This window comes from Fundicoccus sp. Sow4_F4 (assembly GCF_052116145.1).
GTDB lineage: Bacteria > Bacillota > Bacilli > Lactobacillales > Aerococcaceae > Fundicoccus.
The window spans coordinates 115344-173014 of the sequence record NZ_JBQKLQ010000002.1 but is presented as its reverse complement, the minus strand read 5'-3'; the positions used below and the strand labels follow the sequence as shown (position 1 = coordinate 173014).

General features: G+C 43.3%; 48 protein-coding genes. 36 read left to right on the top strand and 12 right to left on the bottom strand.

Annotated elements, in window-relative coordinates; all coding sequences use genetic code 11:
- Window positions 1-45: 45 nt before the first annotated feature.
- The 3 genes from ACTQ5J_RS04835 to ACTQ5J_RS04825 all read left to right on the top strand — a co-directional run bounded on the left by ACTQ5J_RS04835 (window position 46) and on the right by ACTQ5J_RS04825 (window position 5689).
- Window positions 46-1416 carry a PTS transporter subunit EIIC gene (locus ACTQ5J_RS04835; protein WP_441751043.1) on the top strand — a complete coding sequence of 457 codons (1371 nt, stop codon included), beginning with the start codon at window positions 46-48 and terminating at the stop codon, window positions 1414-1416.
- Window positions 1417-1466: 50 nt separating this feature from the next.
- Window positions 1467-2921, top strand: coding sequence for a glycoside hydrolase family 32 protein (locus tag ACTQ5J_RS04830; protein ID WP_441751041.1), 1455 nt, complete (start codon window positions 1467-1469; stop codon window positions 2919-2921).
- Between the two features lie 1307 nt (window positions 2922-4228).
- Complete coding sequence (locus tag ACTQ5J_RS04825; protein ID WP_441751039.1) at window positions 4229-5689, top strand: LysM peptidoglycan-binding domain-containing protein; 1461 nt, start codon at window positions 4229-4231, stop codon at window positions 5687-5689.
- A gap of 158 nt (window positions 5690-5847) precedes the next feature.
- Here the strand turns inward: ACTQ5J_RS04825 and ACTQ5J_RS04820 are convergent, their stop codons facing one another.
- A complete protein-coding gene (locus ACTQ5J_RS04820; RefSeq protein WP_441751037.1) occupies window positions 5848-6498 on the bottom strand; it encodes a hypothetical protein in 651 nt (216 codons plus the stop codon).
- Window positions 6499-6667: 169 nt separating this feature from the next.
- Between ACTQ5J_RS04820 and ACTQ5J_RS04815 the strand changes: the two genes are divergently transcribed.
- From ACTQ5J_RS04815 to ACTQ5J_RS04780, 8 genes are all read left to right on the top strand, one after another.
- Entirely contained in the window at window positions 6668-6910 is a 243-nt protein-coding gene (locus ACTQ5J_RS04815) for a hypothetical protein (protein WP_441751036.1), read from the top strand.
- Window positions 6911-7022: 112 nt separating this feature from the next.
- On the top strand, window positions 7023-8294 hold the full coding sequence (locus ACTQ5J_RS04810; protein WP_441751035.1) for a CinA family nicotinamide mononucleotide deamidase-related protein: 1272 nt from the start codon (window positions 7023-7025) through the stop codon (window positions 8292-8294).
- 276 nt (window positions 8295-8570) lie between these two features.
- Complete coding sequence (locus tag ACTQ5J_RS04805; protein WP_441751033.1) at window positions 8571-8900, top strand: four-helix bundle copper-binding protein; 330 nt, start codon at window positions 8571-8573, stop codon at window positions 8898-8900.
- A 51-nt stretch (window positions 8901-8951) separates the two neighbouring features.
- Complete coding sequence (locus ACTQ5J_RS04800; protein ID WP_441751031.1) at window positions 8952-9458, top strand: pyridoxamine 5'-phosphate oxidase family protein; 507 nt, start codon at window positions 8952-8954, stop codon at window positions 9456-9458.
- 128 nt (window positions 9459-9586) lie between these two features.
- Window positions 9587-10057, top strand: a complete 471-nt coding sequence (locus tag ACTQ5J_RS04795) for a SixA phosphatase family protein (protein ID WP_441751029.1) — start codon at window positions 9587-9589, stop codon at window positions 10055-10057.
- 559 nt (window positions 10058-10616) lie between these two features.
- Window positions 10617-10955 carry a PTS lactose/cellobiose transporter subunit IIA gene (locus tag ACTQ5J_RS04790; RefSeq protein WP_441751027.1) on the top strand — a complete coding sequence of 113 codons (339 nt, stop codon included), beginning with the start codon at window positions 10617-10619 and terminating at the stop codon, window positions 10953-10955.
- Entirely contained in the window at window positions 10956-12374 is a 1419-nt protein-coding gene (locus tag ACTQ5J_RS04785) for a 6-phospho-beta-glucosidase (RefSeq protein WP_441751025.1), read from the top strand.
- Between the two features lie 32 nt (window positions 12375-12406).
- Complete coding sequence (locus ACTQ5J_RS04780) at window positions 12407-13780, top strand: FGGY family carbohydrate kinase (RefSeq protein WP_441751023.1); 1374 nt, start codon at window positions 12407-12409, stop codon at window positions 13778-13780.
- 137 nt (window positions 13781-13917) lie between these two features.
- Here ACTQ5J_RS04780 and ACTQ5J_RS04775 read toward each other — a convergent pair whose 3' ends face one another.
- Window positions 13918-17118, bottom strand: coding sequence for a G5 domain-containing protein (locus ACTQ5J_RS04775; protein ID WP_441751022.1), 3201 nt, complete (start codon window positions 17116-17118; stop codon window positions 13918-13920).
- Between the two features lie 315 nt (window positions 17119-17433).
- Between ACTQ5J_RS04775 and ACTQ5J_RS04770 the strand changes: the two genes are divergently transcribed.
- The 13 genes from ACTQ5J_RS04770 (at window position 17434) to ACTQ5J_RS04710 (ending at window position 33172) form a co-directional block, all read left to right on the top strand.
- Window positions 17434-18138 (top strand): GntR family transcriptional regulator, encoded by a 705-nt coding sequence (locus ACTQ5J_RS04770; RefSeq protein WP_441751020.1) that lies wholly within the window; start codon window positions 17434-17436, stop codon window positions 18136-18138.
- A 135-nt stretch (window positions 18139-18273) separates the two neighbouring features.
- The gene (locus tag ACTQ5J_RS04765) at window positions 18274-19719 is read left to right on the top strand and encodes a glycoside hydrolase family 1 protein (RefSeq protein ID WP_441751018.1); all 1446 of its coding nucleotides are present in this window, start codon (window positions 18274-18276) and stop codon (window positions 19717-19719) included.
- Window positions 19720-19759: 40 nt separating this feature from the next.
- Window positions 19760-20074 carry a PTS lactose/cellobiose transporter subunit IIA gene (locus tag ACTQ5J_RS04760; RefSeq protein WP_441751016.1) on the top strand — a complete coding sequence of 105 codons (315 nt, stop codon included), beginning with the start codon at window positions 19760-19762 and terminating at the stop codon, window positions 20072-20074.
- A gap of 1393 nt (window positions 20075-21467) precedes the next feature.
- Window positions 21468-22568, top strand: a complete 1101-nt coding sequence (locus ACTQ5J_RS04755; protein WP_441751014.1) for a GntR family transcriptional regulator — start codon at window positions 21468-21470, stop codon at window positions 22566-22568.
- 294 nt (window positions 22569-22862) lie between these two features.
- Complete coding sequence (locus ACTQ5J_RS04750; protein ID WP_441751013.1) at window positions 22863-24461, top strand: xylulokinase; 1599 nt, start codon at window positions 22863-22865, stop codon at window positions 24459-24461.
- Between the two features lie 9 nt (window positions 24462-24470).
- Window positions 24471-25169 carry an L-ribulose-5-phosphate 4-epimerase gene (locus tag ACTQ5J_RS04745; protein ID WP_441751011.1) on the top strand — a complete coding sequence of 233 codons (699 nt, stop codon included), beginning with the start codon at window positions 24471-24473 and terminating at the stop codon, window positions 25167-25169.
- Between the two features lie 6 nt (window positions 25170-25175).
- On the top strand, window positions 25176-26594 hold the full coding sequence (gene araA, locus ACTQ5J_RS04740; protein ID WP_441751326.1) for an L-arabinose isomerase: 1419 nt from the start codon (window positions 25176-25178) through the stop codon (window positions 26592-26594).
- A gap of 219 nt (window positions 26595-26813) precedes the next feature.
- Window positions 26814-27908, top strand: coding sequence for a multiple monosaccharide ABC transporter substrate-binding protein (gene chvE / locus ACTQ5J_RS04735; protein WP_441751009.1), 1095 nt, complete (start codon window positions 26814-26816; stop codon window positions 27906-27908).
- A gap of 61 nt (window positions 27909-27969) precedes the next feature.
- A complete protein-coding gene (gene mmsA / locus ACTQ5J_RS04730) occupies window positions 27970-29511 on the top strand; it encodes a multiple monosaccharide ABC transporter ATP-binding protein (protein ID WP_441751007.1) in 1542 nt (513 codons plus the stop codon).
- Window positions 29504-30679, top strand: coding sequence for a multiple monosaccharide ABC transporter permease (gene mmsB, locus ACTQ5J_RS04725; RefSeq protein WP_441751005.1), 1176 nt, complete (start codon window positions 29504-29506; stop codon window positions 30677-30679). Before mmsA ends, mmsB begins: the two co-directional genes overlap by 8 nt.
- Before the next feature lie 9 nt (window positions 30680-30688).
- Window positions 30689-31015: a PTS sugar transporter subunit IIB gene (locus ACTQ5J_RS04720; RefSeq protein ID WP_441751324.1), complete on the top strand. Its 327-nt coding sequence runs from the start codon at window positions 30689-30691 to the stop codon at window positions 31013-31015.
- Window positions 31016-31275: 260 nt separating this feature from the next.
- Entirely contained in the window at window positions 31276-32208 is a 933-nt protein-coding gene (locus ACTQ5J_RS04715; RefSeq protein WP_441751003.1) for a 2-keto-3-deoxygluconate permease, read from the top strand.
- Window positions 32209-32470: 262 nt separating this feature from the next.
- Window positions 32471-33172, top strand: a complete 702-nt coding sequence (locus ACTQ5J_RS04710) for a hypothetical protein (RefSeq protein ID WP_441751002.1) — start codon at window positions 32471-32473, stop codon at window positions 33170-33172.
- Window positions 33173-33313: 141 nt separating this feature from the next.
- On the opposite strand, the gene ACTQ5J_RS04705 is transcribed toward ACTQ5J_RS04710, so the two are convergent.
- The 3 genes from ACTQ5J_RS04705 to ACTQ5J_RS04695 all read right to left on the bottom strand — a co-directional run bounded on the left by ACTQ5J_RS04705 (window position 33314) and on the right by ACTQ5J_RS04695 (window position 35426).
- On the bottom strand, window positions 33314-33517 hold the full coding sequence (locus ACTQ5J_RS04705; protein WP_441751000.1) for a hypothetical protein: 204 nt from the start codon (window positions 33515-33517) through the stop codon (window positions 33314-33316).
- Window positions 33518-33706: 189 nt separating this feature from the next.
- A complete protein-coding gene (locus tag ACTQ5J_RS04700; RefSeq protein ID WP_441750998.1) occupies window positions 33707-34495 on the bottom strand; it encodes an ABC transporter permease subunit in 789 nt (262 codons plus the stop codon).
- A 1-nt stretch (window position 34496) separates the two neighbouring features.
- A complete protein-coding gene (locus tag ACTQ5J_RS04695) occupies window positions 34497-35426 on the bottom strand; it encodes an ATP-binding cassette domain-containing protein (RefSeq protein ID WP_441750996.1) in 930 nt (309 codons plus the stop codon).
- A gap of 161 nt (window positions 35427-35587) precedes the next feature.
- Between ACTQ5J_RS04695 and ACTQ5J_RS04690 the strand changes: the two genes are divergently transcribed.
- A complete protein-coding gene (locus ACTQ5J_RS04690) occupies window positions 35588-36019 on the top strand; it encodes a MarR family winged helix-turn-helix transcriptional regulator (protein WP_441750994.1) in 432 nt (143 codons plus the stop codon).
- 20 nt (window positions 36020-36039) lie between these two features.
- Entirely contained in the window at window positions 36040-38052 is a 2013-nt protein-coding gene (locus ACTQ5J_RS04685; protein ID WP_441750992.1) for an ABC transporter ATP-binding protein, read from the top strand.
- Window positions 38053-38072: 20 nt separating this feature from the next.
- Here ACTQ5J_RS04685 and ACTQ5J_RS04680 read toward each other — a convergent pair whose 3' ends face one another.
- The 4 genes from ACTQ5J_RS04680 to ACTQ5J_RS04665 all read right to left on the bottom strand — a co-directional run bounded on the left by ACTQ5J_RS04680 (window position 38073) and on the right by ACTQ5J_RS04665 (window position 42527).
- Entirely contained in the window at window positions 38073-38756 is a 684-nt protein-coding gene (locus ACTQ5J_RS04680) for an MIP/aquaporin family protein (protein ID WP_441751322.1), read from the bottom strand.
- A 408-nt stretch (window positions 38757-39164) separates the two neighbouring features.
- Window positions 39165-40559, bottom strand: a complete 1395-nt coding sequence (locus ACTQ5J_RS04675; protein WP_441750990.1) for a glycosyltransferase family 2 protein — start codon at window positions 40557-40559, stop codon at window positions 39165-39167.
- Entirely contained in the window at window positions 40556-41665 is a 1110-nt protein-coding gene (locus ACTQ5J_RS04670; RefSeq protein WP_441750988.1) for a HEAT repeat domain-containing protein, read from the bottom strand. The genes ACTQ5J_RS04675 and ACTQ5J_RS04670 overlap by 4 nt, the downstream gene beginning before the upstream one ends.
- Before the next feature lie 16 nt (window positions 41666-41681).
- Window positions 41682-42527: a hypothetical protein gene (locus ACTQ5J_RS04665; protein WP_441750986.1), complete on the bottom strand. Its 846-nt coding sequence runs from the start codon at window positions 42525-42527 to the stop codon at window positions 41682-41684.
- Between the two features lie 198 nt (window positions 42528-42725).
- On the opposite strand from ACTQ5J_RS04665, the gene ACTQ5J_RS04660 reads away from it, so the two are divergent.
- From ACTQ5J_RS04660 to gloB, 5 genes are all read left to right on the top strand, one after another.
- Window positions 42726-43283 carry a MotA/TolQ/ExbB proton channel family protein gene (locus ACTQ5J_RS04660; RefSeq protein ID WP_441750984.1) on the top strand — a complete coding sequence of 186 codons (558 nt, stop codon included), beginning with the start codon at window positions 42726-42728 and terminating at the stop codon, window positions 43281-43283.
- On the top strand, window positions 43273-43806 hold the full coding sequence (locus tag ACTQ5J_RS04655; RefSeq protein WP_441750982.1) for a hypothetical protein: 534 nt from the start codon (window positions 43273-43275) through the stop codon (window positions 43804-43806). Before ACTQ5J_RS04660 ends, ACTQ5J_RS04655 begins: the two co-directional genes overlap by 11 nt.
- 7 nt (window positions 43807-43813) lie before the next feature.
- Window positions 43814-44200, top strand: a complete 387-nt coding sequence (locus ACTQ5J_RS04650; RefSeq protein ID WP_441750980.1) for a hypothetical protein — start codon at window positions 43814-43816, stop codon at window positions 44198-44200.
- A 77-nt stretch (window positions 44201-44277) separates the two neighbouring features.
- Complete coding sequence (locus ACTQ5J_RS04645) at window positions 44278-44853, top strand: TetR/AcrR family transcriptional regulator (RefSeq protein WP_441750978.1); 576 nt, start codon at window positions 44278-44280, stop codon at window positions 44851-44853.
- A 126-nt stretch (window positions 44854-44979) separates the two neighbouring features.
- Entirely contained in the window at window positions 44980-45693 is a 714-nt protein-coding gene (gloB, locus tag ACTQ5J_RS04640) for a hydroxyacylglutathione hydrolase (protein ID WP_441750976.1), read from the top strand.
- A gap of 1038 nt (window positions 45694-46731) precedes the next feature.
- Here the strand turns inward: gloB and ACTQ5J_RS04635 are convergent.
- Entirely contained in the window at window positions 46732-47901 is a 1170-nt protein-coding gene (locus ACTQ5J_RS04635; protein WP_441750974.1) for an ABC transporter substrate-binding protein, read from the bottom strand.
- Between the two features lie 366 nt (window positions 47902-48267).
- Between ACTQ5J_RS04635 and ACTQ5J_RS04630 the strand changes: the two genes are divergently transcribed.
- Window positions 48268-49656 (top strand): metallophosphoesterase family protein, encoded by a 1389-nt coding sequence (locus ACTQ5J_RS04630; protein WP_441750972.1) that lies wholly within the window; start codon window positions 48268-48270, stop codon window positions 49654-49656.
- A 100-nt stretch (window positions 49657-49756) separates the two neighbouring features.
- Window positions 49757-50179: a VOC family protein gene (locus tag ACTQ5J_RS04625; protein ID WP_441750970.1), complete on the top strand. Its 423-nt coding sequence runs from the start codon at window positions 49757-49759 to the stop codon at window positions 50177-50179.
- A 91-nt stretch (window positions 50180-50270) separates the two neighbouring features.
- On the opposite strand, the gene ACTQ5J_RS04620 is transcribed toward ACTQ5J_RS04625, so the two are convergent.
- Window positions 50271-50822 carry a DUF924 family protein gene (locus tag ACTQ5J_RS04620; RefSeq protein ID WP_441750969.1) on the bottom strand — a complete coding sequence of 184 codons (552 nt, stop codon included), beginning with the start codon at window positions 50820-50822 and terminating at the stop codon, window positions 50271-50273.
- 221 nt (window positions 50823-51043) lie between these two features.
- Here ACTQ5J_RS04620 and ACTQ5J_RS04615 point away from each other — a divergent pair, with 221 nt between their 5' ends.
- Window positions 51044-51532: an LURP-one-related/scramblase family protein gene (locus ACTQ5J_RS04615; RefSeq protein WP_441750967.1), complete on the top strand. Its 489-nt coding sequence runs from the start codon at window positions 51044-51046 to the stop codon at window positions 51530-51532.
- Window positions 51533-53022: 1490 nt separating this feature from the next.
- Here ACTQ5J_RS04615 and ACTQ5J_RS04610 read toward each other — a convergent pair.
- Entirely contained in the window at window positions 53023-53547 is a 525-nt protein-coding gene (locus tag ACTQ5J_RS04610; protein ID WP_441750965.1) for an NADPH-dependent FMN reductase, read from the bottom strand.
- A gap of 505 nt (window positions 53548-54052) precedes the next feature.
- Between ACTQ5J_RS04610 and lepB the strand changes: the two genes are divergently transcribed.
- Both lepB and proS read left to right on the top strand, forming a co-directional pair.
- The gene (gene lepB / locus ACTQ5J_RS04605) at window positions 54053-54637 is read left to right on the top strand and encodes a signal peptidase I (protein ID WP_441750963.1); all 585 of its coding nucleotides are present in this window, start codon (window positions 54053-54055) and stop codon (window positions 54635-54637) included.
- Between the two features lie 301 nt (window positions 54638-54938).
- The gene (gene proS, locus ACTQ5J_RS04600) at window positions 54939-56399 is read left to right on the top strand and encodes a proline--tRNA ligase (protein ID WP_441750961.1); all 1461 of its coding nucleotides are present in this window, start codon (window positions 54939-54941) and stop codon (window positions 56397-56399) included.
- Window positions 56400-57671: the final 1272 nt, after the last annotated feature.

Genomic DNA, 57671 nt, shown 5'->3' with positions numbered 1-57671 from the left:
CGGTTCCTTCCGAGCGGTTTAATTCTAATTATGGAGGCTGTAAAAATGGGTAAATACGATCAGTCAATTGAGCAATTATTGGATGTTATAGGCGGCAAAGAGAATATTAAAAACTTTGAACATTGTGCCACACGTTTACGGATGATTCTTAAAGACGACAGCAAAGTAGATAAAGCAAAAGCAGATGCCATTCCAGAAAGTAAAGGGTATTTCTTTTCAACAGGGCAACACCAATTTATTTTTGGAACAGGCAAAGTCAATGAAGTCACTGCAGAGTTACGCGAGTATTTAGGTGAAGGAACCACAAATGATGCCAGTATGAAAGAAGATGTCTACGCGAATTTGAATCCCGTTCAAAAATTTGTGCGTATTCTAGCAGACATCTTAGTGCCTCTAATTCCAGCCTTAGTCACGACCGGTTTGTTAATGGGAATCCGTGGCTTATTGGTGGAGTTAGGTATGACCATGACAGACGATGTAACGGCTTTGTTTGCGATGTTGACGGATACGGCCTTTGGTTTCTTACCCGTTCTGATTGCTTATAGTGCCACACGTAAATTCGGTGGGAATCCTTTAATCGGGATAGTAGTTGGTTTAATGATGGTGGCGCCTCAATTACCAAATGCCTATGCGGTGCGCGGTGAGACGGCCGATCCATTATCGATTTTCGGAATTGATGTTTATGGCTACCAAGGCTCGATTTTCCCAGCGATTATCGCCGGTTGGTTAGTCAGCAAGTTGGAAACCTGGTTACGTACTTGGGTGCCTCAAGTGGTCGACTTAATTGTGACACCATTCCTAACGATCACTATTTCAATTTCTATTGTCTTATTCTTATTAGGTCCTATTATTCAAATAGCTGAAAATGCGGTAATCAACAGTATTGTTGGTTTGATTAATGCACCATTAGGGATTGGCTATATTCTATATGCTGGTTTCCAACAATTAATCGTGGTAACCGGCTTACACCATTCCTTGAGTTTAATCGAAATTAGCTTATTGAGTGACACGGGTTATAATGTGCTTCAACCACTGGGAACCGCCAGTATGGCAGGCCAATTCGGAGCGGCTATTGGAACAGCTTTCTTAATGCGCGACCAATTGAAGCGTTCAAATATGATCAGTGCGGCCGTACCGACTTTATTCGGAATCACAGAACCTTTATTATTCGGTGTTAACTTACGTTCGCTAAGAATTTTTGCGGCAGGAATTGTGGGAGGAGCCGCAGGTGGCTTCTTAACTTACCTCTTCGGCTTAAAAGCGACCGGCATGGGCATCACTTTCATTCCAGGTTTACTATTGTATACTGGAAGTGTAGCAGCGTTATTACAATATATTGCCGTCATTTTAGTAGCTTTCGGTGTTGGTTTCTTATGCGTTCGCCTTCAAGCTAAGCAAATTCGTTCTGAAATTTAGACGGTTTGATAGGTGAAATAGCAGCGATAAAAAAGGAGCAGATAAAGAGTATGACTAAGAATGTGAAGATGAAGAAAGATATGCAAGCTTATTGGCAGTCCTTGCCAGAACTTCAAGCAGCTTTAATGGAAAAAATTGCCGCCGATCCTTGGCGTTTGACTTACCATCAAATGCCGGCGACAGGTTGGTTGAATGATCCGAATGGTGCCGTCCAATTTAAAGGGACTTATCATTTGTATCACCAGTATGTGCCTGAAACGCCCAATGGAGGCGCGACGCATTGGGGCCATAAGACGTCCCAGGATATGGTGCATTTTAAAGAAGAGGATATTTTTCTGTCACCTGACCAGCTCTTCGACGAAGACGGTGTCTATTCTGGGAGCGCCTTTGTCCACGATGACAAGATTCACTTCTTTTACACGGGCAATGTTAAACACGAGGGCGACCACGACTACACTTACAGCGGACGCGAACAAAATACGATCCATGTTGTCTCGGCTGACGGCTTCACAGTGGAATCACGCGAGGTGGTGATTGCCCATGCTGACTATCCTGCAGGTTACACCGATCATATTCGTGACCCTAAAGTCTTTGAGCATGAAGGAGTCTATTATATGATTCTCGGTGCACGCACACGTGATAACTTAGGACGTATTCTTTTATATCGTTCAGATGATTTATATGACTGGTCATACCAAGGGGTCTTTCTAGCCGGTAATGAAGAACAAGGTTTCATGTGGGAATGTCCTGATTATTTCGAGTTGGATGATAGTCAGGTAGTGTTATTCTCGCCCCAAGGTCTGTTACCCACCACTTATAACTATCACAACCCACATACGGTCGGCTATTTGACCGGTGCCATCAATTGGGATGAATATGCCTTTGAACCAGAAACGGATTTTGTTGAACTGGATCACGGCTTCGATTTCTATGCGCCCCAAACGTTTGAAGACGAAAGTGGCCGCCGTATCTTATGGGCATGGATGGGCATTGGTGATATAGAACCTGAGTACGGTAACCCTACGGTTGCCAGAGGCTGGCAACATGCGATGGCTTTACCACGCCAGTTGACCTTGGAAAATGGGCGTTTGAAACAACGTCCTTTACCTGAGTATCAGAGCTTGAGACAGCATACGCAAACCCACCGCTTGTGTGAAATAGAGGAGTCGACCTTAAAAGGCGAAATTTACGAATTGTTGGTGGAGTTTGACGAAACGCCTCACTCTTTTGAATTGACGTTGCGCCAAGATAGTAAATTGAGTTATCAAGATGGCCTACTAACTTTAAAACACGGTGAGAGTGGCTTCGGACGACGCAAACGGATGATTCCATTAACTGATTTATCGCAACTGCAAATCTTTTCGGATACATCGTCGTTGGAAATTTTCGTCAACGATGGGGAATTCGTCATGACAAGTCGTGTTTATCCAAGCCCAGATCAGCAGATGATTCACGTCACCGGCGACGCTCAAGGCCAAATCAGTTATTGGGACTTAAAAATTTAGTCACCAAAGCCACTATCCACTACCAAAATACTAATAAGAAAGCGGAATCCTATGTAAAATAGGGTTCTTTTTTTTCTAGCTAAAGACTGTTGTGCATTGAACGTTTAGGTAATCTTAATTAAAGAAATAATTAATTTCGAAAAAAACAGGAATAACGCTTGACAAGTAAGCGCTTTCTTGATAAGCTATAGATAAGTTAAGAGAGAGATGCACTGTCAAAAGAATGGCGTTTCACTCTTTACGACAGAACCATCTTTGTGGTTCAAGTGTATGATGTTCGCTCCGTAGATTTTAGTAAGAAAAAAGTCAAACAGAGGTAACTGTGTAAAGGCACAGCGAAGACTGGGATACATTTAGGGCAGAAAGTTGTTTTAAGTGGCGTGTTGTAAGTATCAATAAATTTGCAGTACAGACGGAGAATGAAGCATACACAAAATAGTGCTGTGATTTCTATCATTAATAAGTAGAAGAGAAGTCGAATTACCAAAAAATAGAAAAATGAGTCTTGAAACGATTCATTTATTCTGAAGATAATTTTCGAAAGGAAATCACACACTAAGTTAGAAGGGGGCCCAATTGGGCCTCTTTTTTTTGGGGGAAAATATATATAATCGATTGAATGATTCTGGCTTCATATTATCCTATAGCCTAAATTCCCCGTACTCCTAACGATTAAACCTAAAATCCCGCCTCATTAGGAGTACGGGGTTAAGGCTATCTATTTACTGGTGATGAAGTGAGTTAGTTCGGTCGTGGGAATTGCGACAGTCAAAGTCGCTTCTGCATCTACGAAAATTCAGCTTAATTGCGTTAGATCGAGCTGCACTATATAAGAACGGCGCACGATACAATCAGCTCCTTTCTTCCATGCAGTATGCTGACAAAGTCAACACGATTTGACACCTGCCCTTTTATATAATTGTCACGGCTCGAAGGGAACGACAGCATTATCATTTATTCAAGCACGGTTTTTGGCTGGCACAGTAGCGGTTGAAAAGATAAGTACATACTGTATGTTGCAACGGATGTATTGAACTAGCTATCAGTTGAGTGAAACCTTACGTTTCAATTTAATAATGTACCAGCATGAAACTTGCAAGGCCTTCGAGTGTTTATGGGCAAGTCTCTTAGTGACTAGAAATTTTCAGTCATATTCTATGACAATTATTACGACAAGAGACATGTGTGAAAGAATTGTTACAGGAGAAATTCATTTTCTTTAAGTTAGCTGTCAGGCTATTGGCTTATTCTGATTGACGTGCTAATGTAGGCATTGTCAGAAAACCAATTGAGAGAGGTAACATTGAATGAATTATAAAAAGAAATTATGGCTAGGTTGTTCAGTGCTTGCTTTGGCTGGTCACGCGGTAGCAATGCCGGCAGTGGTTACAGCTGAGACTTGGCAAGCGCGTCAGTTGCATGAAGTAATGGCAGATGTGGTTGTTACGGAAGATAATGCTGTATCCTATAGTGTTCAATATGGAGATACATTAGGTGTTATTTCGGAAGCAATGAATATTGATGTCAGATATTTAGCAAGTATAAATAATATAGATAACGTCGATTTAATTTTCCCTGAAACAGTATTGACTGCGCAATTTGATGATAATAATCAAGCGAATAGTTTAACAGTTGAGGCCCCCGATGCAGAAAGCATTGCGGTCAATATCCCTGTAAACTTATCGCCAATTGAAACCATCGAAGAAGCGGTAGCAGTGGAAGTAGTGGCGAATACGCCAGTTGCCTTAGAGCCAGTTGTAGAAGAAGAGCAAGTGAAAGAAGAACTAATAGACGTTCCGGCTGAATCTGGGAATAACGATCCGATTGCAGATTCACCAGAAGCAGAACTTGGCGCACCAACACCAGAAATAGAGCTTCCAACAGAAAACTTGCCAGTTGAAGAAACACCAGAAACAGAGCTTCCAACAGAAAACTTGCCAGTTGAAGAAGTGCCTGTAGAGGAACTTCCAGCAGAAGACTTACCTGTTGAAGAAGCGCCAGAGGAAGAACTTCCAACAGAAAACTTACCGGTTGAAGAAGTGCCAGAAGAAGAACTTCCAACGGAAGACTTACCAGTTGAAGAAGCACCAGAGGAAGAACTTCCAACAGAAGACTTACCAGCTGAAGAAGTGGCAGAGGAAGAACTTCCAACGGAAGAGTTACCAGTTGAAGAAGCACCAGAGGAAGAACTTCCAACAGAAAACTTACCGGTTGAAGAAGTGCCAGAAGCAGAACTTCCAATGGAAGACTTACCAGTTGAAGAAGTGGCAGAGGAAGAACTTCCAACGGAAGACTTACCAGCTGAAGAAGTGCCAGAGGAAGAACTTCCAACGGAAGAAGATCCAGAGGAAATCATCCCGGAAGATCCTGCATACGAAGAACCTGCATACGAAGAACCTGAATACGAGGAACCAATTATTGAGGAACCTGTAGCACCAGCTCCAGACCTAAACGGTTTGGCATCCAACGCCGCTGTCTTCCGCGATGAAGTCGTGAACATGTACGGCGTGACGGCTTATGGTATTCGCCCCGGCGACGCTGGTGACCACGGAAGCGGCCTTGCCGTTGACTTTATGGTGCCGGTCGGTTCAGATATCGGTGACGCAATCGCAAACTACGCGATCAACAACATGGGCGCTCACAACATCTCATACGTGATTTGGGAACAACAAATTTACGGTGGATGGACTGGCGGCTGGGAATGGATGGAAGACCGAGGAAGCGTGACTGCCAACCATTATGACCACGTCCACGTTTCATTTTATTAAAACACTCACCCCCTTTACGATTTGTAAAGGGGGGTTCGTCGGACTGAATAATCAGGGGGGGAATCCCACTGCTACAAGCTGAAAAATAAAAAAGCAATCCTTAGAAAGCCTGAACGAAAGGCCTGCTTGGGACTGCTTTTTATTGTGGCAAAAATGAGTTAGTCAGAAAAAGGTATCAGGATTTCTTCAGATTTCCCGCTAGGGCTATAGTAGGCATCAACTCGGATATAGAGTGGGGAGGTCGTGTCGGTAATCATCGGCACACTTTGGGCAACTTCGTCACTAACCACTTCTTCATCACTAATAATTTCGTCTTCTAAATAATCTTCCGCATAATAGTACATACTCTCTTCGGTTAAACCAATCGTCAATTTGATGGTGGCGCCACTCTTAAGGCGCAAGTTGCTGATTGTCGTTTCGCGGCCTTCAATATCAGGTAGCATGTCGTTATCAATCCACAACTGCTTAATGGACGTGTCATCTTCGCGGGCGAACGTAATCATCCACATATCATTCATAATATCGAGTACGCCCTTCGTGTCATTTGTATAATCCAAATCAATCAGAATGCGATCCGAATCAATCCGTAAATTACTAAAAACGAGCGTGGCTGTGTTCGTTTCAATCGTATAAAGTCCTTCGGTCGTGGCCTGCAACTCACGCAATTCAGCTTTCTTTTGATTCAAGTTAAGTTCAAGTTCAGTGATTTCATTGATTAAATCGGTCGTCGGATCGGGTGATTGAGCGTAAACGGGAGGCAACGTCATCAAGCTAGATAAAGTAACTAGCAACATCAATCGTTTTATCATTGTGAGACTCCTTTCGAAATAGCTGTTGTTACCTCATTATACCTCTCTAAGACTGCGTTTAGAAAGCGTTTTCCGACTATGGGAGACCTTGTCAACAAATTTAGTATTTATTTAAGTTTTCAAGCAATTTACTTCAGCAGAAAACCATTAAACTACGCCTTTAATCACGGTGGCTAGTCTATTGATGGAAGATGAAATGGACGAAGAACCTGCATATGACGAGGCAGTATACGAAGAACCGGTAGCGCTAGCTCCAGACTTAAACGGTTTGGCCTACAACGCTGTCTTCCGAGACGACGGCGTCAATAACTACGAAGTGACGGCTTATGACCTCCGCTCCGGTGATGTGCCGATCATTATGACCACGTCCACATCTCGTTTTATTAAAACACCAACCCTTTGCGATTTATAAAGGGGGGCGTCGGACCGAATATGACCGGGAATCGTCCACTTGAAGCGCCAAATTATCCTAGTTTCCAGCAATATGATAAAATATAACAAAGCAATCGAAAGGAGGAGGCTCAATGAAAGCTATCATTATAGCAGTCAGTTCAGCCTTGTTAGAAGGTGCCGCTACCAATACGAATGCGGCTTTTCTCGCACGTGAATTAACCGCTTTAGGTTTTGAAATCACAGAAAGTGTTATGATCCATGATGACGAAGCCAAGCTACTTCAAGTAGTTAAAGAAGCACAAGCTCAAGCCGAACGGATCGTCTTGGTCGGTGGTCTTGGACCCGATGATGACGCTATCGTTAAAGCGACGATCGCCAAACATTTGGATCAAGATTTAGTTTTAGATGAAGAGACGCAAAATCGAATCATGACTTATCATAAAAACTCGAGTCTCATTATGCCGAAGAATAATCAACTTCAAGCCTTAACTCTCTTAGATTCAATTCCTTTAGTCAATGTGACGGGCTTGGCGCTCGGGATGTTTTATCAAACGGACACGCACAATTATTTATTATTACCTGGTCCAGCAGACGAATTAGAACCCATGTTTACTGAAAACACCCGGCCTCTATTAATCGAAAAATTAACCGACAAGCCATGCATCTCCAGTCGAATCATCAGACTGTATGGCCTCACGATGGCTCAAGCGCACCAGGATCTAGGTGAGCTCATCACGACGGTGGACAATCCAATCATTCAACTCTACCCATCTGATGTCGAAATTGAAGTCCAATTGACAGCACGGGCCGACAGCCAAGAAGCTTGTCACCAGCTGATTGCGAAAGCCGAAAAGCAAGTGGAAGACCAAGTCGGTGATTATATTATTGGCTATGGTACGGACAATTTGCCTAATATTGTTCGCCAACTCCTCAAAGAAAATGAGCTCAAATTAACGGCCGCTGAAAGTTTAACAGGGGGAGCCTTCCTCAGTGAAGTTTCCAGTTTATTTGAAGCGGGTCTGATTTTAGATGGCGGAATTGTGACCTATAGTGAGGCCACCAAACACGTTGCTCTTGGCGTTACCAAAAAAACCATCGAAACTTACGGTGTCGTTAGTGCAGAATGTGCCTTTGAGATGGCGGAGAAGGCACTCAAGCTGTTTAATGCTGATATTGCGGTTTCCCTGTCAGGTGTCGCAGGACCAAGTTCACTTGAAGGTGAGATACCGGGTACCGTCTGGTTAGGAGTCGCAGTCAAAAATCAAGAAACGTTTGCTCGCAAATATCACTTCGGCTACAAGCGCAACTTAAACCGCCGCCATTCAGTCTGGAGTGCCTTCGACCTGGTTCGAAAAATCATCCAAAAAGAAGAGATTGAAGGCTGCGTTTATAAAAGCAAGTAAGACAAGCCACCCGAGTTTGGGTGGTTCCTTTGTTCTGTAAAAGCTTAGCTTACCGTAAGAAATCTTGCTTATGCGCCACCGCTAGTATGCGAATATTTTGTAATGAATGTGGTAGTTGAGATGACTAGTCATAAGGGACAAAAGACTTGCGTGAGTTTCTTGAAAACGCAAGCAACTTCGCCAGTAAAGCTTACATAGTATAAAGTGTATTGTTTGCAATGACTTCGTGTGAGGTTTAAACTTGGGATAGAAAGTAAACAAAAGGAGCGATCGTTAATGAGTGTAGAAACTTTGGTAAGTAAAGTTGCCGCATGTCAGAAAGCTTGTAATTTTTGTTTTGACGCCTGTTTGAAGGAAGATCATGTACAGATGATGACGGAGTGCATTCGCTCGGACCGAGAATGCGCTGATTTATGTGGGGTTGTTTTAACATTCGCGCAAAGAGATTCTAAAGTCTTGCCTGAAATTGTGGCGGCTTGCGCCAAAGCTTGTCAGCTTTGTGCTGAAGAATGTGAACAACATGACCACGACCACTGTCAAGAGTGTGCTCGCGCTTGCCGTAAATGTGAAGCTGCTTGCCATGAGTTTTTAGCGACTGTCGCTTAAGCAACTGCAATAATGTTACATAAAATCAAGATTATCTGAGGGGGTAATCAAATGAGTGAAGAAAAGAAGTTAACACGTGAAGAACATGTTGAGAAAGTTCGTCAATTGATTAAAGATAGTGATATTGCATTATTAACAACGGTGACACCGGATGGTTTAGAGACACGTCCGATGATGACTCAAGAAGTCGAATTTGACGGAGATTTATGGTTTTTCACATTGAAGGATACAGCAAAAGTGACTGAAATCACTGAGAACCCGGCGGTCAACGTCGGCTATGTTCACAAGAACAAGTCCTTCGTTTCGATTCGAGGTGTCGCCGAAGTGGTGGAGGACACCGAGAAGAAAGAAGAGCTTTGGAATAAGGCATATGAGGCGATTTTCGATGTCAACGCTAAAGATCCGTCGCTGATTCTACTGAAAGTGCTTGTTCAATCGGTTGAATATTGGGAATCGGGCAGCATTGTCAAAAGCGCCTTTAACATCGCTCGCAAACTGTTGATCGATGATGCTGAAACTGACTTAGGCACCAATGCCACGGTCGAACTTGACGTATGATGCGTGGACCTAACTTAAGCAATAGATAGAAACTAAGGAGCCGTCCGATTTTGGATTGCTCTTTTTTTACAAAATAGGGCTTCAGTTAGCGAGTCAATTAGAAAACGAATCGAAAGGATGAAATTACAATGGAGATTATCTTTATTCGTCATGATATAGCGGAAGAAGGGCATGCAGATTTACCTGACCGTGAGCGCCGCTTAACCCAAGAAGGCCAGGAGCGAAGTCAAGCAGCTGCAGCGAAATTGGCCGAGCACTTGAAGCAAGCGACGAAAGAGCAAAAGCCACACATTTGGTCGAGCCCGGCTTTAAGGGCACAAGAAACGGCACAGCCTCTAGCTGACGTCTTAAAGTTATCCGGAACGCAACTACAAGAATTCATTTACACGGGTGAATTTGAAAAACTGACAGTGGCTTTGGAAGAATTGCCTCAAGCGACTGAGACATTGTTAGTGGTCGGCCACGAACCGACTCTGTCCAATTGGATTCACAAACTGACCGGTGAAACGGTCAAAATGAAAAAAGGTGCCATGGCAAGCGTCACCTTAACTAAACAAGAGGGGCAAGCCATAGCCGGGATATATCAAGGGAAAATTTAAGGGAGCGGAACGCGCCCAAAGAGCAGCTTTGATTTTTAGGAGCTGCTCTTTTTTTTTGCAGACACTTATTAGTTCCTGCAGACGCTCATAAATTCAACCAGGCAAATATCAGTCATATTGGGGCAAAAAAATGGGCGTTTAAATAGCTGTGCTCTTTATGTTCCGCTTTAAATTGGAAAATAATCGTTCATGAAATCCTTTACAAGGTTGCTGACAAGCCTTAATATGAATATCAACCGGTAAAGGCAATGCGTGTTGCCTACAAAGGCTTCTACTTCGAACTGGAAAATGACTGTTTCAGACGTCGTATACAAGTACTGGCGTGGTTATTTATACTATTGGGTGTCGGACTTAGGTTATATATATTTGGTACAAAGTTTCATGAGTGGTTTATTAGGAGGAAAAAAAGATGAAAAATGGATTTTTAAATAAATTATAAAATTCGCTAGGTGCTCGTCAAATACCGATGGCAGTCATCAACCCACGCGACTATGGCACAATGAATGGTGAAAAAGTTTTACAGCAAGCATTGAACTTAATTAAAGGATAGGTGAACCCGATGGAAGATAACAATTTAGCAGTAATGAACTTAATAATTAACGCAGGTGACGCCAAAAGTAGCGCGATGGAAGCCATCTACGCGGCTAAGAAACAAGATATCGACGGCGCTCGTGAGAAAATCAAAGAGGCCAATCTGAAAATCAACAAAGCGCATAATTCTCAAACCGAACTATTAACGGTGGAGACCAGCGGTAATCATACGCAGATTTCGCTTTTGATGATTCATGCCCAAGACCCCTTGATGACGGCCTTAACTTTTCTAGACCTAGCCAAAGAACTCGTCGACGTTTACGACCTCATGCAAAATATGACTTTGAAAAGCGAGGCGACCAACTAAATGACAGACTTTTTATGGGGAGGAGCCAGTGCGGCTAACCAAGTCGAAGGGGCCTATTTAACCGATGGTCGTGGCTTATCGAATATCGATTTATTACCTCACGGCGAAGACCGTCTCGCAATCGCATCGGGTCGTATGCCTTATCAAGAGGCGGCTGCAGACGCTTTTTATCCGTCGCATGAAGCAATTGGTTTTTATAATCACTACAAAGAAGATGTGGCTTTGATGGCAGAATTGGGCTTAAATGCATACCGCTTTTCAATTGCCTGGTCACGCATTTACCCAACCGGCTTAGAGAACGAACCGAATGAAGCAGGTTTAGCATTTTACGAGCAATTAATTGATGAATTATTGAACTATGGGATTGAACCAATTGTCACGATTTGTCATTTCGATGTGCCCAAGGGCTTAATGGATGCCTTTGGTTCATGGCGAAGTCGCGAGATGGTTGCCCAATATGAAAAATATGCGGTGACTTTATTTGAACGCTTCAAAGGTAAGGTTAAATACTGGATTAGTTTTAATGAAATCAATATGATTCTACATAAGCCCTTCACTGGTGCTGGGTTGACGATTGCTGACGATGAAAACCGTGCGCAAATCATCTATCAAGCGGCTCACTATGAAATGGTGGCGAGTGCGCTCATCACGAAGCGCCTCCGCGAGATTGACCCTAATGCCCAATTAGGCGCGATGTTGGCTGCGGGAGATTATTACCCATACAGTGCCAATCCTGAGGATGTCCGCCAGGCGCAACGCGCCAACCAAGAAAATAACTTTTTCCTAGATATCCAAGGTCGCGGTGAATACCCACGCTGGACAGAGCACTATTTTGCCAGTGAAGGGATTGTCTTGGATCGTAGCGAGGCAGATTTCAACTTGTTGAAAGAGTATACGTGTGATTTCATTTCTTTTTCTTATTATGCGTCGCGGGCGTCGAAGGCGGATACGACGGGGGTTGATACGAATACGGGGAATGCGGCTGGTGGGGTGGTGAACCCTTATCTCAAGCGTTCCGAGTGGGGTTGGATGATTGATCCTTTAGGTTTGCGAATTGTGATGAATTCGATTTGGGATCGGTATCAAAAGCCATTGATGTTGGTGGAGAATGGGCTGGGTGCCAAGGATCTGGTGACGGTGGATGGTAAAATTCATGATGATTATCGAATTGTCTATTTGCAGGCGCATTTGGATGTGATTGAAGAGACGATGGCTGAGGACGGGATACCGCTCTTGGGCTATACGATGTGGTCGGTGATTGATTTGGTGTCTTCGTCGAGTGGTCAGATGTCGAAGCGTTATGGTTTTATTTATGTTGACCGTGATGATGCTGGGCAGGGAAGTATGCGCCGCTTGAAGAAGGATTCTTTCCACTGGTTTAAGACTTATTTGGAAGAAAAGGGTTTGAAAGCTAAGTAATACTTATTGGAAGACAGAAGGGGTGAGTGGATTTGACAGCTTTTATTGCGAGTATCGATGTTGGCACGACAAATATTAAGGTGAATTTATTTGATGAGACGTATCAATTACATTCTACGCTCAGCTATCCGCATTTGGATATTGTGAGTACCGATGATGTGTTTGAGTTATCCTTTGAAGAAATCTGGCGCAATATTGTGGCGGCGGTGTCTGAGTTGTTGGAGAAGGTTAAGATGTCAGAGTTGGAAATAGTTCTGACAACGGCCATGCATAGCCTGCAGTTGTTAGATGAGGACTTTGCTTTAGTGGGTGGCCTGGTGACTTGGGCCGATAAGCGTGGATCCCAAGTGATTCACGCGGAGACTAATGACTTGAAGCGAGCGCAGTATTTACGTACTGGTACGCCAATTCATACGATGAACCCTTATTATAAGTTGCGTGAATTGTATGTGCGGGGCTTGAAAGTGGCGTCGGTTAAGGACTTATTGTTTCAGCGTTTGACCGGCCAGTGGGTACTTGATAAGAGTAATGCGGCGGCGAGTGGCTTATTGAATATTGACAGCTTGACTTGGGATGAGGCATCTTTAGAGGCAATCGGTTTGACAGCTGATTTGTTACCGAGATTGGTTGAAGTGGATTATAACTGTGAGGCATTGGCTATTCTTGCGGGGGCTACTGAAGCTGGTGTTAAGGTATCTGTGACGATTGGGACATCGGATGGCATTTCGTCAAATTATGTCTTCGATGATTTAAAGAACGTTGCGGTCTTGTCAATTGGAACCAGCCATGCGGTACGAGTGGTACATACGAGTGCCCAATTGAACCCGGACTATCAAAACTTTGCTTATTATATTAAGCCCGAGCGGTATTTGGTGGGCTTGCCGAGTAATAACGGCGCCGATGTCTTAGCCTGGGTTAATCGGATATTTAACAGTAGTTTTAAAGAGTTAGATCAGGTTGCTGAGTTAAGACCGGATACTCGTGAGGTCTTTTTACCTTACTTGAACGGTGAACGAGCCCCGCTTTGGGATGAGTCTGCCGTTGGGCACTTGTTTAAGTTAACCCGGACCAGTAGCCGCGAGTCGATTCTTTATTCTGTGATACTGGGCATGATGTTTAATATTAAGCACAACGTTTCTTTGTTGGCTGAATTAGTCGACTTTGAAGCTTTGGGCGTGGTAGGAGGCGTCATGAGCCTTCAAGCGATGCCGCAGCTTTTAGCGGATGTCTTGGGGTATACATTATATGTACCCAAGTTGCCTAATGCAGAAACCTTAGGCAGCATTGCGGTATCCAAAAATATCACTTTCCAGGGTAATTACCGGGTGGTTACTCCCAATCCAGAGGCGGATTTTGGTGACTTGTATGCTGGTTTCTTGGAAATGAGTGAAAGAGCTTTTCTTTAGTCGCTAGGTGGAGAAAAGAGAAGTGGGTAAATTAGAAAAGAGCTGACGCACCGCGTCAGCTCTTTTAATGTTTTGAGGATCAATAGAATAGTCATCATAACAAAAGACTCTTTAAATAGCTATTATGAGTTAGAAGTTTAGCCTTTACCGCCTGTAACCCGGAACCCCCCTCTAATACCTTCTAGTATAGTTGACATTATACTTGGAGTTAAATCATAGTCGATTAATTTACGGCTAGATTCTACTCCATCTTTTTTAACCACTTCAAATGTCCGAGTTAGTTTTCCAAATTCACCGTACGCCCCGTCATACAGTTCTTCGTTGAATTTTGTAGGGTCATAAATCGATGTATATCCATTAGAAATAGAATTCTTTTCAACCATAGTGAATGTCTCGATTAAAGATCCATTTTCATACTTGCTGTCTATTAGAGTTAAAGTTGGTTCAGCATAAGCAAAATTAACTGTCGGATTGTATACAGTGGTAATTAACTCTGGTTTTAAATCCAATTCAAGTTCAAAATCTTCTTCGTTGAACCTCACGTTATGAAACTGGTCTTGGAAATCGGTATAGGAGTGTTTTACATTAAATAATTCTAAGTAATGAGATGTTTTGTTAAATAAACTAGAGTAATATTCTCCTTTTAACCTATGTGTGCCATACAAGTATTCTTCGTCAAGTTTGTAAGAAGAATCTCCTGCATTTAGAATCTTATCAATTGCTTTCAATTGATCTTGAGTTAAGTCAATTGCACTAAATTTACGAGCGTTTTCCTTAAAATAAAGATTTAAATCGGGAATGTCAACAGTGATTGTTTGTAATACTGGCTCGCCAGTCTCATCATATACCGTATTGCCGTCTTGATCATATTGATAATCTTTAATCTCGACTCCCATCCATTTAATAGAATTTGGATTAACCACATCTTCTGCAAAAGAATTGGCATTCGTTCCGACTCTTATAATTTTTTTCCTTGGTTGTTCAATTTCAGTTGCATGATTATCTTCTATGAATATAAGTTGTCCATTGTAGTAACCTTCAGTAAACTGAGTCAGCCCGAGAGACCCCTCATCAACTACCACAATTTCTCCCGTTGGCAATGATGAATCTTCGATAATTTCAATGAAGTCACTCATCATGTCAGGGGTAATTTTAAAGCTTTCCGTTAAACTTAACCTTCTATGGAACAAGATATCATAGGCACTAGTGGTTTGAGTAGGTCTAACGCTAGTTTTTATTTCAATTAAATTACTTCCTACTTCAACTAATTTTGGTAAAGCTTCAGTTATCTTCTCTTCGCCAATTAGAAGCCGTCCAATTTCTTCGCCTGCATTATTATAAGAAATTTCGTAGTGATAGTTTACTAAACCATCAACACCTTCGCGTGTAGTTACAGGCACATCACTAGTTAAATCTGGATTGTAATTATAATACACTTCAGGTGCGATGACTTTTTCTTCTACAGCCAGTTCTTTACGGTATACCTCAGAAGTAACCGAACCGATTTGGATAATTTCAGTAATCGGTTTCAGAGAAACTTCACTATTAAGTAGCTCACGTTTATCTTCGATGCCTTTAGTATAAGTGACTAAATAAGTATCAATTGCTAAACCGTTGACACCTTTTTGAAGAATCGTTTCCGTTTTATCTGAACCTGGGAATTCTTTGTATTCAGTTTCGAAAGCAATCGGGCGCTCAACGGTTATTTTTTCTGTTGTGGTGATTGGTTTAGTACCGATAATTTTAATATCAGAGACCGCTTCTTGTGTTTCTTTATCTATAATCGTTTCAGTCGTTTCTTCACCCATCGTTAAAATTTCAACGGTTGTCTTAACGAAGCCATCTTGACCTTCGATTGTCGAACCTTCATCTTCATAAAGAGTAGGATCTGTTCGGTGGATTAATCCTCGTGTAGTCACCGTACTATTTAGAACGATTTTTTTGCTTCCAATAACTTCTTTCGTGCCAACTTTAATAATTTTATCTTGAGCTGCGACTAAAGTTGTTTCAGTTGCTAATGAAGTTTCAGTTACTACATCATTGACTGTTGTCGTGGTGGAGAGTGATGATAGTTGCCCCTCAATGCCTTCTTGTATCACTTCTTGCGTTCCAACTTCTAAAGTGTTGTCGTATTGAGTGATGACATTGAAAGGAAGTCCGTAAATAGTCGTTGTTTGTGATACAACGGTAGTTGATGCAGGGGAAACAACCACTTCTCTAGTGTGTTCAATTGTAAGCATGTTTCCAGTTGCTTCTTTTACGAATTGTTGTTCATAAATTGGCTCACCGTTTTCATCATCACCAACTTGAACTTCTATCTCACCTTCGAAGATTTCCGGTATTTCTTCTGTATAGGTTTCTGTTGTAGTTTCTTCTTCTTTGATGTCTCGACTGATTTCTACTGTATCAGTTGAGAGAATGTAACGTTCGCCAGCAACTGTGGTGATTTCTTCACCAGACTCACCGCCGTAAAGAATTTCTTCAGACAGGACTTTGTGTGTGGCGTCTTCTACAGTATGTTCCTGAATAACCTCATCCACGTATACCGGAGCTTCAGGTACACTTGGTTCTGCAGGCACTTCTGGAGTGTCAGGTTCCGTTGGTACACTTGGTTCTTCAGGCACTTCTGGAGTGTCAGGATCTGTTGGTTCACTTGGTTCTTCAGGCACTTCTGGAGTGTCAGGTTCCGCTGGTTCACTTGGAACAGTTGGTTTCTCAGGCACGACAGGAGTTTCAGGTGTCACCGGTGTTGTTGGAACAACAGGTTTAGCTGGTTGTTCAACTTGATTCGGCGCCTTTGGAGCAACTACGACATTTTGAACGGGTGTCTGACTAGCTGTTGGTAGGATTTCCACTTCTAGAATACCACTTAGAATATCACCCGTAATAATATAATCTCGATTGGTGATGCCATTTAAATTTCCAAGAAGGACAGTATCCTGATCCGTTGCGGCAGCAAGTATACTTAAAGTGTCTCCCCATTGAATGACATAAGCATCTAAGCCGGCATCTTTTTGACGTTGGATTTCTGATCTAATATCCTCCACAGAATTAGCCGTCCATTTGTTAGTAACCTTGTCTAAGGCTTTACTACTTTCTTCCTTGATGGCCTCATTTTCTACTAAGGCCGACTTTTCTTCAAAGTCTGAGGACAATACTGACTTTAGTACGCTTTCAACGGCTTGAGGACTTGCAGCCTGGATGGGTGAAACTGCTACAGAAAGACCCGTTAACACCGCTAAACCAGTTGAAGCGGCGACCCAACCTTTACCTTTTAGCTTTCGCATGATTTTAGCACCAGTCGAATGATAATCTCTACGAGAAATACTTCTTCTCATATCTGACTCCTTTAATAAATGTTATTTACATTCAGTGTGGCATCTATTTAATTGGATATTTATGAGTAGTGCATAAACGCACGAAAATTGATGAAATTTTCAGACAAAGGGGAAAATAAGCACGTCAACCGGCTCATTCGATCTTACGAAAATTGCAAGATCCTTCAAAGAATCCTTTCGTTTTCTGCATCATTCGATCTTAGAAAAGTTATATGTACAAACTATTATTGTATGTGTATAATAAAATGGTAAGTTAACAAACGCCACAAGCGATCACCATAAGTATAGAAATCATATTGTGTAGGGGGTGGAATTATGTTGAAATACGAGCAAGTGGCGAAGCAGATTGAGGTCTTTATTAAGGATGAACAACTGCAACAAGGGGATAAGCTACCGATTCTTGATCGGTTGACTGAGCAATTTGAGGTTAGTAAGACGACAATCATTAAGGCGCTTGAGGTGTTGGAAATCAAAGGGTTAATTTATCAAGTACGTGGCAGTGGGATTTTCGTTAGGCAATCACAAAGGCCAGGTTTCATTAATTTGACCGGTGCTGAAGGCTTTGCGAATGATTTGGCTGGTTTTGATTTGCAGGCGGAAGTCTTGTCGCTGGAAACGCTGAAGGCTGAAGAGAAGTTGCAGGAACTGTTGAAGTTGTCGCCGGAAGAGGATGTCTACTGCTTGAAGCGTCAGCGATTGATTCAGGGCTTGCCTTACTGCTTGGAAGAATCCTATTACAGCAAGCGTCATGTCTTGTACTTGAATGAAGAAATCGGGCGGGCGTCGGTCTTTACTTATTTGCAGGAAGATTTGAAGTTGTCATTTGGTTTCGCGGATATTTATTTTCGTATCAGTAATTTATCGAAGGAACACGCACCATTGTTGAATCAACGTGAGAATGATGCGACTTTATTGACGGAGAGTATTTACTACTTGCATAATGGCGAACCATTTAACTATTCGGTTCTACGTTATCACAAAGATCAGGCGCAATTTTTCGTGCCCAGTCTACGTTATTAGACCAACTTTACAAAGCGCTGAGTTTAATAAAATCGCTCAGACGGGCCCGGTCAAACAGGGGTCAAAATAAAGCTCTATTTTGCCTAAGGATTATCTAACTACTTGAAAACGACTACTATCATAAGGAGTGTCACTATGTATCATAAAAAATTATCAGAATTTCCACAGGATTTCCTGTGGGGATCCGCTTCGGCTGCCTACCAAATTGAAGGAGCCTGGGACGCCGACGGCAAAGGTCCATCCGTATGGGATGATTACGTAAAAATTCCAGGGAAAACATTTAAAGGCTCAAACGGAGAAGTGGCAGTGGATCACTACAATCGTTATAAAGAAGACGTTGCTTTGATGGCAGAAGCTGGCTTGAAAGCTTACCGTTTCTCAGTGGCTTGGAGCCGTGTTTTGCCTAAGGGAACGGGCGAAGTCAACGAAGCTGGTCTACAATTTTACGATGACCTGATTGATGAATTGCTTGCTCACGACATCGAACCTGTTGTGACAATTTATCACTGGGATTTACCAGCAGCCTTGCAAGAGAAATACCAAGGCTGGGAAGACCGCCAAATCGTTGAAGACTTTACGGACTATTCAGAAGTGTTATTCAAACGTTTCAACGGACGTGTCAAATATTGGGTCAGCTTGAACGAGCAGAACGTCTTTACTTCACACGGCTACATGATGGCGGTCCATCCACCAAATATATCGGATCAAAAACGCATGTATACGGCCAATCACCATGCATTCCTAGCCAATGCGGCGACCATCAAACGTTTCCGTGAATTAGGTATCGAAGGGAAAATTGGGCCAAGCTATGCTTACTCACCTACTTACGCGCTCGACTCTGATCCATTGAATCAATTGGCCGCGGAAAACAACCGCGAAATGAACGAGCACCTATGGATGGACGTTTACACGCGGGGAGAATATCCAAAAGTTGCCCTCAAATTCTTAGCATCGATTGACGCCTTACCTGAAATGACTGAAGCTGATACAGCTCTGTTAAAAGAGGGGACGCCTGACTTTATGGGCTTAAACTATTATCAAACGAATACAGTTGCCCACAACCCGCACGACGGTGTTGGTGCAGGTAAAGCCAACTATAGTGGTGAGAAAGGCTCATCTTCTGAAAGTGGCGTTCCTGGCATGTACAAACAGGTCCACAATGCTAAAGTTGAACAAACGAACTGGGATTGGGACATCGACCCAACGGGGCTGCGCATTGCCTTACGTCGTATTCAATCGCGATATAACCTACCCATTCTGATTACAGAAAACGGCCTAGGCGAGTACGACACATTGGAAGACGACCTGGCGATTCACGACGACTACCGCATTCGTTACATCAACAACCACTTGATCGCGATCCAAGAAGCGATTACTGACGGCGTTGACGTCATCGGCTACTGTACCTGGAGTTTCACGGACCTATTGAGCTGGTTGAACGGCTACCAGAAACGCTACGGTTTTGTTTACGTCGACCGCGATGAAACTGACCAAAAGGAACTGGCGCGTTACAAGAAAGACAGTTTCTACTGGTACAAGAAAGTAATCGAGAACAACGCCCCTTTTCCAAAATATGATTAATAAACAGTCAGGCTTAAACTAAAAAAGGAGTGTCAATGATATGGATGCTAAGAAACTACAAGAAGCTGCCTTTCAAATTATACTATCCAGTGGAGAAGGTCGCGCCTTGACCCAAGAAGCTTATGGCTTAATGCGCAATGGTGACTTTGAAGCGGCCCAAGCCAAACTCACCGCAGCCAGTGACAGCTTCGTGTCTGCTCACCAAGCGCAAACCGAGTTCTTGCAGGCCTTTGCGGCTGGCGAGGACATCACCATGGACATTCTCATGGTTCACGCCCAAGACCACTTGATGACCGGCATGGCGATGCGAGAAGTCGCCATAGAAATGATGGAACTCTACAAAAGGCTAGACTAAACCCAACAGAAAGACTCCGCTCCTTATCCGAGCGAAGTCTTTCTGTCTATCAGGGGCGCGCGCATATTCTGCAGGGTCACTCTTTTTCTTCATAAAACATAAAGGTGTCGCTCATGATATTCGCGACGATTTAACTAAAGAATGTCTAGTTGAAAGGCATAATATGGAAGAATTAGACAGTTTTCTCGCTCATACCTAGCCACGACTGAAGAAAACTTTGGTCGTGACTTTGACGAGCGAAGAAAACTTTGGTCGTGGCTCTGACGAGCGAAGAAAACTTTGTTCGTGGCTTTGACGACTGAAGAAAACTTTGGTCGTGGCTCTGACGAGCGAAGAAAACTTTGGTCGTGACCCTGACGAGCGAAGAAAACTTTGGTCGTGGCTCTGACGAGCGAAGAAAACTTTGGTCGTGACCTTGACGAGCGAAGAAAACTTTGTTCGTGACTTTGACGAGCGAAGAAAACTTTGTTCGTGGCTCGCACGAGCGAAGAAAACTTTGTTCGTGACTCTGACGACTGAAGAAAACTTTGGTCGTGACTTTGACGAGCGAAGAAAACTTTGGTCGTGAACTTGGCGACTGAAGAAAACTTTGTTCGTGACTTTGACGAGCGAAGAAAACTTTGTTCGTGGCTCTGACGAGCGAAGAGAACTTTGGTCGTGGCTTTGACGAGCGAAGAAAACTTTGTTCGTGGCCCTGACGAGCGAAGAAAACTTTGGTCGTGGCTTTGACGAGCGAAGAGAACTTTGGTCGTGGCCCTGACGAGCGAAGAAAACTTTGTTCGCCACACGCACGGCTGAAGATCTCTGTATTCCTGCGTCAAACGAACCAAGATATCTTGATTCAACCAGCACAACTTAAGCTATATGACACGATTGTAAGCCCAGCGTATGTTCCATTCACAAGCTTGTGATCAACCAGTTCTTGCATGACAAGATAAAGGTGTCCGAAGTTACTCTTCGGACGATTAAATAAAGAGCCTTGGTCTTGTAAAATTGTCACGCAACGATAGTGAAGTGACACCTTATGGGCTTGTGGTCTTATGCAAGATTCTAATTATCCCACTCGCCACGCGCGACATGAGTGGGACCATTAAAAGTTTAACGTGTCCACTCAAAATCTGAATAGAACAATTACACTTAAAACCATTCTAACCGGCGAGGTTCGATTACCCTACGCCACTTTTACGCACAACATGACAAGCACCATCGGGACTTTTCGCCAGCTACCGAAAAGAAATATTTTGTCAGGAGGGTTGGCGTGTGCTATGATTATTGGCATATCGGGCATAAAAGCCTGAACTTTCGTTTGGGTTTTATTAAAGCTTCAATTATCATCTAAAGTATGCGAACTCATTTACTCAATCCCAAGATACTAAGAGTTAGGAGGTGTGTTATGTTTGAAGATGGCGTAATAAAATATGTGTTTATTGCGAATAAACTGAAAAAACAAATCGAAGAGGGACACTATAAATATGGCGAAGCCATCCCCTCGGAAAACGAGCTGACCAAACTGTATGACGTCAGCCGTCACACGATACGCGAAGCGATCTCACTACTGGTGAAGGAGCGCTACGTGAGAAAAGAAAAGGGCTCTGGCACCTATGTGGCCTATGACGAAACGCAGCACCAAAGCCCGGACGCCAAACCACTACTAGTGGGGGTTATCACAACCTATTTATCAGACTACATTTTCCCGTCGATTATCCGCGGGATTGAAAAAGAACTGAACAAAGAAAATATTGGCCTATTGATAGCCAGCACTCATAACAATTATGCAGATGAGGAAAGCGCACTGAAGAAAATGATCAGCAATAACGTTGACGGCCTGATTATCGAGCCGACCAAAAGCAGCTACTTCAACCCTAATACGAACTTGTATCTGGACTTGAATGCCAAAGGAATTCCCTTTGTGATGCTCAACTCGACTTATAGCGAATTCGACACCAACTCGGTCGGCGTCAATGACGAACGCGCTGGATATATCGCGACGGACTACCTAATTGAAAGAGGCCACCATAAAATACTGGCAATCATGAAAATTGACGACAAACAAGGCAAATACCGTCTGAAAGGCTACGTGAAGGCTTTCGCCAAACACCAGCTGAGCTTCGCCAATGATGCGATAATTACCTACGAAACCGAAGACAAAGCTAACCTAAAGACCAAACTGGACCAGACGGACTTCACGCAATACACCGCTGTGCTGACTTATAACGACGAAATTGCGCTGGAAGTCGGCAACTACCTGAACGCTAAAGGCATTCAAATACCCGACGACATTTCCTTGGTCAGCCACGACGACTCGACCCTCAGCGATAACTTCAACCCGCCGATCACGAGCGTCAGCCACCCCAAAGAAAAACTCGGCATCGAAGCCGCCCGCTGGATCGTCGCAGCCATTCGCGGCAAAGTCAAAGAAAGCAACCAGATGCTCTTTGCCCCCCGCATCGTCGAGAAAGAATCGGTTCGCGACAATTCCCCCACACCTCTATAACAAGAGGTGTTTTTTTATGCAACTTGTACGCTGCACCAATCGACAAACCCACACAACTTGTTAGGTCAAAGTAAACAAATGACCAACCCTTCGGACAAAATAAGGCGAACAAGTTTTTGGGTTAATAACCCAACAACAGTTGGTGTCATCCTGTTTATCGCTACTTACCACTTGGCTAGCCGAACGATAAACCTAAAATCAATCTGAAGATGTCCGTATGAATTCTCTTGCTAACAAGAAATGTGTATGGTATATTCTAATTGTAAATGAAAGCGCTATACACGAGGTGAGAAGATGACAAAAGAAGCAATGAAACAAATACTCGCTAATCGAGAAACTAGTTTAGGGATTGAACTAGGCTCGACACGAGTGAAAGCAGTACTGATTAATAAGAAGTTTCAGGTCATAGCAAGTGGTGAGTCTCAATGGGAAAACGAATTAAGTGACGCAGGTTTTTGGACATACAGCGAAGACTTGATTTGGCAAAAACTTCAAGAAGCCTACGCTCAACTTAAAGCAGCAGTCAAAGAACAATACCAACATGACTTAACTGGCTTTGGTTCATTAGGCTTTAGTGCCATGATGCATGGTTACATTGCCTTAGATAAATCAGGCGAGTTACTAGTACCTTTTAGAACTTGGCGTAATGGTAACACGGATCAAGCAACGAAAGTCTTATCAGAATTATTTAGCTTTAATATTCCACACCGTTGGAGCGTGGCCCATCTTTATCAAGCCATGCTAGACAAGGAAAGGCATGTCGTAGACATCGACCAATTAACTACCCTAGCAGGTTACGTTCATTGGAAGCTAACGGGCAAACGTGTTCTCGGAATAGGTGATGCTTCAGGCATGTTCCCAATCGACAGTCAAAGCAAGCAATACAAACGCGATATGTTAACAGCTTTTAATCAAACTATCTCTCAACTGGGTTATGCCTTAAATATCGAAGCTATTTTGCCAAAAGTTCTTGTCGCAGGGGAAGCCGCTGGGCAGTTAACCTCAAGCGGGGCTCGTCTATTGGATCCAAGTGGTCAATTAGAAGCAGGTATTCCACTGGCACCTCCTGAAGGAGATGCAGGGACAGGCATGGTCGCAACGAATGCAGTAGAAGAAGGCACTGCCAATGTGTCTGCGGGTACATCGGCTTTCGCGATGGTTGTTCTAGACAAAGAACTGAAAGCGGTTTATCCAGAGATAGATATCGTGACCACACCAGCCGGTGCAGATGTCGCGATGGTCCACATTAACAACTGTACGTCAGAAATCAATTATTGGTTGTCGATGTTTGAGGAAGTTTTCGAAACGATGGGCGTCGAAGTCTCAACGAACGATCTTTACGAAAAACTATTCAACAAGTCACAAGAAGCCGACGCAGATGCCGGTCAAATGGTCATTTATGGTTTCCACTCAGGTGAAAACAGTGTCCAAGTTGAACATGGACGTCCAATGTTAGTCAGAAATCCAAACGGACGGTTTAATCTTGCGAACTTTATGCAAGCCAATTTAAACTCAGCTTTCGCAAGTATGAAATTTGGCATGAATATTCTACTAGAAAAAGAAAACATTCAAATTTCAAATACGGTCGCTCATGGTGGGATTTTCAAAACCCCATTGATCGCCCAGAAAGTCCTCGCCTCAGTTATGCAGTCGTCGGTAACCGTTATGGAAACAGCTGGTGAAGGGGGCGCTTGGGGAATGGCAGTTCTAGCTGCTTACCTGCACGCAAACGGCAAGTTAGACTTAGCCGCTTACTTAAATCAAGAAGTCTTCCAAACCGCTCAGTCAGTCACCGTCGCAGTCGATGTAGCCGACACAAAAGCTTATGTTGATTATATTGATGCCTTTGAGAAAGCTTTGCCTTTACAACAAACGGCAGCCAAGTATTTATAAGGAGACATTATGTTAGAGAAACTAAAAAAACAAGTGTTTGATGCGAACCTCGAATTGCCAAAACATGGCCTCGTTAAATTTACTTGGGGCAATGTCAGTGCAGTCGATCGCGCAAAAGAATTGATTGTCATTAAACCCAGTGGCGTTGATTATAAAACAATGACTTACGAAGATATGGTTGTGATTGATTTCGACGGCAATAAAGTCGAAGGCAACATGAACCCTTCATCGGATACAGCCACCCACGTGGCATTATACAAAGCCTTTCCAGAAATCGGAGGCATTGTTCATACGCATTCACCTTGGGCGACTAGTTGGGCTCAAGCCGGTGTGGATGTGCCGGCTTTAGGAACAACACATGCGGATACCTTTTACGGAGATATACCTTGCGCTCGCTTTTTAACAGAAGAAGAAGTTGATCGCGCATATGAAAAAGAAACAGGTCATGTCATTGTCGAAACATTTAAAGCACGTGGCATCGATCCGATGGCCATACCAGCGGTTTTATTAAAAGGGCACGGTCCCTTCACGTGGGGCAAAACGCCAGAAGAGGCCGTCATGAATTCGGTCGTCTTAGAAGAGGTTTGTCGTATGAACTACTACGCTAAGTCAATTAATCCATTATCGAGCGTGCTTCCACAAGCCGTACTCGACAAGCACTACTTACGTAAGCATGGAAAAAATGCCTATTACGGGCAAGGAAAATAGGAGGCTATTATGCAGGAATCTAAAAAAGTATTCTGGTTTGTTGTCGGCAGCCAGCATTTATATGGTGAAGAAACGCTGAAGCAAGTAAGCGATAACGCCAAAGCAATTGTAGAAGGGTTAAATCAATCAGCACCTTTCGAGATTGTGTTGAAAGACACGGTGAAAACAGCCGATGAAATCACAACGTTAATGAAGGAAGCTAACTACCAGGACGACGTATCCGGTGTGATTACTTGGATGCATACTTTCTCACCAGCCAAAATGTGGATTCAAGGAATGAAGTTATTGCATAAGCCATTACTACATTTGGCAACGCAATTTAATCAAAGTATTCCATGGGACACAATGGACATGGACTTTATGAACTTAAACCAAGCAGCGCATGGTGACCGTGAATATGGTTTTATCAATGCGCGTTTGAAGAAAAACAATAAAGTACTCGTAGGTTACTGGGAGACAGAACGCACGAAAACGGAATTAGCTAAATGGATGAAAGTGGCCAATGCTTATATTGCCAGCCATTCAATTAAAGTAGCACGTTTCGGCGATAACATGCGTAATGTTGCGGTAACTGAAGGAGATAAAGTTGAAGCAGCCATTCAATTTGGTTGGACAGTCGACTACTTTGGTATCGGAGATTTAGTCGCTGAAATGGCGAAAGTCACAACAGATGAAATCGACAACCTATACGCAGAAATCAAAGACCTATACGACTTTGACATGGGCCAAAATAGTAAAGAGCATTTTACAGCCAGCGTCAAAGAGCAACTGAAAATTGAAATCGGCTTAGAGCGCTTCCTAGAAGCTGGAGGTTACAATGCTTTCACATCGAACTTTGAAGACTTGCATGGGATGAAACAATTACCAGGTCTAGCGGTCCAACGTTTAATGGCTAAAGGTTATGGCTTTGCCGGCGAAGGTGACTGGAAAACAGCTGCCCTTGACCGATTAGTAAAGGTGATGACTTTAAACAAAAACACTGGTTTCATGGAAGATTATACTTACGAATTAGCAGCAGGCCGCGAAGCGATTCTACAATCGCATATGTTAGAAGTGGATCCATGTCTAGCGGTCAATAAGCCAGTCGTTAAAGTGGAGCCTTTAGGTATCGGTGGTAAAGAAGACCCAGCGCGTTTAGTGTTTGATGGTAAAGCAGGCGAAGGCGTAGTCATTTCTATGGCAGATTTCGGCACTCACTATAAACTGTTAATTAATGATGTCGAATTGTTCACACCAGAAACGCCAGCACCGAAGTTACCAGTGGCGCGCGTTATGTGGAAAGTTAAACCTGATTTCCATACCGGTGTTACCAAATGGATCGAGGAAGGCGGTGGACATCACACGGTAGTATCCTTAGATGCAGACAGTCGTCAAATGATTGATTTAGCTAAAATGTTCAATTTAGAATATGTGTTAATTAATTAGTAAACAATGGTTGTTACTGTCATTTATGCTTCAAGTGTAGGAAAGTTGCATCAAAGGTCGGTAGACTAACTTACCGGTGGTATGCCGATTGATGCTTGAAGGAGACGCAAGTGAGTAATCACCGCGTGTGATTGTGAGTCAAATTGTTAAAAAAGGTGTCAGTAGTGGTTCAGTTAATTATGTACATTAGCCTTTAGGCTAACATTCAGGAGGAAAATCATGAAAAAAACAATGAAAAAATTAGTCAAATTTACTTTAGCAGCATTAGCAGCTACAACTATTGTGTTACCTACAGCCTATGCACAAGATGATGCGCCATTTGTTGGCATTTCGATGCCAACACAATCCGCTGAACGTTGGATTGGAGATGGTAATTTCTTAGTTGAGAAATTAGAAGAGTTAGGTTATGAATCAACACTACAATATGGTGAAGACAATGTGTCGAACCAGGTAGCACAAATTGAAAACATGATTACTTTAGGCGTAGACTACCTTGTTATTGCGTCTATCGATGGGTCAGCTTTAACGGAAGTGTTGAAACAAGCAGGAGAGCAAGGGATCACAGTAATCGCTTATGACCGTTTGTTAATGAACACTGAGCATGTCGATTACTATGTAACGTTTGATAACTTTCAAGTTGGGGTAATCGGGGCAAGTTATATTGAAAATGCTTTAGGCTTGCAAGATGGTAATGGACCTTTCAACATTGAGTTGTTTGGTGGATCACCAGATGATAACAATGCAGTTATCAACTTTGAAGGTGTAATGTCAGTGTTTCAGCAATATATCGATAGCGGACAACTTGTAATTCCATCAGGACAAACTGAGTTTAACCAAATCGCCACATTACGTTGGGATGGTTCAACAGCGCAAACGCGTATGGATAACTTACTAAGTGCTAACTATACAGATCAACAATTAGACGCCGTTTTATCACCATATGATCCAATTAGTTTAGGGGTAATTTCATCACTTAAAGGCATCGGTTACGGTTCAGATGAACTACCTCTTCCAGTAATTACTGGTCAAGATGCTACTGTGGCCGGTTTACAATCAATTATCAAAGGTGAACAAACGCAAACAATCTTCAAGAATACTCAAGAGTTAGGTATTATCACTGCAGGTATGATTGAAGCCTTAGAAAATGGTAACGAAGTTGAAGTGAATGATACTGAAACGTATGATAACGGATCTAAAGTTGTGCCGACTTATATGGCAGAACCAATCTCGGTAGACTTAGAAAACTACTATGATGAATTAATTGAAAAAACAGGTTACTACACGCCAGAAGATTTAGGTATTGAAGCACGCTAGAACATTTTCGGTATCCTAATAAAATATTTATTAGGATACCTTTTTTTATAAGGAGGCAGTTATGGCAGATTATATCTTAGAGATGAAGAATATTACAAAAGACTTCTCTGGAGTAAAAGCACTTGATGATGTTAATTTGAGAGTGAAGCGTGGGGAAATTCATAGTATTTGTGGTGAAAATGGGGCTGGTAAATCAACTCTAATGAAAGTATTGAGTGGCTTATACGCCTATGGCAATTATGATGGCAATATTTATTATAATAATGAAGAAATGAAATTTAAGAACATGAATGATAGCGAGGCTGAAGGTATCGTCATCATTCACCAAGAATTAGCTTTAAGTCCTTATTTATCTATTAAAGAGAACATATTCCTAGGTAATGAACAAGCCAATCGCGGCATTATTGATTGGAATTCGACCGACTTAAAAGCGGTTAACTTATTAAAAACAGTCGGCTTACATATTGATCCTAACACGATTATTTCAGATATTAGTGTAGGGCAACAACAATTAGTAGAGATTGCGAAAGCCTTCTCGAAAACGGTTAAATTATTAATTTTAGATGAACCAACAGCCTCGTTAAACGAAACCGAAAGTCAAAACTTACTCAGCTTACTTGAAGAATTTAGACATCAAGGGATTACATCGATTATTATTTCGCATAAATTAAATGAAGTCACACAAATTGCGGATTCGATCACGATTTTACGTGATGGTAAAACGATTCAAACCTTAGATAATAAAGACAAAAACATTGATGAAAATATTATTGTAAAGGGCATGGTTGGGCGTGAATTAACCAACCGTTACCCAGATAGAAATCCCAATATAGGTGATATGTTATTTGAAGTTAAGGATTGGACGGTTCATCATCCCAGTGATAAATCGAAAGTAATGATTGATTCGGCTAATTTCAATATCCGTAAAGGTGAAATTGTCGGGATTGCTGGTCTAATGGGTGCAGGGCGTACAGAATTTGCGATGAGTATGTTTGGAAAAAGTTATGGCTCAAATATTACAGGCTCAATGTACATGAACGGCAATGTCATCACAGCTAATGATGTGAGTGAAGCGATAGATAATGGCTTAGCTTATGTATCAGAAGACCGTAAGGATTTGGGATTAGATTTATTAATGTCGATTAAAAATAACATTAGTCTATCGAATTTAAAAGCAACGGCTAAAAATGGCGTGATTGATTTTGATAAAGAAGTTCAGGTGGCTGAAAGTTACCGTAAGCGCGTGAACATTAAAACCAACAATGTTGAAAACAGAGTAACCAGTCTAAGTGGAGGTAACCAACAGAAGGTTGTTATTAGTAAATGGCTGTTCACTGAACCTGAGGTTTTATTTTTAGATGAGCCAACACGTGGTATCGACGTTGGGGCAAAGTATGAAATTTATTCAATTATTGAAGAAATGTCACAAGAAGGGAAAGCGGTATGTATTATTTCATCGGAGTTACCTGAAATATTGGGCATGTGTGATCGAATTTATACAATGAACGAAGGTAAAATCACGGGCGAAGTATTACGCGAGGACGCCAATCAAGAGATATTAATGGCCAAGATGACTAGTTTAAGAGGTGGAAATAATGAGTGAAAAAAACACGAATAAAGCGAGCGAAATGTTAAGGAAAATCTTTGAGAAATACAGTATGATCATTATTTTAATTGTCACATTGTTAATTTTTCAATACCTAACCAACGGAATTCTTTTGAGACCTGTTAACGTAACAAACTTAGTTTTACAAAATAGTCACATACTTGTCTTAGCAATTGGGATGTTGATGGTGGTTCTTCTGGGGCATGTTGACCTTTCGGTTGGATCGGTGATGGCCTTTGTCGGTGCGATTTCAGCTATCTTAATGATTCAACAAGAGTTAAGTCCTTGGCTAGTTGTACCAATTTGTTTACTGATTGGTGGCTTAATCGGGGCCTGGCAAGGTTTCTGGATTGCCTATGTGAAGATTCCAGCCTTTATTGTAACGTTGGCTGGTTTACTATTGTTCCGTGGCTTAACTCAATATACATTAAAGGGAACATCGATTGCGAATTATCCTGAAATGTTTAATTTCTTGAGCTCAGGTTATTTACCAAGTATGGGTGAGGGCGAGTTACATATGACCTCATTATTAATTGGTGGTGCGGTAGCTATCTTATTAGTGGCAATTATGGTGACGTCAAGAAATAAAAAGAAAGCTAACTTATTAAAGGTTGAAACAACCACTTCTTTCTTTGGGAAGTTAGCAGTTTTAGTTGTAACGATTTTAGGGGTTACTTATATCTTCTCGCAACATAATGGATTTCCATTTGTGATGATTTTAATCGCTATATTAGCTGGAGGTTATACGTTCGTAACCAACCGTACAGTAATGGGACGCCATATTTATGCGACAGGTGGTAATTATAAATCTGCTGAATTATCTGGAGTTAAAACGAAGAAAGTAACTTTCTGGGTATTTGTTAACATGGGTGTGCTCGCAGCGTTAGCTGGTATGATTTTGGCAGCAAGATTAAATGCAGCAACACCTCAAGCGGGTAATGGGATTGAACTAGATGCTTTATCAGCTGTTTACTTTGGTGGTGCCTCAACTTCTGGTGGTATTGGTACGATTGTTGGTGCACTAGTTGGTGGTTTAATTATTGGGGTCTTGAACAACGGAATGTCTATTCTTGGTGTAGGGATCGACTTACAACAAGCGATTCGTGGTTTAATTCTATTACTTGCAGTCGTGATTGATCAATATAATAAACGTAAAAAAGGATAGTGAAAGTTGATGAATAAGGAAGCTAAAACGATTTTACTGATCTGTTCTGCGGGGATTTCGACCGGTTTGTTAGTCAAGAATATGAAAGATGCTGCTCTAGAGCAAGAGTTGGATGTGCATATTTATTCCGCCCCAGCGATTACTGCAGAAGATATCCTAAAGCGTGAGATGATCGATGCCCTTTTAATCGGACCCCAGTCCGAATATGAGATTCATCGTTTAAAAGACTACTTAAATTACAATCGTGTTCCATATAAGTTAATCGACAAAGACAACTATGCCAATTTGGATGGCAAGAAAGTTTTAGAACAAGCAATGATTTTGTTGAACAAATAGTTTAGAATTAAATATTTTTGGCGGCCTGCTTGATTTTTCTATTAGAAAAAATGAGCAGGATTTTTTGCGTGGTGGAGGAGGAGATAGAGAGTGACTGGCGGTTTCAGGGGAGTTGTTTTCGTGCGAAGTTGGCCGGAAACGCTGTCAATTAGCTTTTTCTCACAAATGTAAGGTTATATTTTGGCCAAAGGGGTGTTAGTTGTCTGGGCGTGATTATGCTATGATAGGGTAAATTGATTTGAAAGTTGAGGTTTTGTAAGATGTTGAATGCGATTAAGCGTGTGCCGGCGGGGACGTTTTTGGTGCCGATGTTGATGAGTGCGTTGATTTATACGATTGCGCCTAATTTTTTTGAGATTGGTGGTTTGACTCAGCACATTTTTGGTGGGCTAGGGACGAATGGCATTATTGGTGCGATTTGTTTCTGTTCGGGGACTGGGATTGACTTGAGTAAGATTAGTTATGCGTTGAAGCGTCAAGGTGTGTTGTTGCTTGTTAAATTTATTACGGGTGTGATTTTGAGCTTATTATTTATTCATTTTTTCGGGCAAGTTGGTATTTTTGGTGTGAGTGCTTTGGCGTTCACAATTGTTATTTGTTCGATTAATCCGGCGGTTTATTTATCGCTGATGCAACAATATGGTACGGAGGATGATACTGCTGTCTATGGTTTGACTGGTTTGTTCAGTATTGCTGCTGTTCCGATGATTGTTTATGGTATCGCTGGTGGAGGCGGTATGGATTGGATGCCAACGATTAGTACGGTTATTCCTATGGCTGCGGGTGTGGTGTTTGGTAACCTTGATCCAAACTTCAGAGGGTTATTTATGCCCGCTTTACCTGCTTTGACCGTTTTGATGGGGTGGAACTTAGGTTACGGTTTGAATTTAGTTGAGGCGTTGAAGGCTGGTGTTGGTGGTGTGATTGTGACAGTTGTGTTCTTCATTGTGAACTTGTCGATGATTTTCATCGACAAAAATATTCTGAAGAATGATGGATCAGTTGGCGCGTCATTTATCACTGTAGCTGGTTTATCAGTGTCTACTGCCGGTATTCTTGGCGCAATTTATCCAGATATGTTGAGTGAGTATGTTGTTTCAGCTGCGTCTCAAACGTTGATGGCAGTGGTGATTACAAGCATGATTACGCCGTTTATCGTAGCGAAGTTGTCAACGATTAAAAACGATATTTAAGTTCTTGGTTTGGTTTTAGGCTTGGATCTTAGGCTTGCACTCAGAGTGCATTCCTAAGGTTTAATTGGATAGAGTTTATATAATGCCAGGGAGTCATCGCGAGATGGGCTTTCTGTTTTTTTGTGGGGGTTAGCGATGGTCTGGGTGGCATCGTTCTGGAGAATGTATTAGGGGGATGACGTGTGGCGATGCGCCATGTGCCAAAAGATAAAGGTGTCGCTCACTGCGTGTCGCGACGATTAGATAAAAGAGTCGTCATTCGGTGGTGGTTTCCCTGCCGACTGTTGTTGAGAGTCGTCATTCGGCGGTGGATCTCCTGCCGACTGTTAGCGAGAGTCGTCATTCGGCGGTGGATCTCCTGCCGACTGTCAGCGAGAGTCGTCATTCTGCGTTAGTTTTCCAGCCGACTGTCAGCGAGAGTCGGCACTCTGCGTTGGTTTTCCTGTCGACTGTCAGCGAGAGTCGTCATTCGGCGTTAGCTCACCTGCCAACTGTTGTTGAGAGTCGTCATTCGGTGGTGGTTTTCCTGCCGATTGTTAGCGAGAGTCGTCATTCGGTGGTGGTTCACCTGCCGATTGTTAGCGAGAGTCGTCATTCGGTGGTTGTTCACCTGCCGATTGTTAGCGAGAGTCGTCATTCGGTGGTGGTTCACCTGCCGATTGTTAGCGAGAGTCGTCATTCGGTGGTGGTTCACCTGCCGATTGTTAGCGAGAGTCGTCATTCGGCGTTAGTCCACCTGCCGACTGTCAGTGAGAGTCGTCATTCGGCGTTAGTCCACCTGCCGACTGTCAGTGAGAGTCGTCATTCGGCGTTAGTCCACCTGCCGACTGTCAGTGAGAGTCGGCACTTGGCGTCAGTTTTCCAGCCGACTGTCAGCGAGAGTCGTCATTCGGCGTTAGTCCACCTGCCGACTGTCAGTGAGAGTCGTCATTCGGCGGTGGATCTCCTGCCGACTGTTAGCTAGAGTCGTCATTCGGCGGTGGATCTCCTGCCGACTGTTAGCGAGAGTCGTCATTCGGTGGTGGTTCACCTGCCGATTGTTAGCGAGAGTCGTCATTCGGCGTTAGCTCACCTGTCGACTGTTAGCGAGAGTCGTCATTCGGCGTTAGTCCACCTGCCGACTGTCAGCGAGAGTCGTCACTCGGCGTTGGTTTTCCTGTCGACTGTCAGCGAGAGTCGTCATTCGGCGTTGGCTTTCTTGCCGACTGTCAGCGAGGGTCGGCATTCGGCGTTGGCTTTCTTGCCGACTGTCAGCGAGAGTCGTCATTCGGCGTTGGCTTTCTTGCCGACTGTCAGCGAGGGTCGGCACTTGGCGTTAGCTCACCTGCCGTCTGTCAGCGTTGGTCGGCGTGCGTTAGCCATTCGCCACCCATGCTGGCGAGAGTCGACATTTTCTTGCCGAATTTCACCAACCATCACAAATAAAAGCATCCAAATCTACATGGCTCCAATAGCCGCGTAAATCTGGATGCTTTTTTAAAAAGCGTTAACCACCAAGTTAACTCGCAATATCTCGTCTACTGTAATGTACAAATCCAACCGCACTCACCAACAAACTGGTCCCGAAGACAATCGCAATCAAGCTTAGGTCGAGTTGTTCGGCCTTCAGAATGTCGGAAGCAAAGGCGTACTGGAAGGGCGTGATGAAACGTAGCCATGCCAGTTCTTGCCAAATATTCGCAAACAGGCTGAAGAAATATAATAGCAAAGCCACGCCCATGCCTAAACCAATTGATTCATTCTTCAAGAAAGCGGAAAGTCCGAAGCATAATAAGCCGATATTCAACTGCACCAAGAGGCTTGCGACATGTAATAAGCTAAAGCCAAGCAGTGGAACGGACTGTCCCGAAACGATTATTGTCACTAAAGCAATCACATAGATAATCAGATTGAACAGTGTCAACATAAGGATCAAGGCGGCTGCTTTTTCTAAGTAAACGCGTGAACGTTTAATAGGGTGGCTTAATAGGAATTCAGCCGTGTGGCGGCTTTCTTCTTTAGATAGTAAGGAAATTCCTAGATAAGCAGCGTACAAGGCGCCTGCGATGCCGACCATACTTTCCATCTCCATACCGTAGAAACCGATTAAGGAATTTAGTTGGCTAATATCTAAATTCAAGGCATCGGTGAACACTCCCAGGCCGTCAACTAAACTTATCAAGCCGCCCATGTCTTCAGCCATCGAAGGATACATTAGGACGACGACTGCCAGAATGAAACTCAAGGCTAAAGCGAAAATGACCAAAGGTAGCCATTGACGTTTGATTTCATGTTTCATGATAAACATACTAATGACCTCCTTTAACTTGCGGGCTGTTTGCGGCATTCTCGTAGTAATGCATAAAGACTTCATCCATATCCGGATCAACGATCGAGACGTCCAACATCTCGCCTCGCTGCTGATACAAAGCTTTTAACAACAATTGAATGTCGCCATTATATAGGAAACTAAGCGAATCCTCCGCTTGCAACACGTCTTTCATATCGGCTAAATCCAAATCCACAGGGCCTCGGCCGTGAATCGTCACTCGCTTGGCAGTTGTTTGAATCAAGCGTTGAACAGTATCATCAATCACAATGCGACCATCTTGAATAATGGCAGCACGTTGGCAATAACGTTGAACTTCGGACAGGATGTGCGAAGACACAAAGACCGTCGCCCCTTGACGGTTACGTTCGGTCAACTCTTGCCAGAAGAGTTTCTGCATAAAGGGATCGAGACCGCTAGTCGGTTCGTCCAATATATATAACTCTGGTTGATGTTGGAGGGCGCAAATGATGCTGACTTTCTTGCGGTTTCCCAAGGATAACTCTTCAACCTTCTTATGCGTATCCACTTGGAACAAGTCACACAGGCGCTTTGCTTCTAATTGACAGGCCTCACGCACAGCCTTCCCGCGCAAATCAGCAGACAAACGAATCACCTCGCGCACGCTCATGCCTTTGTAAAAGACAGCCTCTGACGGCATGTAACCAATCCGAGCGAGTACGTCCGTTTGATTAGGGCCTGCCAGCTCACTAAATAAGCGCGCCTTCCCAGCAGAAGGACTAATCAAACCGAGTAATAAACGAATGGTCGTACTTTTACCAGAACCATTGGGACCGATAAAACCGTAAAAGTCACCTTCGGCTACGCGAATATTCACATCTTCAATACCTCGATGAGTGCCGAAACGCTTCGTCAAATCAATAGTTTCAATAACAAATGGTTGAGTCATTTTCACAAGCTCCTTTGCATTTTACTTCTAGCTTCAGTTTACCATCAAGCAGAAGATTAAGTACCCTATTTTGTCCAAAATAGGAAAAATAATCCTCTACTTGACATAAACAGGTACCTGTTGTATAATTGTAGCAGGTACCTGTTGAAGGAGGGTTTTAAGTGAATAATAAAGAAGAAATGATGTTAGCATCCTTGGACCGTGTCATGCGGACCTTGCGAAGACGCCCGGCTGGTAAGCAAAAATTAGGGCGCGGGGGCTACCGCTTATTGAAAATTATCTCAGAACAACCGAACACACCAACGCGAGTCATCGCAGATCGATTGGGCATGCGCACGTCATCATTGAACGAACGCCTAGTGCGGATGGAAGCCGAAGGCGTGATCACAAGAGAGCGTGACGAAAAAGACCAACGCGTATTTGTGGTGAACATTTCGCCAGCAGGTGAAGCAGTTTTGGAAGCTTTACGCGGCGAAAGACAAAAAATGGGCCGCGTCATCGAAGATATATTAACTGAAGCAGAAATCGATACATTGACTGAATTAGCAGACAAATTGAGTAGTGGCTTGAAGAACTTGGGCGAAACGCCCTAACAAGAGAAAGGTGATGCTTATTGGAATTACGAATCGCACGTCCTAATGGTAAACAGGGTCGCGGCTATATGAGCCGTGAGGAAAAAGCCAATCGTCCGGTCATCACATGGGCATTTTTTAGCCGCGTGATGAGTTACATGGCACCTTATTGGAAACAACTTGTTTTGATGTTAACAGCGATTGGCCTGAGTGCCTGGCTGAATCTACTGCCGGCCATTCTAACGGGGCGAATTATTGATGAAGGTTTAATTGGTCAAGATTTCAATCGTTTATTGTGGCTAATTGGTCAGTCTTTTGTCGTGATCTTAACGGCCAATTTAATTGGTGTCGCCGAAAGTTTCCTGAGCAATTGGATTGCTCAACATATGACACTTGATATGCGCAATGCAATGTTTAAGCATCTCTTGAAAATGCCGCATCATTTTTACACAAGCAATAATCAAGGTGATATAATCACGCGGATGACGAGTGATATCTCAGGCGTGCAACAAGTGATGACTAGTACGGTTACCAGTATTCTCTCGAATAGCCTGACCTTGGGGCTTGCGCTGCTAGCGATGTTACAAAAGAGTGTACCGCTAGCTCTGGTCGGCCTCATAATTATTCCCTTGTTTATTATTCCGACCAAGAAAATGGGTAAATTGCGCTGGCAACTAACAAGCCAAGCTCAGGCCACCGAAGACCAAGTCAACGGGATTCTAAATGAAACCTTGTCGGTCAGTGGCCAGTTGTTGGTCAAATTGTTCAACCAAGAAAAGCAAGAAGCCGATCGCTACGAAAGCTTTAGCCGTGACTTGTTGGCCTTGAATATGAAGGAGCGCATGGCCGGACGTTGGTTTAGAGTGGCTATGAGTACCTTCTCAAGTGTCGGTCCGCTGTTACTGTATTTAGTGGGTGGTAGTTTGATGATGCATTATGATGCGACGTTATCTGTCGGAGATATTACCGTGATGGTGGTATTCCTTGGTAAAATGTATGGGCCGGTTAACTCTTTATTGAACATTCAAATTGATTGGATTCGTTCAATGGCCTTGTTCACGCGTATCTTCGATTACTTCGACCGCGACGTTGAGATTGAAAGTCCGCAACAAGCGATTTGGCCGGCGGGAATGGGCGAGGGGAATGAAACCGCTGGTGTGGCGCCAAGCGAAACCACCACCGCCGAGACTTCCACCGCCGCCGCCGAAGCTTCCACCGCCGCCGTAACCACAACCAGCAAGCCAAGCGCCTCAATTAACTCAACCACAACCAGCAAGCCAAGCGCCTCGGCCGACTTGATATTTGACCAAGTCGTCTTCGCCTACGATTCTGAGCGCCCCATCTTGAAAGACATCAACTTCACCGTCCAACCAGGTGAAACGGTCGCCATTGTTGGCCCGTCCGGTGCCGGTAAAAGCTCGCTGATTAATCTCTTACCGCGTTTGCATGATGTTGACGCGGGTAGTATCCGTCTGAATGGTGTCGATTTACGCGACCTCGACTTACATTATCTACGTGAAACCATCGGCATCGTGACGCAAGATACTTACCTATTCAATGGTACAATTAAGGACAACTTATTATATGCTAAAGCTGATGCGACTAACGAGGAACTAGTGGAAGCCTGTCGCTTAGCCAATATTCACGACTTGATTACTCGCTTGCCACAAGGCTACGACAGCCTCGTTGGCAACCGTGGTCTGAAGCTTTCAGGTGGCGAGAAGCAGCGTCTGTCGATTGCTCGCGTGCTTCTAAAAAATCCAGCTATCCTGATTTTTGATGAAGCCACGTCATCACTTGACTCGATTTCTGAATCGCTGATTCAAGCGGCCATCGAGCCATTGATTCAATCACGCACGAGCTTGATGATTGCTCACCGCCTGTCGACAATTTTGTCGGCCGATAAAATTCTTGTGATTGAACAAGGACAGCTTGTGGCTCAAGGCAGTCATCAAGACCTTTTGAATTCAAACGCACTTTACACCGAACTATACGAAACGCAATTTAAGCAAGAAAAAAACGAGCCAGCAACTGAAATTAATTCAGCGAGCTAGCTCGTTTTCTATATAAAAATTTAAGCTTTTTCTGGACCTAAATCGCCAGCTTCAGTGTCTAGCACAAAGTTTGCGACAACCGCAGCCAAGGCACCCCCCACTAAAGTTGAGGCAACATATAACCATAATTGAGATAAAGCAGCGCCACCCATTAAGACAGCTGGGCCGAAGCTACGTGCGGCGTTTAATGAAGCGCCAGTCAACGTACCACCCATGAAAATCATAGCAGTCAATGTTAAACCGATCACTAAACCAGCCATTTGACCATTCCCGTTACGTCCAGTAACCGTTACAATCACTAAAACGAATAAGAATGTTAACAGCATTTCGATAACGAAACCACCTGCAACAGAAACACCTTCAGATAAAACAGTTTCGCCTAAGCCAACAATCTCACGACCAGCAGCCGATAAAACGAAACGCAAGGTTGCTGAAGCAGCTAAAGCACCCGCTAATTGAGCCACGATGTACACGCCGAAAGCTTTGAAATCCATACGTTTGTTGATGAACATAGCCAAGCTAACCGCTGGATTTAAATGAGCACCCGAAACAGTCCCAACGCTAAAAGCCATCGCCATCAACGTTAAACCAAAAGCCAAACCGATGGCTAATAAACCCGTATCGCCGCTATCAGACACAATTGCACCAGTCCCAATAAACACTAACGCAAAAGTCCCAATAACTTCAGCCAATGCTTTTTTCAACATAAAAAAACCACTTCCATTCATAAATTTTTATTTAAAATTCCTTTTTAAGAATACCACTTTCAAAAGAAATAGCCAAACTATTAACACTCACCCAATTCCTCCGGCGCTCTACCTCCCCCGAACGCTAAAGGCCATAAGACCAAGCCCCGCTATTTGAACCCCCATAAGAATCGACTCTTCTAATGCCTACCATTAGAAAGTCATATAGAAAATTAGCCCCATCAGCCGTCACTGCACCACAACACTTTAGTCAACGCCCAACAAACCCAAACAGCCAAAGCTATACTAGGCACGCGTGACATGCAAATGTTCTTCATGAACACTAAAGACAAACCCACTTCGTCATCCTTACCGTAAAGGCAACGAAGGCTTGTGCTATTTGGAAAAATAATGGTGACTGATCTTTTAATCAAATGATTTTCGGACAATTTTGTTCCAAGAATGCAAGTACTTCTTATAAGTTAATGTAGCGAAAAGTCGAATTAACAATAAGTATGGTCGAAAGAAAAACAAATCAGCTAAAGAAATGAGTATTGCCCAGACAAAATCACTTGAGTAATAGGTATAATCTTGTATAAAGTAGCGCCCGGCAAAGAAAATTAAACTTTGGAGCACACTAAAAAATGAATACAAGATAGTAACAGCAATTGTGAAAGGCCAATTGATATAGTTGGTATAGATCGCTAAAGCAATGAGTAGTACTCCGGCTAACTCAACAAAAGGAGCAAGCAATTCGTATAATAGGAAGTAAGTATAAGATATTAGACTAATATGTCCGTATTGACGATTCATAAAAAAATCACGATGGTTCCACATAGACTGGATTAGTCCGCGATGCCATCTGGATCTTTGATTAGCTAAATCTTTTAAAGTGAAAGGAGCCTGTGTCCAACAAACTGCGTCTGCAGCAAACTTGATGCTATAAGGTATGTTTTTACCAGCAAAGTGTTTATGTAAACGCAAGGCCAAGTCCATATCCTCTCCAACACTTTTGGGATCATAGCCGCCAATTTCGATGACTGCTTTTTTCTGGAAAAGACCATAACCACCTGATACATTTAGATTTCCATTAAATGAATCATTGAACACTCGAGACCCCATAAAGGCACGGGTGTATTCTAGTGATTGCATGGCCGCAACAGGGTTACGAGTTAAAGGCGTATCTACAGCACGGGCATTTTTGAACGTAACCCCATTTGAGATATTTAATAAGCCTCCCACAGCGACAACATTTTCATCTTCCAATACGAGACGTGCAGAGTTTTTTAATGCATCAGTCTGTAAAATTTCATCAGCATCCATAGAAATGAAGTAGGGATACGTTGCGACATTGATACCAGCATTCACTGCATCTGCTTTACTTCGACCATTTTCCTTGCGGACTAATGTAATGCGATGTTTCTGAAATTGTGACGTATAGATTTCTTGGGTCGGTTTAGATGGGACTTGAACTCGTAAAGGACCTTCTTGCTTTTCCATATGGTATGTGTCGATGATTTTGGTGGCGGTATCGTCAGTTGATCCGTCGTCGACAATAATGATGTCATAAATTTCATAATCCAGGTGGAGTAAATGATCAACAGTCCCGAGTATGGTGAACGATTCATTAAAAGCAGGTACTATAATTGAGACTGGGAAATAGTATGGGTGTTTAAGAATATTGTCTAATAATTTACGGCGTCGAGCTTTAAATATGTTTACAACTGCCGACGCATTACCAATAAATATGAAGGTTGCGTAAAAGAATAAATAGATGGCAAAAAAAACACCAGCGATATCAAAAATAAGCTCGACCGTCATACGCTCACCTGTTTTCTATAAAAGTAATTTAGTTGATTTTTTGCATAGCTATCATCGCCTTCAAACACTTCAGATAATTCTTCTAAAGGCACTTTCAAGACCGCAAGTGCTTGCGCAGAATTTCTTCTAACATACCAGTGTTTAGAGTAAATCGATCGTATTAAAGCTTCCACCGTTTCAGGACTTGGATAACTAACCAGAGCGCTAGCTGCTACTGAACGAGGTTCCCAATCAGTTAGTTCATACTCGTCCCCCTCTAAGCAAGCAATGATAATGGACTGGTAAGCGGTGACTGGAAACTTGGTGTAATACCTCAATACAGCACATGTAAGATCAATGTTTGTCTGATGGTCATTGATTAGAGTGATTAAACGATCCTTCAATATTTCAGCAGCTGGTTCCAAGCGAAAGAAATTAATAAGCGCAATTTGGTAGTCTGTCTGAAAGTATGGCAATTCATCATATAACTGTTCAATCAATTCTGTTTTGTCTCCTGAGTAAGTGAGTAAGCTATCAGAAATGAGTTTTGGATCATGTAACTGACGAGTGCCTGATAGATGATGAAGCGCACTCACGATTGGTTTCGCAAGACCAAAGTGGTAAAGCGCCTTTAAAACATTCTCCTTACAATATATAGAAGGGTCATCTATATATGTAAGTAATAAATCGGCTAGGACATGATAGTTTTCATGCTTTGATACAGGCATTCGATTACACACAGAGGCATAATAAGCCTTCTCAAGGGACGGTTTTCTTGAATAGTAAGCACCTAATTTGATCCACTCGTGTAAATTAAATTCAACCACTTGAATAAATTTGTCTCGATGTGAACCATTTAAGTATGCAGCGAAAGCATCTGAAAAATGAATGAAAGTTTTTATGTTGCGTAACTTTCGCCAAACACGCGCTTCTATTTTTAACGAATGCCCCTCTTTGGGATGAAGAATACTGTTCTGAAAATAAAGCATCCATTTTATCTTATTTGCTTGCTGATTATTATTCTGGTGCTTCAAATAAACTTGGTAAATGATGACGAAACTTATCAGACCTAAACTGATAAGTGTATACAAAATCAGAAGAAAATAAATCAAACTGAAATAGTTCATTAAAACAAACTCCTTTTTATTCTTTTAATGAGCGAAACTCATGGAATGAAAGTGATAAATTATGTTCTGGATATGCACGCTCTAATTGTTTGAAATTATCAATAACAGCTTTAAAACCATGTCCGTCGTATGTGTTTGCTTCATGCAAACCAAATTGACCAGCAGCTTGCATTTCATAGATGTTAATCAGTGGCTGATTGTGACGCAAGCTAAGCTTTGCTTCTGTTTCTATCCGAATGATCTCTTGTCCGCGATGGTAATTCATGATTGCTACTTGGTCAGTTGCCTCGCTTATAAGTTGTTCAAGTTCATATTCAAAGCCTAAAGTATCATAGGAATTAGGCAGGCACAGTATGACGGTTAATCTAGCTTGCTTAGCAACTTGATAGGCGTTTGTCATCCCCTTGACAAACGTTTCCAGTACGCGTGACGGATTTTCCTGGAATTCAGCTAAAGATTGAGGTTCGACATCAATCACGACACCTTGTAAGGGGCCATTCTCATATTGGAAAGTTTGGACACGTTCAATATAAGCGATTAGTTCAGTAGCCTCGGGGTCTAGAGCCCACTCCGGTTCTCCCGTTAAAAAGTAGACCTCTTTTTTATAATGTTCTGCAGTCTGGAGAAAGTGATGAATCACTTCATCATCATTTGCTTGATAGGGAATAAATTGATAGATCGTTTGGATGTCCCACTCATCTAACTGCTTAAAAGTACGATCAGGATGTAGTAATTCAGAAGTAAACCATGAGAACACAGAGGAAGCAGGCTTCTTCTGCAGATGTGAACGATTTAATGCGAAAAGACTAACCAATAATAATACACCTCCCAATAAACGCCATTTGGTACCCTTGTTTTTCATGATATATCTCCTTGTTTGAACAATGTGTATATCACATTATACTAAGCATTGAGGAGAGAGGCAGTATCATTTCCGTCTACAACACTTGAGGCAGTCTTTAGTCTTATTTTGTTAGGAAAAGGTAAAATTAAATTGTTATTACTGCGTTTCTTGGGAGTGAAATGTTATGATAGAAGCACAAGAATGGAGGGGGAGCCTATGGAGTTTTTCCAACAGTTGTTAACACCGATTATTGATAACTTTTTTAAATTTGATTTTCTGATTATACTGATTGCGATGGGTGCTTGGGTTTTATACTTGAGGTGCCTGGCTAGTTGCAAGGAGCTGAGTCAGATTTTGCAGCCTAAGGGCAATATGGCGCTCGGTAAGCAAAATCAGGCGCAGATGAATCAACATTATGAGCGTTATTTCGCACCAGAAGGTGAGGATGTCTTGCTGACGAAGCGGGCCAAAAGTAATAGTCTGTATGTTGGTTTCACGAATGTTGTCGCAATTTTTCCTTTGATGGGTCTATTGGGGACCGTGATTTCCCTGATTCCGATGGTGGGCGAGATGGATACGGATCTGTTTTTCATGGCGCTGACGTCGACTTTCTGGGGAATTGTCTTTGCGATTGTTTTCAAGGTCTTTAATGGATTTCTGCAAGCACGCGTCGAGGAGAATAATGAGTTAGTCCAGACGTATTTACTGCGCAAGGATGCTTTCATGGAAAGGCGCGCCCAGGCAACATTTAGGGAGCAGCCACATGAAAATTAAAGAAATGATTGTGGATTTGACGCCTTTGTTGGACGTCATCTTGATTTTATTATTTATGGTGCTGGCCAGTCAGTCGCAAGCGTCCGATGAGAAAATCGTGGCCTTGGAAACGCAAGTGGCTCAACTTGAAATGACGCAAGTGCCCGGCACGCCGTCTGAACAGGCTTGGTATCGGACCTTTCAAGAATCGATTGGCAAATTGAATATTGTCTTTCCATCAAGTCTCGATGGCCAACCGATGTATTTGATTTTGGAGGATGGCTCGCAAGTTGAGAAACCCGAAACGCTCGATTTATTTAGTTGGCTACACGGCCAAGTCACCAGCATGAGCGAGGCAGTGATTATTGTGTCATTTACCTACGATAACAACGCGATTTACGTACGCGATTACCGCAACATCCTGGCCGCTGTGACGCGACTTGACCAGGAATTGGATAAAACGGTGGTCTATCAAGAGGTACTGGCAGATTTAAAATTGAGGTCTGACGGGGAAAGTGTCAGTCCAGAGTTAATAAGGAGATGAATGAGTTATGAAAAGAAACAAGCGTAAAAAGCGTGGCGGTCGTTTCGGCCTTTTAGGTTGGGGGGCGGCTCTCTTGTTATTAATCGGTGGTGGCGGCTTTGGCCTCTATGAAGCCGGTGTGATTGGCGACGATTGGCTGAATATTATGGGCGGCGATGAGGCGGTCGATATTATCGGCGAGACCGGTGTCGTCAATTTGACAATCAGCGGCAACGAGATTTCCTGGAACGGCGAGAGCATTTTGTACGACGAGCTAGTCAACCGCGTGGCCAAACTCGAGGAGGACGCGACGTTCACGGTTACTGACAATCAAGCGATTAAGGCGACATACGAGGATGTCCTCAGAGTCTTGGAACACAATGAATTGGATTACCAAGAAACAGAAGCCCTTTAATTCCCGGTCAAAATAGGACGATAAGTCTGACGGCCCTATTTTGTTAATGGTATAATAGAGGCGAACGGAGTGAGGATATGGCACGAAAAAAGACATTTACGCAGGATGAGTTGTATCAGGCGACTCACGATTTAATGTTGGCGGTTGGCTACGATAGTTTTTCTTTTCAATTGCTGTCGAAGGAATTGGATGTTTCGCGGACCGCACTCTATAAATATTATGGCAATAAGGCCGACTTGTTGCGTGACTATTTGAACCAACAAATGGAAGAAATTGTCGAACGCCTTTCAACGGCTGAATGGCCACTCGAATATCAAGCGAAATTATCGCATTTATTGGATATCGTCTTTGACTATGCGGATACGCACCGAATTTCTAATATGGTGCCGGCACAAAAATGGACAAAGGCTACCGAAGACAGTCCCGATGTCCAACGGTCGAAGGAATTGCACATTCAATTTTTTACTTTTATTCAGGGGATGATTGAAGAAGGGCAAGCAGATGGTTTTCTTGACCCAACGATTCCGCCAATGCTTATGGTCGAGAGTATTTTTCACAGTATTACGCTGCCGAATCGCTCAGGCTTGAGTGCAAACGAGCGTGTGCATTATTTGAAGAAAATGTTGTTTGACGGAATTGCCAGTCGCAAGTAGCCTGGGATTAAACGTTTTGGCGAGAAAGTCTGTGGCTGTCATAGCGGCAGATTTTTCTTGTGTTTAGGAAGTTTTTTAGCCGCTAAAATGGTAGAATAAAGTTAGAAAACAAAAGGGGTGTTGCTTGTGAAAGTGAATTACGTAAAAGCATTCAGTGACAATTACATTTGGGTCTTGGAAGCAGACGGACAAGCTGTTGTCGTTGATCCAGGTGAATCTGCCGGTGTCTTGGCTTACTTGGCGGCTGAAGCGTTAGAATTAGTCGGTCTATTATTGACGCACAAGCATGACGATCATGTCGGCGGAGTGGCTGAAATGATCGCACAATTTCCTGATGTGGCAATCTATGGACCATCTGAAGTGGCGTCTTTAGTGACGGTTGAAGTAGCACAAGGCGATCAGTTTGAATTATTAGGTCAAAAATTCAGCGTCTTAAAAACAGCTGGGCACACAGAAGAACACGTCAGCTTCTTAACGGACGGCATGTTATTCTGTGGAGATGCTTTATTCTCAGGTGGTTGCGGTCGCGTCTTTACGGGTGATTACGCAGCAGCTTATGACGGTTTGCGCAAATTGCGAGCATTGGATGACGAAGTCGTGGTCTTTGCCGGTCATGAATATACACAGACTAACTTAAAGTTTGGCTTGTCAGTCGACGGCTTAAGTGATGGTGTCTACCGATTATTGCAAGCAACGCTTAGAACCGTACAAGACTTAAGAAACGAAGGTCAAGCAAGCTTGCCAACAACAATCAGTCGTGAGAGAGGCATCAACCTATTTATGATGGCCGACTCATTAGAAGAATTTATTGAATTAAGACAAGCCCGCGACCAGTTTTAGGTTGGTGTCTGGCTGTCTGGCAATAGTTGGCGACGGTTTGGCGATAAATAGGGTGAAAGGTAGGTTCGTGCGAGTTGCGAGCCTATTTTTGTTGGATTGGGCGTGACGAGCGAAGATATCTTCAGTCGTGAGTGTGACGAGCGAAGATTTCTTCAGTCGTGGGCGTGACGAACGAAGATTTCTTCAGTCGTGGGCGTGACGAACGAAGATTTCTTCAGTCGTGGGCGTGACGAGCGAAGATTTCTTCAGTCGTGAGCTTGACGAGCGAAGATTTCTTCAGTCGTGGGCGTGACGAGCGAAGATTTCTTCAGTCGTGAGCTTGACGAGCGAAGATTTCTTCAGTCGTGAGTGTGACGAGCGAAGATATCTTCAGTCGTGGGCGTGACGAACGAAGATTTCTTCAGTCGTGAGCTTGACGAGCGAAGATTTCTTCAGTCGTGAGCGTGACGAGCGAAGATTTCTTCAGTCGTGAGTGTGACGAGCGAAGATATCTTCAGTCGTGAGTGTGACGAGCGAAGATTTCTTCAGTCGTGGGCTTGACGAGCTAAGATTTCTTCAGTCGTGAGTGTGACGAGCGAAGATTTCTTCAGTCGTGAGCTTGACGAGCGAAGATTTCTTCAGTCGTGAGAAAAGTGGACCTTATAGAATGGACACTTTATGACGAGGGTCTCCGATAAAATAGACAATCTTGACGTGGCAGTCAATAATAGTGAAGAACGTGCCAAATAATCCTAAAAAGAAATTTCGCCTAGAAAATGCAAGAGCAAAAGGAGTGCCAACCGGCTCGGCTGGCACGATGAGATGAGCGTGTAGTGATTCTCTAGCATGTACTATTGACAGAAGCGTCAATACAAGATAATAACAAATGTATACTTCACGACAGTTAAAGAGGCAGGTGGCTTTAATAGGATCGTCGCGAACCAGAGAGAGCGACACCTGATGCTTTTGAAATAACCGTAAAAATTGAACACAGTCTAAGGTTCAGAGCACAAGAAAAGCCAGCCCGGTGAGGGCTGGCAGTCCTATTTTGTCAGGAGATTAATTACCTTCTACTTCGAAGACTTCGGTTACTTCACCGTTCTGGTATTTCAACATTGGGGCCTTGTTAACGGCACTGTGGAATTCGTCGTACTTGAAGTTTCCGGCCACACCTTGGTATTCGATGCCTTCAAGGGCTTGGCGAATCGCTTCAGGTTCGTCAGAGTCAGCCGCTTCGATGGCCGAGAAAATCAGGTGAGCCGCGTCGTAACTTAGGGCGTCGAAAGTATCTGGCGCTTCGCCGTAACGCTTTGTAAAGCGGGCGATGTAATCTTGAGCGCCCGGGGTTTCGCTGCCGGTATAGAACATTGATGTGATGTAAAGGTCGTTGATATTGTGAGCACCCGCGATGTCAATTAGCGTATCGCTGGCTAGACCGTGCCCACTTAGAATTGGCTGCATAATGCCCATCTCACGTGCTTGGCGGATGATGCTGCCACCTTCTGTAAAGAAGCCTGGTAGGTAAATCACGTCAAATTCTTGTGCTTGTAAAGCTGTTAATATGCCCATAAAGTCTTGATCCCCACTATTGTAAAATTGTTGGTCAACAACTGTCCCGCCAAGAGCCTCGAATTCAGCAATAAAGGGGTCGCCCAGACCAACTGAGTAGTCGTTCGATTGATCAATGATGGTCACGGCCTTTGTCGCGCTCAGGTGCTCAGTCGCAAATCTGGCGGCCGCATTCCCTTGGAAAGAATAAGTAAAAGCTAGGCGGAAGATATTGTCGAGTACCGCGCCCGTGTCATCCAAGGTCAATTCATCAGACGTTCCTACTGGATACATCGTCGGAATCAAACTTTCGATGGCTGTCGGCCTTGAGGCGAAAATCATATCAGAAGTGGCTGGTCCAATGATGGTTGAGATATCTTCACCTGCTAGTCGTGTCGCAATGGCCGCAGCTTCAGTTTTATTTGAGGTATTATCGTATTCAATAATTTCAATCGGGCGTCCATCTAAAAGGCCACCTGCTTCGTTGATTTCATCAGCCGCTAAACGTAAATTGTCGAGAATTGGAATGCCGTATGCCGATCCGTAACCTGAAAGTTCCAAGTTAGCGCCAATTCGAATAGGTTCATTCTCTTGTGCATGGACGACAGCTGCGCCACCTGTTGTGTGTGTTCCTAAGGCTAACGTTGCTAATAAACCATATGCGAATTTTCTAATCTTCATTTTTATCACTCCAATTTTTTTTACTATTAAAAAGTCCTAACAATAACAAAAAGCCTCACTCTATTTTGTGTAAAATAGAATGGGGCATTAAAAAAGAAAAATCCCATTCTGTCACTCATGACGAATAGGACTGAGCATATCTTCGATTAAAATCGAGTACGCTAAGTCCTGACAATGTCGACGACGACGTTGTTTAATTTCGTTTGAGTAAACAGATGCATAGGGATTCTCCTTAAAATTTAGTCTTTCTAATGTAAATCTAATTTAACAGACTTGAAAAGCAATTGCAAGTAAAATCATCACTTGCGATTAAATCTCATTATTGGTAACTTTAAAGCCTAAGAATAAGAAAGATGGGATGAGCGAATGACAATTAAACGATCGACGAAACTAAAGAGTTTAGTGACAGAAGACTGCCTAAACTCGCCAACTTTTAATAAACGCACTGCCTTTGTGACGAGTCTTATCCTATTACTGACAGTTATTTTCCCTTTACATTCTGGGCTGGCACACACGCAAACCGCAGACCAAACTGAACAAGCCGCTCAACAAATTTGGTTAATTACGGATATTCACTATATGTCGCCGTCACTCAGTGATCATGGCAAGCGTTATGAAATTTTTCAAAAGCAGGCAGCTGGCATAGATTATGATTTTGGCCCTGAGCGACTGGAGGCTTTGCTTGTTCAAATCGAACGTGACAAACCTGAGGCCGTTATTGTGGCGGGAGATTTAACGTCGAATGGTGAATACCAATCGATGTTAGATTTGGCGGACTATTTTGCCCAAATGGAAAAAATAGGAACGCAAGTCTTCGTGATTCCAGGCAACCATGATATTCATAATGGCTGGGCGGTGCGCTTTGAGGGTGAGAAAACAGTGAAGGAAAAGCAGACGAGTCCTGAAGATTTTGCAGAAATCTTTGCAGACTTTGGCTACAATGAGGCCTTGTCGCGCGATAGCAACAGTTTGAGTTATTTGGCGCAGCTTTCGCCTAATTGGCAAGTCTTGATGTTAGATACGAATGTCTATTCTGACAAACCAGGCAAAGGCCAGTCCGAAAGCCGCGGGCAGACCAAGGCTGAGACGCTTGAATGGGCGGGCACGTTGTTGGACCAAACGCTTGAGGAGGCGCTGGTGTTGCCGGTGATGCATCATGGTGCTCTATCACATTTTCAAGGGGAGTATCAACAAACGACGGCGGCCGAAGCCAGCAATCTACAAAAGCTGCTTGCTCAACATCAGCTCCCTCTGACTTTGACTGGCCATTTACATTCTCAACATATTACGACACTGATGGTCGACGATACAGCTTTACATGAGGTGGTTACGACGTCCTTTTCGATTTATCCAGGCAAGATCGGTGCCGTCACCTTTGAAAATGAGCAAGTGACTTATCAACAAATTGACTTGGAGATGGAAAATTGGCTCGGCTCTGAAAAATACCCAGACTATCTGGCACACCTGAAGGCCCTGCAAACTAATTCTACGCATGTGAAAATATTTGACACCTTATATAATGACGCGGCTTTGAAACCCCATACTCAAGAGATTTCAAACGTCTTCCAACAGTTAAATCTCAGCTTCTTTATGGGCAGTATTCGTGAAGATTGGCCGGCATTGGAAGTCGCCTTGGCCAATATCCAGCCTTATATTGAAGGCACGGATTACCGTTTTTTCAATGGTTATCTCGAATTATTATTGTCGACTAAAGACTATTCACAAACAGAGCTGACGGTTGAGTGGGCGCATTAGGCTCTTCACATCCCATTTCATTAACGCTCCTTGCAGCAATCGTGATAAACTGATGATGAATCACGCCGCACAAGTCAAGCAAATGAAAGAGGGAAACACCATGATTAAAAGCGTTCCTTATCTCAATTTCCAACAAACTCTAGAGGCACTTGCTTTCTATGAAACACTCGGCGCTAAGACTACAGATATCACCAAGATGTCGGACCCTATCTTTGCCGACATGCCCGAAGAAGAAAAGATGAACCCGGACTTCGTTATGAACGCCAGTTTCACAATCTTCGACCAGAAAATTTACTGCTCGGACTCATGGGGCAATCAGCCCGTCGACCATGCCGGCTCAAGTCTTTGCTTCACTTTTGACCAACACGACCCAGACGACGTGGAACAAATTCACAATCTATTCGCTAAGGCCGAAGCCAACGGCTGTCAAATCAGCATGCCGCTCGCCAAATCAGAATGGACCGACCTTTTCGGCATGTTCACTGATCCCTTCGGTGTCAGCTGGCTTTTATCTGGCGAATAAAAAAAGAGAGTCAGCAAATTACGCTGACTTTCTTTTGGACAAAATAGGACTGAACTTTAGACGGCTTGGCATCTTACACGGACTCAGATTGTTAGAAATGACTGCCTGGCTGTTCCAAAAAGTCCATTTCTTCCTGTGTCGATGGGCGGCCTAAGATCGCATTACGATGCGGATAACGACCAAAGCGGTCTATGATTTCCTTATGGGCAACTTCGTATTGATAAGTGTAATCATCGGTATAGATTTTGAATAAAGGTTCGGCTAATTTCTCATGAATCTCTGCCGACTCAGAGTGCTCTAAAGGTAAGAGGGCGAATGCTTTTTCGTTAGGTGTTAAATATCTAAAATCCGGGTGCTTAATGATTTCTTGTGACAAAACCACAGCCATCGGATCTTGAGCAAAAGCGCGGGCGTCATCACGCATCAAATTGCGCGAAAATTGGTCGAGTACAATGATTTCAGCCAGTCGACCATAAATAGTCGAGCGCCAAGGATACAACAAACCCTGACAGGCTGCGTGCCAAGTATCTTCAAACTGGTCTCGGATTGCTTTATCAAAGGCGTCATTCTTCTCAAAAAGTAAGGCCTCATTGGCAGGATCAAACCAGAAATCGAGAACAGATTTCGGTGAATGCGGCATCATATTATTTCCTCCATTCAATCGTTTAGATGCATCAATCTTAGCACTTTAAAGTGTTTTATTCAAAATATTCGAAAGAAACTTTCGGTCAAACGGTCGTCACAATTGACAACTCGTATTTTTTTATGGAATATTAAATAACTCAATTAGGTGTGGATAGCCACTCGTAAAGACTTTGGACTGGACACGCGCAGTTGCTATATTATGAGAAAAGAGGCTTTATTATGAAACTATATTTAAAACAAAAGATGTTTTCATTACGTGGAGATTTCAATATCTACGATGAAAACGAAACCCCCGTTTACCGAGTAGAAGGAAAACTAATCTCATTAGGACGCCAATTGCGTTTGTTTGATATTGCGTCTGGAGAAGAATTAGCATTTGTTAAGCAACAACTCTTAACCTTCATGCCAAAAATGAATGTCTCTTACCAGGGCGAGCACATTGCGACAATTTCTAAGAAGTTTACTTTCATGAAACCCACTTACGAAATTAGCGAAATCGGCTGGTCAATTGAAGGCGACTTCTGGGCTCATGACTATACAGTTTACGACGCAAACGGCCAAGTAGTCGCCGACTTAAACAAGAAAATATTCTCCTGGTCTGATACCTTTGAAGTCAATATCGTTCAAGATGCTATCGATCCAGCAATGGTTATCGCGATTGTTCTAGCTATCGATGCCGCAATGGATGCGTCACAAAACAAAAGCTAAGCAATCACACAAACAGCTCCCCAAAATCGTGGGAGCTGTTTTTCTTTTATCTAAATACTTTCGCCCAGAAACTCTAAACCTTAAAAGCCAGTCGGTGTCGCTCACTACGCATCGCGACGATTATATAAAACCACTGCTTCTTTTGAAATCGTCCTGAACGCCAGTGAAGGACACCTTTGGTTTTTCTAGCGAGAAAGGGCTAATCCAGGTAGAAGTGGGGGGGAACTTAGCTTGAGTGTTTCTGGAGGGGAGTCTCTCGCTTGTTTAGAGCCGACCATTCGCCAGGGTCGGCTCTCTCTCGCTTGTTTAGTGCCGACCATTCGCCAGGGTCGTCAGTCTCTCGCCTAGATAGTGCCGACCTTCCGCTAGAGTCGTCAGTCTCTCGCTTGTTTAGTGCCGACCATTCGCCAGGGTCGGCTCTCTCTCGCTTGTTTAGTGCCGACCATTCGCCAGGGTCGTCAGTCTCTCGCCTAGATAGTGCCGACCTTCCGCTAGAGTCGTCAGTCTCTCATCTAGATAGAGCCGACCTTCCGCTAGAGTCGTCAGTCTCTCATCTAGATAGTGCCGACCATTCGCCAGGGTCGTCAGTCTCTCGCCTAGATAGAGCCGACCATTCGCCAGGGTCGTCAGTCTCTCGCCTAGATAGAGCCGACCATTCGCCAGGGTCGTCAGTCTCTCGCTTGTTTAGTGCCGACCATTCGCCAGGGTCGTCAGTCTCTCGCTTGTTTAGAGCCGACCATTCGCCAGGGTCGTCAGTCTCTCGCTTGTTTAGAGCCGACCATTCGCCAGGGTCGTCAGTCTCTCGCTTGTCTAGAGCCGACCATTCGCCAGAGTCGTCAGTCTCTCGCTTGTTTAGTGCCGACCTTCTGCCAGAGTCGTCAGTCTCTCGCTTGTTTAGTGCCGACCATTCGCCAGAGTCGTCAGTCTTTCGCTTGTTTAGTGCCGACCTTCCGCTAGGGTCGTCAGTCTCTCGCCTAGATAGTGCCGACCTTCTGCCAGGGTCGTCAGTCTCTCGCCTAGATAGTGCCGACCATTCGCTAGAGTCGTCAGTCTCTCGCCTAGATAGTGCCGACCATTCGCCAGAGTCGTCAGTCTCTCGCCTAGATAGTGCCGACCTTCTGCCAGAGTCGTCAGTCTCTCGCCTAGATAGTGCCGACCTTCCGCTAGAGTCGTCAGTCTCTCGCTTGTTTAGTGCCGACCATTCGCCAGGGGCGTCAGTCTCTCGCCTAGATAGTGCCGACCTTCCGCTAGAGTCGTCAGTCTCTCGCTTGTTTAGTGCTGACCATTCGCCAGGGTGTCAGTCTCTCACATAGATAGTGCTGACCATTCGCCAGGGTCGTCAGTCTCTCGCCTAGATAGAGCCGCCCCTTCGCCAAGGTCGGCAGGATTCCCCCAAAATTCAAACACGCCTCATCTATCCAAGCAGGCCCACCAAACCCTAAGCGCAAAAACAGCCACCCATCACAGGTGGCCGCATATCGACTGTAAAATTATTTACGTAAGGATAGGAAAGCTTCTGACCATTTGATTAACTCGTCTAACATGTCGTTAACGCCAGCTTCCATATGGGCGCCTGGTTTGAAAGTTGAGAAGTTCTCGAAGTCAGTGAACAAGTTGAAAGCTGGGTTAGTACGCACGTCAGCAACATATTGCTCACCTAACACCAAACGTACTTGCTCAGCTGCACGGATTCCGCCACCTGAACCGTAAGAAACAATTCCGGCTGCTTTGTCGAACCACTCGTTACGCGCGCTGTCTAATGCGTTTTTCAAAGCTGCTGACAAGCCGTGGTTGTACTCTTGAACGATGAAGATGTAACCATCTAATTCGTCAATTTTCGCATTCCAAGCTGGATTAGCTTCGCCAGTTCCTAAGAAAGGCAGGTTGTAATCTGCAATATCAACGATCTCGAATGTGTGACCTTCACGTTTTGCTGCAACCGACTGGATATAGTCACCGACCTGTGGACTAACGCGACCTTCACGAGTTGAACCTAAAATAATACCGAATTTCATAGAAATATTCTCCTTTTTCTCTTCTTTATTTTGTTTAAAGAATTTTTTTACTATTGATAACACAGACAAACATCCTTCCAAAATAGCGCTACTATACGCTAGGTGTAAGCCTTTGATGTACGAACGATATGAGTCACCAAGCATTTACAACGGTTTTAAACCACTCGAATTCGAACTAACGCCGTAAAAAAATACAGGCGCAGTGCTTCCAAAACGCTCAATCAAACACTCATTAGATTAACTATAAACGAGCGAGTAAGTAATGTCAAGAGTATTCCGAATTTAAATCAAATTAATTCGAGATGAATCTAAACAAATAAAAAACGCTCAAATACTCGTTGGATTAAGTGTAAGTCCTCCAAGAGGATTTGTCAACAAGTATTTCTAATTCGAGATATCTGCCCACCAAACAATATTCAATAAAGCTTGTGATAACTTGCGTCAGGCACTTTAATTGGTTAAAATAATATTATTAAATCAAATCAGATTAGAGGCGCAAACATATATGAAATTTATACTAAAAGAGATTGTCAGTACATTGCTTCTGTTCGCAGTCATGTTCTTAGTGATCATGGGCGTTTATAAATATATCGCCGAACCTTTTATCGTAGATGGGGCATCCATGGAGGCTACCCTTAAAAGTGGCGAACGCTTATGGATGTTAAAATTAAACGAGATCGACCGCTTTGATGTGGTGATTTTCCCAGCACCCGATAATGAAGACAAGCTGTACGTTAAACGTGTGATTGGTGTAGCAGGTGATACGATTGCTTATGAAAATGACCAATTGTTGATCAACGGGCAAGCGGTTGAAGAACCCTATTTACAAGAAAAAGCCAATGAGTTCGATGGTAAATTCACTTATGACTTTACATTAGAAGACATTACAGGCGAGACGACTGTACCAGAAGGATCGTTTTTCGTGATGGGAGATAACCGTCGTAATTCCCTAGATGGTCGTCGTTTTGGTTTTATTGAGACAGACGATGTGATGGGTGAAGCCGACTTCATCTATTGGCCATTTTCTGAATTCGGCTTATTGGATAAATATGAGTTGTCAGCGGACGGCTCGGAAATTGTGCTTCGATAGATTTTTTCGCCATCAGGCGGTTTGTTCTATTTTGTCCATTGCAAAAGCTTGAGTAAGCATCTATAATTAGAGCGAATAGACTAGTAAATGATGAATGGCGTTTAGAGAGGCTGCCTTGGCTGAAAGCAGCTCGCCCGCTTCATGATTGAACCTACTACTGAAGTGTTGGGTAGCCTCCTTATCGGCTAGCGAGCTGGTCGGTCCCAAGCGGGCGGACAAACAAGGTGGTACCGCGGAGATTGTAGCAACTGTTCTTCGTCCTTTAATAATAGGATGTGGAACAGTTGTATTTTTTTATAAAATGGAGGAAACGATTGTGGTAACAAGAAAAGAAGATTTTTCAAAATGGTATATTCAAACGATTCAACAAGCGGATTTAATGGATTATTCGCCAGTGCGTGGTTGTATGATTTTCAAGCCAAATGGTTATGAAATTTGGGAACATATTCAAGCGGAATTTAACCGCCGTTTTAAAGAAGAGGGCATTCGTAATGCTTACTTTCCAATGTTAATTCCTGAATCTTTCTTCAATAAAGAGAAAGATCATATCGAAGGTTTCAGTCCTGAATTGCCTTGGGTAACGGAAGCAGCCGGCGAGCAATTGGAAGAGCGTTTGGCGCTACGTCCAACTTCTGAAACGATGATCGGTGACGCTTATTCTAAATGGATCCAGTCATACCGTGATTTACCATTGGAATTAAACCAATGGGCGAACGTTTTCCGTTGGGAAAAACGTACTTTACCTTTCTTACGTACGTCAGAATTCTTGTGGCAAGAAGGTCACACGGCGCATGCGACAGCCCAAGAAGCCACCGCACGGACCATGCGTATGTTACAAGTCTATAAGGAAGTTGTGGAAGATTTATTAGCAGTTCCTGTCTTCAGCGGTGAAAAAACGCCAAGCGAACGTTTTGCAGGTGCTGAGCGTACTTACTCAATCGAGTCAATGATGCAAGATGGTAAAGCCGTTCAAGCAGGAACGTCTCATTATATGGGCACGAAGTTTGCGGAAGCGTTCGACATCACGTACTTGAACAAAGAAAACAAACACGTTCACGCCTTTACAACTTCATGGGGTGTGTCAACCCGCTTAATCGGTGCGATGATTATGACTCACGGCGACGACTCAGGCTTGATTATGCCGCCAAAAGTTGCGCCGCAACAAGTGGTGATCATTCCAGTAGGACCTAAGAAAAAATTAGACAAGGTCATGGAGAAAGTTGACGAATTGTATGCAGAATTAAAAGCTGCAGGTATTCGTACAGTGGTTGACGATAGTGACAACTCTCCAGGCTACAAATTCAACGAGTGGGAATTACGTGGCGTGCCTCTACGTATCGAAGTTGGTCCTCGTGACATCGAGAACAATCAAGTGGTCATGAAAGCCCGTGACGGCGGCGAGAAACAATTTATTTCTCTAGCTGACGCGCCATTAGTTGACGTTGTTAACGCTGAATTAGCAGCCATGCAAACACGTCTATTTGAAACAGCTGTTGCGATGAATCAATCGCACATTTACACTGATATCAATACTTTAGACGAGTTAGCTGCTCACATTGAAGCTAAACGCGAAGCAGATGAAGTGGCTGGCTGGGTGCTAGCTGGTTGGGATGGCACTGAGGAAACGGAAGCGAAAATCAAAGAAGTCACTGGCTTTACAACCCGCAACCTGCCTTTCGAAGGTCAATATGAAGCTAAAACAACCTGTATCGTGACTGGCGAACCAGCTAAACATACCGTTTGGTTAGCAAGAGCTTACTAGATTCCGGACAAAATAGGACTTTAAAAAACAAGCTGCTCCTGTGGCCCCCACTAAAGTGGGCGGCTGCGGGGGCGGCTTTTTGTGTTGGGTTACTTGGGGAGGGCGGATAAGAAAACTCTTGAAGGAAGTGAAAGAATAGGGGCGGCTCATTGTGTTCGGCTAGACCTCCGATCTAAAGTGATTACTCGAGAGTTGACTGGAACAATTAGAATGGAATTTAGTGAAATGTGGGGGAATCGTTGAGTTTTTCTGGGAGTTTGTTTATGTTGGAGGCTGACACTACACCTTTTAGGTGATGTTTTAGTTTTAATTGTCCCACTCACGATTTGAGTGGAACAATTAAACCTTTAACGTGCCCACTCAAAGTCTGAGTGGGACAATTAGGATGGTTTTGGGGGAAACTTGATGGGAATGGTTGAGTTTTTCTGGGAGTTTGTTTATGTTGCTGGCTGACACGACACCTTTTAGGTGATGTTTTAGGTCTAATTGTCCCACTCACGATTTGAGTGGAACCATTAAACCTTTAACGTGCCCACTCAAAGTCTGAGTGGGACAATTAGAAAGGTTTTTGGGGGAAACTTGATGGAAATGTCTGGATTTCAGGTGAATTTCTTGATGAATCCTCCTGATATCACACCTTTTAGGTGATGTTTTAGTTTTAATTGTCCCACTCACGATTTGAGTGGAACCATTAAACCTTTAACGTGCCCACTCAAAGTTTGAGTGGAACAATTAGAATGGTTTTTGGGGGAAACTTGATGGAACTGTCTGGAATTCTGGTGAATTTCTTGATGAATCCTCCTGATATCACACCTTTTAGGTGATGTTTTAGTTTTAATTGTCCCACTCACGATTTGAGTGGAACAATTAAACCTTTAACGTGCCCACTCAAAGTCTGAGTGGGACAATTAGAAAGAATCTGAGCGCACAACAAATAACACTCTTATTTAACCACCATCACCCATAAACCCAAAGGTGTCACTCCATTCCACTGCGTGACGATTAAATGAAAGCATCCAAGCACTTTATCAAATCGTCCGGTCCGATAAGAGCGGACACCTTTATCTTTCTATACAAGCTGTGCCCGTCAACAAGCGGTTTGCTATAAACTGACCATCTGACCATCTGACCATCTGACCATCCTACAATTCCAACAAACTTCCGAAATTTTCAATCCCCTCTCAAACTCATCTACCCATCCTAATTACTCGATCTCTCAAAGTCACGATTGTCGCACAAGCCTTCTCTTTCTCCCCTCCATCAAACATAGTC

Bases quoted from the DNA above. Each gene is read 5' to 3' on its own strand.
- ACTQ5J_RS04835 (WP_441751043.1), top strand. From the start codon at position 46: ATGGGTAAATACGATCAGTCAATTGAGCAATTATTGGATGTTATAGGC.
- ACTQ5J_RS04830 (WP_441751041.1), top strand. From the start codon at position 1,467: ATGACTAAGAATGTGAAGATGAAGAAAGATATGCAAGCTTATTGGCAG.
- ACTQ5J_RS04825 (WP_441751039.1), top strand. From the start codon at position 4,229: ATGAATTATAAAAAGAAATTATGGCTAGGTTGTTCAGTGCTTGCTTTG.
- ACTQ5J_RS04820 (WP_441751037.1), bottom strand. From the start codon at position 6,498: ATGATAAAACGATTGATGTTGCTAGTTACTTTATCTAGCTTGATGACG.
- ACTQ5J_RS04810 (WP_441751035.1), top strand. From the start codon at position 7,023: ATGAAAGCTATCATTATAGCAGTCAGTTCAGCCTTGTTAGAAGGTGCC.
- ACTQ5J_RS04805 (WP_441751033.1), top strand. From the start codon at position 8,571: ATGAGTGTAGAAACTTTGGTAAGTAAAGTTGCCGCATGTCAGAAAGCT.
- ACTQ5J_RS04800 (WP_441751031.1), top strand. From the start codon at position 8,952: ATGAGTGAAGAAAAGAAGTTAACACGTGAAGAACATGTTGAGAAAGTT.
- ACTQ5J_RS04795 (WP_441751029.1), top strand. From the start codon at position 9,587: ATGGAGATTATCTTTATTCGTCATGATATAGCGGAAGAAGGGCATGCA.
- ACTQ5J_RS04790 (WP_441751027.1), top strand. From the start codon at position 10,617: ATGGAAGATAACAATTTAGCAGTAATGAACTTAATAATTAACGCAGGT.
- ACTQ5J_RS04785 (WP_441751025.1), top strand. From the start codon at position 10,956: ATGACAGACTTTTTATGGGGAGGAGCCAGTGCGGCTAACCAAGTCGAA.
- ACTQ5J_RS04775 (WP_441751022.1), bottom strand. From the start codon at position 17,118: ATGAGAAGAAGTATTTCTCGTAGAGATTATCATTCGACTGGTGCTAAA.
- ACTQ5J_RS04770 (WP_441751020.1), top strand. From the start codon at position 17,434: ATGTTGAAATACGAGCAAGTGGCGAAGCAGATTGAGGTCTTTATTAAG.
- ACTQ5J_RS04765 (WP_441751018.1), top strand. From the start codon at position 18,274: ATGTATCATAAAAAATTATCAGAATTTCCACAGGATTTCCTGTGGGGA.
- ACTQ5J_RS04760 (WP_441751016.1), top strand. From the start codon at position 19,760: ATGGATGCTAAGAAACTACAAGAAGCTGCCTTTCAAATTATACTATCC.
- ACTQ5J_RS04755 (WP_441751014.1), top strand. From the start codon at position 21,468: ATGTTTGAAGATGGCGTAATAAAATATGTGTTTATTGCGAATAAACTG.
- ACTQ5J_RS04750 (WP_441751013.1), top strand. From the start codon at position 22,863: ATGACAAAAGAAGCAATGAAACAAATACTCGCTAATCGAGAAACTAGT.
- ACTQ5J_RS04745 (WP_441751011.1), top strand. From the start codon at position 24,471: ATGTTAGAGAAACTAAAAAAACAAGTGTTTGATGCGAACCTCGAATTG.
- chvE (WP_441751009.1), top strand. From the start codon at position 26,814: ATGAAAAAAACAATGAAAAAATTAGTCAAATTTACTTTAGCAGCATTA.
- mmsA (WP_441751007.1), top strand. From the start codon at position 27,970: ATGGCAGATTATATCTTAGAGATGAAGAATATTACAAAAGACTTCTCT.
- mmsB (WP_441751005.1), top strand. From the start codon at position 29,504: ATGAGTGAAAAAAACACGAATAAAGCGAGCGAAATGTTAAGGAAAATC.
- ACTQ5J_RS04720 (WP_441751324.1), top strand. From the start codon at position 30,689: ATGAATAAGGAAGCTAAAACGATTTTACTGATCTGTTCTGCGGGGATT.
- ACTQ5J_RS04715 (WP_441751003.1), top strand. From the start codon at position 31,276: ATGTTGAATGCGATTAAGCGTGTGCCGGCGGGGACGTTTTTGGTGCCG.
- ACTQ5J_RS04700 (WP_441750998.1), bottom strand. From the start codon at position 34,495: ATGTTTATCATGAAACATGAAATCAAACGTCAATGGCTACCTTTGGTC.
- ACTQ5J_RS04695 (WP_441750996.1), bottom strand. From the start codon at position 35,426: ATGACTCAACCATTTGTTATTGAAACTATTGATTTGACGAAGCGTTTC.
- ACTQ5J_RS04675 (WP_441750990.1), bottom strand. From the start codon at position 40,559: ATGACGGTCGAGCTTATTTTTGATATCGCTGGTGTTTTTTTTGCCATC.
- ACTQ5J_RS04670 (WP_441750988.1), bottom strand. From the start codon at position 41,665: ATGAACTATTTCAGTTTGATTTATTTTCTTCTGATTTTGTATACACTT.
- ACTQ5J_RS04665 (WP_441750986.1), bottom strand. From the start codon at position 42,527: ATGAAAAACAAGGGTACCAAATGGCGTTTATTGGGAGGTGTATTATTA.
- ACTQ5J_RS04660 (WP_441750984.1), top strand. From the start codon at position 42,726: ATGGAGTTTTTCCAACAGTTGTTAACACCGATTATTGATAACTTTTTT.
- ACTQ5J_RS04655 (WP_441750982.1), top strand. From the start codon at position 43,273: ATGAAAATTAAAGAAATGATTGTGGATTTGACGCCTTTGTTGGACGTC.
- ACTQ5J_RS04650 (WP_441750980.1), top strand. From the start codon at position 43,814: ATGAAAAGAAACAAGCGTAAAAAGCGTGGCGGTCGTTTCGGCCTTTTA.
- ACTQ5J_RS04645 (WP_441750978.1), top strand. From the start codon at position 44,278: ATGGCACGAAAAAAGACATTTACGCAGGATGAGTTGTATCAGGCGACT.
- ACTQ5J_RS04635 (WP_441750974.1), bottom strand. From the start codon at position 47,901: ATGAAGATTAGAAAATTCGCATATGGTTTATTAGCAACGTTAGCCTTA.
- ACTQ5J_RS04630 (WP_441750972.1), top strand. From the start codon at position 48,268: ATGACAATTAAACGATCGACGAAACTAAAGAGTTTAGTGACAGAAGAC.
- ACTQ5J_RS04625 (WP_441750970.1), top strand. From the start codon at position 49,757: ATGATTAAAAGCGTTCCTTATCTCAATTTCCAACAAACTCTAGAGGCA.
- ACTQ5J_RS04620 (WP_441750969.1), bottom strand. From the start codon at position 50,822: ATGATGCCGCATTCACCGAAATCTGTTCTCGATTTCTGGTTTGATCCT.
- ACTQ5J_RS04615 (WP_441750967.1), top strand. From the start codon at position 51,044: ATGAAACTATATTTAAAACAAAAGATGTTTTCATTACGTGGAGATTTC.
- ACTQ5J_RS04610 (WP_441750965.1), bottom strand. From the start codon at position 53,547: ATGAAATTCGGTATTATTTTAGGTTCAACTCGTGAAGGTCGCGTTAGT.
- lepB (WP_441750963.1), top strand. From the start codon at position 54,053: ATGAAATTTATACTAAAAGAGATTGTCAGTACATTGCTTCTGTTCGCA.
- proS (WP_441750961.1), top strand. From the start codon at position 54,939: ATGGAGGAAACGATTGTGGTAACAAGAAAAGAAGATTTTTCAAAATGG.